51 protein-coding genes, 2 tRNA genes and 1 riboswitch (2 of these 54 only partly in view) are annotated in these 57,546 nt (G+C 65.7%); of the genes, 44 read left to right on the top strand and 9 right to left on the bottom strand.

Annotated elements, in window-relative coordinates; all coding sequences use genetic code 11:
* On the bottom strand, positions 1 to 1,200 hold the 5' end (the start) of the coding sequence (valS, locus tag ASF98_RS15875) for a valine--tRNA ligase (RefSeq protein WP_055803559.1). Its footprint begins 1,422 nt before the window's first position; only the first 1,200 of its 2,622 coding nucleotides appear in the window; it begins with the start codon at positions 1,198 to 1,200; the stop codon falls past the left edge of the window.
* Between the two features lie 61 nt (positions 1,201 to 1,261).
* Between valS and ASF98_RS15870 the strand changes: the two genes are divergently transcribed.
* From ASF98_RS15870 to ASF98_RS15860, 3 genes are all read left to right on the top strand, one after another.
* On the top strand, positions 1,262 to 1,621 hold the full coding sequence (locus ASF98_RS15870) for a DUF488 domain-containing protein (protein ID WP_055803555.1): 360 nt from the start codon (positions 1,262 to 1,264) through the stop codon (positions 1,619 to 1,621).
* 9 nt (positions 1,622 to 1,630) lie between these two features.
* Positions 1,631 to 2,392 (top strand): SDR family oxidoreductase, encoded by a 762-nt coding sequence (locus tag ASF98_RS15865; RefSeq protein ID WP_055803552.1) that lies wholly within the window; start codon positions 1,631 to 1,633, stop codon positions 2,390 to 2,392.
* A gap of 159 nt (positions 2,393 to 2,551) precedes the next feature.
* Positions 2,552 to 3,625: a glycerophosphodiester phosphodiesterase gene (locus tag ASF98_RS15860; protein WP_055803550.1), complete on the top strand. Its 1,074-nt coding sequence runs from the start codon at positions 2,552 to 2,554 to the stop codon at positions 3,623 to 3,625.
* On the opposite strand, the gene ASF98_RS15855 is transcribed toward ASF98_RS15860, so the two are convergent.
* On the bottom strand, positions 3,622 to 4,653 hold the full coding sequence (locus ASF98_RS15855; RefSeq protein WP_055803547.1) for an endonuclease/exonuclease/phosphatase family protein: 1,032 nt from the start codon (positions 4,651 to 4,653) through the stop codon (positions 3,622 to 3,624). The genes ASF98_RS15860 and ASF98_RS15855 overlap by 4 nt on opposite strands.
* 358 nt (positions 4,654 to 5,011) lie before the next feature.
* Between ASF98_RS15855 and ileS the strand changes: the two genes are divergently transcribed.
* The 4 genes from ileS to ndk are packed head-to-tail and all read left to right on the top strand — an operon-like array spanning position 5,012 to position 10,641.
* Entirely contained in the window at positions 5,012 to 8,374 is a 3,363-nt protein-coding gene (gene ileS, locus ASF98_RS15850; protein ID WP_055803544.1) for an isoleucine--tRNA ligase, read from the top strand.
* Between the two features lie 3 nt (positions 8,375 to 8,377).
* Entirely contained in the window at positions 8,378 to 9,736 is a 1,359-nt protein-coding gene (locus ASF98_RS15845) for a bifunctional folylpolyglutamate synthase/dihydrofolate synthase (protein WP_055803541.1), read from the top strand.
* A gap of 2 nt (positions 9,737 to 9,738) precedes the next feature.
* Entirely contained in the window at positions 9,739 to 10,182 is a 444-nt protein-coding gene (locus ASF98_RS15840; protein WP_055803540.1) for a DUF4233 domain-containing protein, read from the top strand.
* A 39-nt stretch (positions 10,183 to 10,221) separates the two neighbouring features.
* Positions 10,222 to 10,641 (top strand): nucleoside-diphosphate kinase, encoded by a 420-nt coding sequence (gene ndk / locus ASF98_RS15835; protein ID WP_055803537.1) that lies wholly within the window; start codon positions 10,222 to 10,224, stop codon positions 10,639 to 10,641.
* A gap of 94 nt (positions 10,642 to 10,735) precedes the next feature.
* Here ndk and ASF98_RS15830 read toward each other — a convergent pair whose 3' ends face one another.
* A complete protein-coding gene (locus ASF98_RS15830) occupies positions 10,736 to 11,407 on the bottom strand; it encodes a vitamin K epoxide reductase family protein (protein WP_055803534.1) in 672 nt (223 codons plus the stop codon).
* 470 nt (positions 11,408 to 11,877) lie between these two features.
* On the opposite strand from ASF98_RS15830, the gene ASF98_RS15825 reads away from it, so the two are divergent.
* The 20 genes from ASF98_RS15825 (at position 11,878) to ASF98_RS15730 (ending at position 33,024) form a co-directional block, all read left to right on the top strand.
* Positions 11,878 to 15,267 (top strand): Rne/Rng family ribonuclease, encoded by a 3,390-nt coding sequence (locus ASF98_RS15825; protein ID WP_055803531.1) that lies wholly within the window; start codon positions 11,878 to 11,880, stop codon positions 15,265 to 15,267.
* Between the two features lie 116 nt (positions 15,268 to 15,383).
* Positions 15,384 to 15,481: riboswitch (TPP riboswitch) on the top strand.
* Positions 15,464 to 17,056 carry a bifunctional hydroxymethylpyrimidine kinase/phosphomethylpyrimidine kinase gene (locus ASF98_RS15820; protein WP_055803528.1) on the top strand — a complete coding sequence of 531 codons (1,593 nt, stop codon included), beginning with the start codon at positions 15,464 to 15,466 and terminating at the stop codon, positions 17,054 to 17,056. (Overlaps the previous riboswitch by 18 nt.)
* A 323-nt stretch (positions 17,057 to 17,379) precedes the next feature.
* Complete coding sequence (gene rplU / locus ASF98_RS15815) at positions 17,380 to 17,688, top strand: 50S ribosomal protein L21 (protein ID WP_011692233.1); 309 nt, start codon at positions 17,380 to 17,382, stop codon at positions 17,686 to 17,688.
* Positions 17,689 to 17,749: 61 nt separating this feature from the next.
* Complete coding sequence (gene rpmA / locus ASF98_RS15810; RefSeq protein WP_009372867.1) at positions 17,750 to 18,013, top strand: 50S ribosomal protein L27; 264 nt, start codon at positions 17,750 to 17,752, stop codon at positions 18,011 to 18,013.
* A gap of 116 nt (positions 18,014 to 18,129) precedes the next feature.
* Positions 18,130 to 19,719, top strand: coding sequence for a GTPase ObgE (gene obgE / locus ASF98_RS15805; protein ID WP_055803526.1), 1,590 nt, complete (start codon positions 18,130 to 18,132; stop codon positions 19,717 to 19,719).
* A 64-nt stretch (positions 19,720 to 19,783) separates the two neighbouring features.
* Positions 19,784 to 20,881 (top strand): glutamate 5-kinase, encoded by a 1,098-nt coding sequence (gene proB / locus ASF98_RS15800; protein WP_055803744.1) that lies wholly within the window; start codon positions 19,784 to 19,786, stop codon positions 20,879 to 20,881.
* 107 nt (positions 20,882 to 20,988) lie between these two features.
* Positions 20,989 to 22,257, top strand: a complete 1,269-nt coding sequence (locus ASF98_RS15795) for a glutamate-5-semialdehyde dehydrogenase (RefSeq protein WP_442854041.1) — start codon at positions 20,989 to 20,991, stop codon at positions 22,255 to 22,257.
* Between the two features lie 80 nt (positions 22,258 to 22,337).
* Positions 22,338 to 22,562 (top strand): hypothetical protein, encoded by a 225-nt coding sequence (locus ASF98_RS15790; RefSeq protein WP_011692229.1) that lies wholly within the window; start codon positions 22,338 to 22,340, stop codon positions 22,560 to 22,562.
* A gap of 55 nt (positions 22,563 to 22,617) precedes the next feature.
* Positions 22,618 to 23,235 (top strand): nicotinate-nucleotide adenylyltransferase, encoded by a 618-nt coding sequence (gene nadD, locus ASF98_RS15785; RefSeq protein WP_055803741.1) that lies wholly within the window; start codon positions 22,618 to 22,620, stop codon positions 23,233 to 23,235.
* Positions 23,236 to 23,243: 8 nt separating this feature from the next.
* Positions 23,244 to 24,533, top strand: a complete 1,290-nt coding sequence (locus ASF98_RS15780; RefSeq protein WP_055803520.1) for a hypothetical protein — start codon at positions 23,244 to 23,246, stop codon at positions 24,531 to 24,533.
* 105 nt (positions 24,534 to 24,638) lie between these two features.
* Positions 24,639 to 25,040: a ribosome silencing factor gene (gene rsfS / locus ASF98_RS15775; RefSeq protein ID WP_055803517.1), complete on the top strand. Its 402-nt coding sequence runs from the start codon at positions 24,639 to 24,641 to the stop codon at positions 25,038 to 25,040.
* A 138-nt stretch (positions 25,041 to 25,178) separates the two neighbouring features.
* Positions 25,179 to 25,251: transfer RNA gene (locus ASF98_RS15770), tRNA-Ala, on the top strand.
* Positions 25,252 to 25,448: 197 nt separating this feature from the next.
* A tRNA-Ala gene (locus ASF98_RS15765) sits at positions 25,449 to 25,521 on the top strand.
* 71 nt (positions 25,522 to 25,592) lie between these two features.
* A complete protein-coding gene (locus tag ASF98_RS15760; protein ID WP_055803514.1) occupies positions 25,593 to 25,943 on the top strand; it encodes a zinc ribbon domain-containing protein YjdM in 351 nt (116 codons plus the stop codon).
* Between the two features lie 54 nt (positions 25,944 to 25,997).
* The gene (locus ASF98_RS15755) at positions 25,998 to 27,110 is read left to right on the top strand and encodes an NAD(P)-binding domain-containing protein (RefSeq protein ID WP_082506883.1); all 1,113 of its coding nucleotides are present in this window, start codon (positions 25,998 to 26,000) and stop codon (positions 27,108 to 27,110) included.
* A 119-nt stretch (positions 27,111 to 27,229) separates the two neighbouring features.
* Positions 27,230 to 28,366, top strand: a complete 1,137-nt coding sequence (locus ASF98_RS15750; protein WP_055803738.1) for a class I SAM-dependent methyltransferase — start codon at positions 27,230 to 27,232, stop codon at positions 28,364 to 28,366.
* A 212-nt stretch (positions 28,367 to 28,578) separates the two neighbouring features.
* Positions 28,579 to 29,781, top strand: a complete 1,203-nt coding sequence (locus tag ASF98_RS15745; RefSeq protein ID WP_055803508.1) for an ROK family transcriptional regulator — start codon at positions 28,579 to 28,581, stop codon at positions 29,779 to 29,781.
* 115 nt (positions 29,782 to 29,896) lie between these two features.
* Positions 29,897 to 31,252 carry an extracellular solute-binding protein gene (locus ASF98_RS15740; RefSeq protein ID WP_055803505.1) on the top strand — a complete coding sequence of 452 codons (1,356 nt, stop codon included), beginning with the start codon at positions 29,897 to 29,899 and terminating at the stop codon, positions 31,250 to 31,252.
* Between the two features lie 3 nt (positions 31,253 to 31,255).
* Positions 31,256 to 32,137 (top strand): carbohydrate ABC transporter permease, encoded by an 882-nt coding sequence (locus ASF98_RS15735; RefSeq protein ID WP_055803501.1) that lies wholly within the window; start codon positions 31,256 to 31,258, stop codon positions 32,135 to 32,137.
* Entirely contained in the window at positions 32,134 to 33,024 is an 891-nt protein-coding gene (locus ASF98_RS15730) for a carbohydrate ABC transporter permease (RefSeq protein WP_055803498.1), read from the top strand. Before ASF98_RS15735 ends, ASF98_RS15730 begins: the two co-directional genes overlap by 4 nt.
* A gap of 8 nt (positions 33,025 to 33,032) precedes the next feature.
* Here ASF98_RS15730 and ASF98_RS15725 read toward each other — a convergent pair whose 3' ends face one another.
* Positions 33,033 to 33,236 (bottom strand): hypothetical protein, encoded by a 204-nt coding sequence (locus ASF98_RS15725; RefSeq protein WP_231510972.1) that lies wholly within the window; start codon positions 33,234 to 33,236, stop codon positions 33,033 to 33,035.
* Positions 33,237 to 33,398: 162 nt separating this feature from the next.
* Between ASF98_RS15725 and ASF98_RS15720 the strand changes: the two genes are divergently transcribed.
* Genes ASF98_RS15720 through ASF98_RS15695 form a run of 6 tightly spaced genes read left to right on the top strand, consistent with a single transcriptional unit; the run spans position 33,399 to position 38,602 of the window.
* Positions 33,399 to 34,406, top strand: coding sequence for an AAA family ATPase (locus tag ASF98_RS15720; protein ID WP_055803495.1), 1,008 nt, complete (start codon positions 33,399 to 33,401; stop codon positions 34,404 to 34,406).
* A gap of 10 nt (positions 34,407 to 34,416) precedes the next feature.
* Positions 34,417 to 35,307, top strand: a complete 891-nt coding sequence (locus ASF98_RS15715) for a DUF58 domain-containing protein (RefSeq protein ID WP_055803492.1) — start codon at positions 34,417 to 34,419, stop codon at positions 35,305 to 35,307.
* Positions 35,297 to 35,797, top strand: coding sequence for a hypothetical protein (locus ASF98_RS15710; protein WP_055803488.1), 501 nt, complete (start codon positions 35,297 to 35,299; stop codon positions 35,795 to 35,797). Before ASF98_RS15715 ends, ASF98_RS15710 begins: the two co-directional genes overlap by 11 nt.
* On the top strand, positions 35,788 to 36,801 hold the full coding sequence (locus ASF98_RS15705; protein ID WP_055803485.1) for a vWA domain-containing protein: 1,014 nt from the start codon (positions 35,788 to 35,790) through the stop codon (positions 36,799 to 36,801). The genes ASF98_RS15710 and ASF98_RS15705 overlap by 10 nt, the downstream gene beginning before the upstream one ends.
* Entirely contained in the window at positions 36,798 to 37,805 is a 1,008-nt protein-coding gene (locus tag ASF98_RS15700; protein WP_055803482.1) for a vWA domain-containing protein, read from the top strand. Before ASF98_RS15705 ends, ASF98_RS15700 begins: the two co-directional genes overlap by 4 nt.
* Positions 37,805 to 38,602, top strand: a complete 798-nt coding sequence (locus tag ASF98_RS15695; RefSeq protein ID WP_055803479.1) for a hypothetical protein — start codon at positions 37,805 to 37,807, stop codon at positions 38,600 to 38,602. The genes ASF98_RS15700 and ASF98_RS15695 overlap by 1 nt, the downstream gene beginning before the upstream one ends.
* 3 nt (positions 38,603 to 38,605) lie before the next feature.
* Here ASF98_RS15695 and ASF98_RS15690 read toward each other — a convergent pair whose 3' ends face one another.
* Entirely contained in the window at positions 38,606 to 39,262 is a 657-nt protein-coding gene (locus ASF98_RS15690; RefSeq protein WP_082506881.1) for a hypothetical protein, read from the bottom strand.
* Between the two features lie 419 nt (positions 39,263 to 39,681).
* Between ASF98_RS15690 and ASF98_RS15685 the strand changes: the two genes are divergently transcribed.
* Together ASF98_RS15685 and metE are read left to right on the top strand one after the other, a co-directional pair.
* A complete protein-coding gene (locus ASF98_RS15685) occupies positions 39,682 to 40,653 on the top strand; it encodes a methylenetetrahydrofolate reductase (protein WP_055803476.1) in 972 nt (323 codons plus the stop codon).
* A 106-nt stretch (positions 40,654 to 40,759) separates the two neighbouring features.
* Positions 40,760 to 43,243 (top strand): 5-methyltetrahydropteroyltriglutamate--homocysteine S-methyltransferase, encoded by a 2,484-nt coding sequence (gene metE, locus ASF98_RS15680; RefSeq protein WP_235506040.1) that lies wholly within the window; start codon positions 40,760 to 40,762, stop codon positions 43,241 to 43,243.
* Here the strand turns inward: metE and ASF98_RS15675 are convergent.
* Positions 43,170 to 43,676, bottom strand: a complete 507-nt coding sequence (locus tag ASF98_RS15675; protein WP_055803732.1) for a DUF2004 domain-containing protein — start codon at positions 43,674 to 43,676, stop codon at positions 43,170 to 43,172. The two genes, metE and ASF98_RS15675, sit on opposite strands and share 74 nt — an antisense overlap.
* Positions 43,677 to 43,787: 111 nt before the next feature.
* Here ASF98_RS15675 and ASF98_RS15670 point away from each other — a divergent pair, with 111 nt between their 5' ends.
* Complete coding sequence (locus ASF98_RS15670) at positions 43,788 to 45,227, top strand: aldehyde dehydrogenase family protein (protein ID WP_055803475.1); 1,440 nt, start codon at positions 43,788 to 43,790, stop codon at positions 45,225 to 45,227.
* Here the strand turns inward: ASF98_RS15670 and ASF98_RS15665 are convergent.
* A complete protein-coding gene (locus tag ASF98_RS15665; RefSeq protein ID WP_055803472.1) occupies positions 45,224 to 46,138 on the bottom strand; it encodes a LysR family transcriptional regulator in 915 nt (304 codons plus the stop codon). The genes ASF98_RS15670 and ASF98_RS15665 overlap by 4 nt on opposite strands.
* A gap of 209 nt (positions 46,139 to 46,347) precedes the next feature.
* Between ASF98_RS15665 and ASF98_RS15660 the strand changes: the two genes are divergently transcribed.
* The 8 genes from ASF98_RS15660 (at position 46,348) to ASF98_RS15625 (ending at position 55,320) form a co-directional block, all read left to right on the top strand.
* Positions 46,348 to 47,760: an NAD(P)/FAD-dependent oxidoreductase gene (locus ASF98_RS15660; protein ID WP_055803469.1), complete on the top strand. Its 1,413-nt coding sequence runs from the start codon at positions 46,348 to 46,350 to the stop codon at positions 47,758 to 47,760.
* The gene (locus ASF98_RS15655; RefSeq protein WP_055803466.1) at positions 47,760 to 48,491 is read left to right on the top strand and encodes a DUF1365 domain-containing protein; all 732 of its coding nucleotides are present in this window, start codon (positions 47,760 to 47,762) and stop codon (positions 48,489 to 48,491) included. Before ASF98_RS15660 ends, ASF98_RS15655 begins: the two co-directional genes overlap by 1 nt.
* Entirely contained in the window at positions 48,488 to 49,897 is a 1,410-nt protein-coding gene (locus ASF98_RS15650; protein WP_082506880.1) for a class I SAM-dependent methyltransferase, read from the top strand. Before ASF98_RS15655 ends, ASF98_RS15650 begins: the two co-directional genes overlap by 4 nt.
* A gap of 405 nt (positions 49,898 to 50,302) precedes the next feature.
* Positions 50,303 to 50,548: a glutaredoxin-like protein NrdH gene (gene nrdH, locus ASF98_RS15645; protein WP_011692201.1), complete on the top strand. Its 246-nt coding sequence runs from the start codon at positions 50,303 to 50,305 to the stop codon at positions 50,546 to 50,548.
* Positions 50,549 to 50,664: 116 nt separating this feature from the next.
* Positions 50,665 to 51,093, top strand: coding sequence for a class Ib ribonucleoside-diphosphate reductase assembly flavoprotein NrdI (gene nrdI / locus ASF98_RS15640; protein WP_055803727.1), 429 nt, complete (start codon positions 50,665 to 50,667; stop codon positions 51,091 to 51,093).
* Between the two features lie 2 nt (positions 51,094 to 51,095).
* Entirely contained in the window at positions 51,096 to 53,252 is a 2,157-nt protein-coding gene (gene nrdE / locus ASF98_RS15635) for a class 1b ribonucleoside-diphosphate reductase subunit alpha (RefSeq protein WP_200939385.1), read from the top strand.
* Between the two features lie 90 nt (positions 53,253 to 53,342).
* A complete protein-coding gene (gene nrdF / locus ASF98_RS15630; protein ID WP_028269034.1) occupies positions 53,343 to 54,317 on the top strand; it encodes a class 1b ribonucleoside-diphosphate reductase subunit beta in 975 nt (324 codons plus the stop codon).
* 175 nt (positions 54,318 to 54,492) lie between these two features.
* Positions 54,493 to 55,320, top strand: a complete 828-nt coding sequence (locus tag ASF98_RS15625; protein ID WP_055803463.1) for a VOC family protein — start codon at positions 54,493 to 54,495, stop codon at positions 55,318 to 55,320.
* A gap of 38 nt (positions 55,321 to 55,358) precedes the next feature.
* On the opposite strand, the gene ASF98_RS15620 is transcribed toward ASF98_RS15625, so the two are convergent.
* Positions 55,359 to 57,062, bottom strand: coding sequence for an HNH endonuclease signature motif containing protein (locus ASF98_RS15620; RefSeq protein WP_082506879.1), 1,704 nt, complete (start codon positions 57,060 to 57,062; stop codon positions 55,359 to 55,361).
* Between the two features lie 79 nt (positions 57,063 to 57,141).
* On the bottom strand, positions 57,142 to 57,546 hold the 3' portion of the coding sequence (locus tag ASF98_RS15615) for a DUF2087 domain-containing protein (protein ID WP_082506878.1). Its footprint extends 120 nt past the window's final position; 405 of the gene's 525 nt are visible here — the last part of the coding sequence; the start codon falls outside the window, past its right edge; its stop codon occupies positions 57,142 to 57,144.

Genomic DNA, 57,546 nt, shown 5'->3' with positions numbered 1-57,546 from the left:
GAGGGGCTTGTCGCCCTTCTCGAAGAAGTTGACCGGGTGCATGATCTTCTTGGGCTCGCCGTCGAGGAGTTCGGCACTGGCGAGCTGCTCGACCACTGCTTCCTTGGCGCTGAAGACCGTCTTGCCGGCGATCGACTCGAAAGCCGTGCGGCCCTGCTCGGTGGTGATCCAGTCCGGAGTGTCACCGATGATGCGGCCGTCACGGCCCACGATGGCGCGGGTGGGCAGCTGGAGCTCACGCCACCAGGTCACGTCGGTGAGGTCGCCGAAGGTGCAGACCATGGCGATGCCGGAGCCCTTGTCCGCCTTGGCGAGGTGGTGGGCCTTCACCTCCACCTCGACGTCGAACAGGGGAGAGGTGACTTTCTTGCCGAACAGCGGCTGGTACCGCTCGTCGTCGGGGTTTGCCACGAGGGCGGCGCAGGCGGCCAGCAGTTCCGGGCGGGTGGTCTCGATGTAGAGCTTCTCGCCGTCCTCGGTGAAGAACGGGTAGCGGTAATAGGCGCCTGCCACCTCGCGGTCCTCGAGTTCAGCCTGGGCCACCGCGGTGCGGAAGGTGACGTCCCACAGGGTGGGGGCCTCGGCCATGTAGGCGTCGCCGGCGGCGAGGTTCGCCAGGAAGGCGCGCTGGGAGATGGCCCGGGACTTGTCATCGATGGTCCGGTAGGTCAGGTCCCAGTCGACGGAGAGGCCAAGGGTCTGGAAGAGGTTCTCGAAGACCTTCTCATCCTCGACGGCGAGTTCCTCGCAGAGTTCGATGAAGTTGCGCCGCGAGATGACGTCAAAATCGCGCTGGTTCTTGGCCGGTTCAGCCGGCGGGCGGTAGGCGGCGTCGTAATGGATGGCCGGATCGCAGCGCACACCGTAGTAGTTCTGGACACGGCGCTCGGTGGGCAGGCCGTTGTCGTCCCAGCCCATCGGGTAGAAAACGTTCTTTCCGGTCATGCGCTGGTAGCGCGCCAGGACGTCGGTCTGGGTGTAGGAGAACATGTGCCCCACGTGCAGGGATCCCGACGCCGTGGGCGGGGGCGTGTCGATCGAGTAGACCTGCTCCCTGGTGGTCTCCCGATTAAACTTGTAGGTTCCTTCGTCAAGCCAGCGCTGCGTCAGGGCAGCTTCCAGCCCCTCGAGGGCGGGCTTGTCCGGAACGTTGATAGGGGCGGTAGTGGGCGTGTCTGTACCCTGAGTGTCTTCAGCCATGGAGCAATTGTTTCATGTTCTCTTCCTTCGCTTGCGCGGGCCCCTGCATTAGCATCCCGGTATGGACAGTGAAGACCGCAAACTGGTGACCAAACGCATCTATGATGCCCCGTCCGACGACGATGGTTTCCGCGTCCTGGTGGACCGTCTCTGGCCGCGCGGCATCAGCAAGGAACGGGCCATGCTGGACCTCTGGCTGAAGGAGGTCGCGCCGTCGACTGCGCTGCGGACCGAATTCGGCCACATGAAGGAACGTTTCGCGGACTTCCGCGAACAGTACGAGGCGGAACTCGAAAGCAACCCGGCAGTGGCCACCCTGCAGGAGTTGGCTGTGAAGCACCGGCGCGTCACCCTGCTCTACGGTGCCAGGGATCCTGAGACCAACCATGCCCGTGTGCTTCTGGACTTCCTCCAACGTTAGGGTGGTGCCATGACTGAGGAAAAGCGCACAAAGGCAGCAGTAGTTACGGGAGCAAGCACGGGAATCGGCGAGGCGACGGTCCGCGCGTTGCGGGCCGAGGGCTGGACGGTCTTCGCCGTTGCCCGCCGGGCGGACCGGCTTGCGGCGCTCGCCGAGGCCACCGGAGCTACGGCCGTGCCGGCAGACATCGCCGACGACGATGACGTGGACAGGCTCCTGGCCGAGGTGACGAAGGCCGGCGGCATTGACACCCTGATCAACATTGCCGGGGGTGCACGGGGCGCGGACCGGATTGCCGAAGCCAAGACCGAGGACTGGGAATGGATGTTCGACGTGAACGTCCTGGGCACCATGAAACTGACCCGCGCCTTCCTTCCCATGCTGCGGGCGAACGGTGAGGGCACAGTCCTCAACCTGACCTCGACGGCGGGACTCGCCGCCTATGAGGGCGGTGCCGGCTACAACGCCGCCAAGTTTGCCCAGCACGCCATGACCGGCGCTCTCCGGCTGGAAGAGGTGGAAAACAACGTCCGGGTCATCGAAGTTGCCCCGGGCTTGGTGCACACCGAGGAGTTCGCCCTCAACAGGCTGGGCGACCAGGAAGCCGCAGGAAAGGTCTACCAGGGCGTGGAGAAGCCGCTCACTGCCGACGATGTAGCCGACGTGGTCCGCTACGCAGTCACTGCGCCGCACCACGTCAACCTGGATCAGATCGTGATCCGGCCGGTGGCGCAGGCGGCCAACTACAAGCTGATCCGCAAGCAGGCCTAATCCGGGGGAGGAGGGCAGGGTAGCCCGGCGTGAGGGGCTTCCCGCCACCGGAGGTTCATCCCGGGTTGGTCTGTGCGTTCCGCACCCGTGACCAGTTGTTGATGCTCGACGGCGACGGTGGCACGTGCACCTGCACACCACCAGAGTGGAGACCACACCATGCAACACCCGAAGACGCTTGGCGCTGCCGTACTCAGCGCAGCCCTGCTCATCGCCCTCCCGTCCCAGGCCATGGCCGCAGACACCAACCCCCAAGGGGGCGACAACCACTTCGACCTCGAGGCCCATCGGGGCGGCATCGGACTCACGGTTGAGTCCACCCTTGCCTCCTTCGCCAAGGGCCTCGAGACAGGCGTTACGACGCTCGAGCTTGACCTGCAGATCACCAAGGACGGCCGCGAAGTCATTACGCACGACCGCAAGATCAGCCCCAACAAATGCCGGGACACGGCTCCCGTCCAGGCAGGGGATCCGCAGTTCCCGTATGTGGGCAAGTACGTCAAGGATCTGACGTTTGCCCAGGTCCGGAGCCTGGACTGCGGCAGCCTCACCCTTTCCCAGTTCCCGGGCCAGGCCGCGTCTCCGGGTGCACAGATGCCGACCCTTTCCGAAGTGTTCGCCTTGGCGGAGTCCTACCGGGCCAGCCAGGTGAAGTTCAACATCGAGACCAAGGTCGAAGCCGGCGCCCCGGAGCAAACGGCGCCGCGGGAGCAGTTCGTGGACGTCGCCCTGCGGGAAATCAAAGCAGCCAACATGCAGCACAGGGTTTCCATCCAGAGCTTCGACTGGGGTTCGCTGCGCCTTGTACAGCAGCGCGATCCGCAGATCCGCACTGTTGCGCTGACGAACAAGGACTTCCTCCAGGCCGGGCAACCGGGCAGCTCACCCTGGCTCGGCGGCATTGATTCGGACGACTTCGGCGGAGACCTCGTCAATGCGGCATCTCATCTAGGCTTCGACGCTATCTCCCCGGTGCACGGCTCCCCGCAGAACGGCTCGGTAACGGATCCCGGCTACGTCGCCTACGTCACGGCCGACATGGTGCAGCGCGCCCATGCTGCAGGCATGCAGGTCATCCCGTGGACCGTGGACGACAAGCCCACCATGCGCTCGCTGATCGCCGCCGGTGTGGACGGCATCATCACCGACTACCCGGACAGGCTCCGTGACGTTATGGCTGAGGCCGGCATGAAGCTGCCGCGGAGCTTCGACCAGCCGAAAACCCTGAACTAACCTGCGGAGGGGACGGCCAACGTGGCCAGGACGGCGGCGTGATCAGTTCCGGATATGCGGTGGACCGCGTATCCGGAACTGGCGATGCCGGGGCTGGTGACGAGGTGGTCGATGGCGATGCCGGGTAGCCGCTGCCCCTCCATCGGCCACGTGGGGACGAGCCGCATTCCGGCGGCCGTCCCCACATCCACCATTTTCCGGCCGTCCGGGCCGCCGTCGAGCAGCGCACGGAACTCCTTGTGGTCATAGGTGGCGTTGAAGTCGCCGATCAGCAGCCGGTTGCCGGGCCGTGCAGCCAGCCGGGCCAGGGCCGCGAGGTCGCTGCGCCACTGGTCCACGCGTACGTCCACCGGCGGAAGCGCGTGGACGTTGGCCACCTCGAGGACGGCCGGCGTTCCCGTTCCTTCCATTGTCAGCCGGACAACCGGCATCTGGAACGGTGTGTCGGGCAGGACGCCAACCGCCTCCAAACGGTGCGCTGAATAGATGGCGCTGCCGCCGGCGTCGTCTGTAGGATCGCTGAGCCGGTTCGGCAACAACTCCGGCAGCCCCGCAGCCGTGAGCCCGTCTTCCAGGGACTGCGTATGTTCCTGGATGGTCAGCAGCCCGACGCCGTTCTCCCGCACCAGGCGGACAATTTCCGCTGCGTCCGCCTGGCCGAATTCCGAATTGATGTTCATCGCCGTCAGTTGGACCGTGGGCGCTGCGGCATCCGTAATGCTCCTGCCGTAATCCAGCGGAAACAGCCACAGGAGTTGTGCCGCCGCCGCGACCGCCGTCAGCCAGACCAGCCACCTGCGCCGGCCCGCAACGGCAAGGAGCAATGCGACGCCGGCAGGAACCAGCAGCCACGGTGTGAAGGACAGCAGCTGGACAACGATGGTGGGCCATTCCGCCGGGATGGCGCGGAGCACCGACAGGGCCGCCACCGGCACTGACGCCAGCACGCAGAGCACCGGCCAGGCGGCGGACCGGCGGCGTCGTGGTCGGCGGCTGGAGCCCGTGGAGGCTGTGGTGCGGATGGTCATGGCTCCGAGTCTATGCAGTCGAACCGTCCGCTTGTGCCCGGGATTACCCTTCCGGCTACCACAACCCAAGGCAACTCTGGGTAGAATCGGGTAACAGCGTTGACCCGGCCATCACCGGTGAGCTTCCGGAAGAACCTTCGGACCCCTGCAGTGCAGGAACCCGGGGCAGTAGAACCGGACGGGTAAGCCCGTCACAGCAGCAATGAGCGGCCGACGCCGGTGCTCTGTCCTTTCGCAGGGGCCCGGCGACGGTAAGTGAGGTGGTACCGCGGTACCGGTGCAGTTGGAAAACAGCGCACGGGCCGTCCTCGCATCCTGAATGATCCACTTGTTCACTAGCTCAACCCAGGATGTCGAGATGACTTATTACCCCAAGGCCTCCGCCGCAGGCGCCGGCTCCACCGACTCTTCTTCCAACACCTCCGGTGTGTCCGCCTCCGTGAAGTTCCCGGAGATCGAAGAACGCATCCTCAAGTACTGGGACCAGGACGGCACCTTCCAGGCGAGCATCGACCAGCGCAGCGCTGACGCCCCCGGCGGGCAGCCCGGCAGCAACGAATTCGTCTTCTATGACGGTCCTCCCTTCGCCAACGGCCTGCCGCACTACGGCCACCTGCTGACCGGCTACGCCAAGGACCTGGTGGGCCGCTACCAGACGCAGCGCGGCCGCCGCGTGGAGCGCCGCTTCGGCTGGGACACCCACGGGCTCCCCGCCGAGCTGGAAGCCATGAAGCAGCTGGGCATGACGGACAAAACCCAGATCGAGGCCATGGGCATCGACAAGTTCAACGACGCCTGCCGCGCCTCCGTCATGAAGTACGCCGACGAGTGGAAGAGCTACGTCACCCGCCAGGCCCGTTGGGTGGACTTCGACAACGACTACAAGACGCTCAACGTCGAATACATGGAGTCGGTGCTGTGGGCTTTCAAGCAGCTGCACGAAAAAGGCCTGACCTACAACGGCTACCGCGTCCTGCCGTACTGCTGGAAGGACGAGACACCGCTGTCCAACCATGAACTGCGCATGGATGACGACGTCTACAAGAACCGCCAGGACCAGACCGTCACGGTCACGTTCCCCATCACCGCGGGGGAGTCCGGACTGTCACAGCAGCTCGCCGGTGTGCAGGCCCTCGCCTGGACCACCACGCCCTGGACGCTGCCCACCAACCTGGCGCTCGCCGTCGGGCCGGCCATCACGTACGCCGTGCTGCCTGCCGGACCCAACGGCATCAAGGCGGCGTCGGCCGAAGCCCCCGTCGAGGGCAGCTTCCTGCTCGCGGCGGACCTGCTGGGCGCTTACGCCAAGGACCTTGGCTACGGCGACGGCACCGCCGGCGTTGAGGCGGCCGAGTCCGCGGTCACGGCCACCTACACAGGCGCCGAGCTGGCCGGCCTGCAGTACCAGCCGCTGTGGAAGGACTTTAGCGACGCCGAAAAGTACTGCACCGCGAACGCCTGGCGCTTCCTGGTGGCCGACTACGTCACCACCACCGACGGCACGGGCATCGTCCACCAGGCGCCCGCCTACGGCGAGGACGACCAGAAGGTCTGTGAAGAGGCCGGCATCCCCGTGGTGCTGTCGGTGGACGAGGGCGCCAAGTTCCTGCCGCTCTTCTCGCACGGCGACCTGCACGACATCGTGGGCCTGCAGGTGTTCGATGCCAACAAGCCCATCACCCAGGTGCTCCGCGCCCAGGGCCGCCTGGTGCGCCAGGCCAGCTACGAGCACAGCTACCCGCACTGCTGGCGCTGCCGCAACCCGCTGATCTACCGCGCGGTGTCCTCCTGGTACGTGGAGGTCACCAAGTTCAAGGACCGCATGTCCGAGCTGAACCAGGACATCAACTGGATCCCTGGGAACGTCAAGGACGGCCAGTTCGGCAAGTGGCTCGCCAACGCCCGCGACTGGTCCATCAGCCGGAACCGCTACTGGGGCAGCCCCATCCCGGTGTGGCAGTCCAGCGACCCTGAGTACCCGCGCACCGACGTCTACGGCTCCCTGGCCGAGATCGAAGCCGACTTCGGCCGGCTTCCGCTGAACAAGGCCGGCCAGGTGGACCTGCACCGGCCGTTCATCGACGAACTGACGCGCCCGAACCCGGACGACCCGCGGACCCCCGAAGAGGGCCAGTCCGTGATGCGCCGCGTCGAGGACGTCCTGGACGTCTGGTTCGACTCCGGCTCCATGCCCTACGGCCAGGTGCACTACCCGTTCCAGAACGAGGAATGGTTCGACACCCACAACCCGGCGGACTTCATCGTCGAGTACATCGGCCAGACCCGCGGCTGGTTCTACATGCTGCATATTCTGTCCACCGCGCTGTTCGACCGGCCGGCCTTCCGCAATGTCATCAGCCACGGCATCGTCCTGGGCTCGGACGGGCAGAAGATGTCCAAGAGCCTGCGCAACTACCCGGACGTCTCCGAGGTCCTGGACCGCGACGGCTCCGACGCCATGCGCTGGTTCCTGATGTCCAGCCCCATCCTGCGCGGCGGCAACCTCGTGGTCACCGAACAGGGAATCCGCGACGGCGTCCGCCAGGTCATCCTGCCGCTGTGGAACGTCTACAGCTTCTTCACGCTGTACACCAACGCCGCCGACGGCGGGCGCGGCTATGACGCGAAGCTGCGCTACGACGGCTACGCGGACACCCTTGACCAGTACCTGATGGCCAACACCGGTGACCTGGTCCGCAATGTGACCGCCCAGCTGGACAGCTATGACATCTCCGGTGCCTGCGACGAACTGCGCAGCTACCTGGACATGCTCACCAACTGGTACGTGCGCCGCAGCCGCCAGCGCTTCTTCGACGAGAGCGTCGATGCCTTCGACGCGCTCTACACTGCGCTGGAAACCGTCTCCCGCGTGGCCGCGTCCCTGCTGCCGCTGGTCTCCGAGGAGATCTGGCGGGGCCTCACCGGCGGACGCTCCGTGCACCTGGCCGACTGGCCGGACGCGGAACTCTTCCCGGCCAACCCGTCGCTGGTGGAAGCAATGGACCGCGTGCAGCAGATCTGTTCCACCGGATCCTCACTGCGCAAGGCCGCGAACCTCCGTGTCCGCCTGCCACTGCAGGAACTCACTGTGGTGGCACCCGGCGCGGACGCGCTGGAAGGCTTCGCCGCCGTCGTCGCGGATGAACTGAACCTGCGTTCCGTCCGCCTGTTGGACGCCGAGAGCGCCTCCCCGGAGGAGTTCGGCATCGAGCAGAAGCTCGTGGTGAACGCCCGGGCCGCGGGCCCCCGCCTGGGGAAGAACGTCCAGCAGGCCATCAAGGGCTCCAAGTCCGGTGACTGGTCCGTTAGCGAAGAAGGCGTGGTCACCGCCGGTGGACTGGCCCTCGAGCCGCAGGAATACACCCTGGAAACCGTCGTTGCGGAAGCCGCGGAAGGCGAAGGATCGCGGGCTGCCGCCGTCCTGCCCGGCGGCGGGTTCGTGGTGCTCAACACCGAGGTCACGCCGGAACTGGAAGCCGAAGGTGCCGCCCGTGACATGGTCCGCGCCATCCAGCAGGCCCGCAAGGACGCCGGACTCAACGTCAGCGACCGGATCCACACCACCGTCACCGCGAAGCAGGACGTCGTTGATGCCCTGCTGGCAAACGCTGAGCTCGTCAAGACCGAGACGCTGACAGTCCGGCTGGACACCGTCGCGGCCGACGTCAACGAACCGCAGGTCACCGTTGCCAAGACCGCGGCAGAAAAAGTAGAGGCCTAAACAATGACCGATGAATTTTCCGTGGAAAGCGTCTACGCCGAGCTGCTGGGCCGGGCGCCGGAAAACAAAATGGAGCCGCGCCTCGCGCCGCTGTTCCGGGCCATGGATGTGCTGGGGGAGCCCAACAAGGCGTTCCCGATCATCCATGTCACCGGCACCAACGGCAAGACGTCCACGGCCCGGATGATCGAAGCCGGGCTGCGGGCCCACGGGCTGAGCACCGGGCGCTACACCAGCCCGCACCTGTCCAAGGTCACCGAGCGGATCAGCGTCGACGGCGCACCTGTGTCGGATGAGACCTTCGTCCGGATCTGGGACGAGATCAGGCCCTACCTGCAGATCGTGGACGGCGAACTCGAGGCCGAGGGCCAGCCCCGGCTGACGTACTTCGAGTGCCTCACCATCCTGGCCTTCGCCGTTTTTGCCGACCAGCCGGTCAACGTGGCCGTCATGGAGGTTGGCCTCGGCGGCATCACGGACGCCACCAATGTCGGCGACGGCCAGGTGGCGGTGGTGACTCCCATTTCGTTGGACCACACCGAACTCCTCGGCGAGACCACTGAAGAGATTGCCTACGAAAAGGCGGGCATCATCAAGCCGGGAGGCTTCCTGGTCAGCGCCGCGCAGCCTGTCGGTGCCGCGCAGGTGCTGCTTGAGAAGGCCCGGGAAGCGGGGGCCCCGTACCGCTTCGAAGGGGTGGAGTTCGGCGTCGAGTCCCGGACCGTCGCCGTCGGCGGCCAGATGGTGACCATCCAGGGCCTGGCCGGACGGTATGAGGAACTGCTGGTGCCGCTGCACGGAGCGCACCAGGCGGAGAATGCCGCCGTCGCCATTGCCACGCTAGAGGCCTTCTTCGGCGGGGAAAAGGCGCTCGACGCCGAAATCCTCCAGGAAGCGTTTGCTTCGGTTACCTCCCCGGGCCGCCTGGAGGTGCTTCGGACTGCCCCGACCATCATCGTCGACGCCGCCCACAACCCCGAGGGCATCCGCGTTTCGGCCGAGGCGATCCACGAGGCCTTCAGCTTCACCAAGCTCGTAGTTGTGGTGGGCGTCCTGAAGGAGAAGGACGCCGAGGAAATCCTCCGCCAGCTCAAGGAGTCCCTGGGCGACCTCGCGGCCGAATACTGCTTCACGCAGTCCAACTCGCCCCGCGCCGTACCGGCCGAGGACCTCGGAGAAATCGCCCTGGACCTGGGCTTCGGCGAGGACAACATCCACGTTGCCGAGAAGCTCGACGACGCCCTGGAATGGGCCGTTGAGCACGCTGAAGCCAATGAGGACCTGGCCGGCGGCGTCCTGGTGACCGGCTCCATCACGCTCGTGGCCGAAGCCCGGATCTTGCTCGGAAAGGCGGATGCCTGACCATGGCCCGACTTACAAAAGCGCAGCGGGAGTGGCGTCCGGGGATGCCCAAAAAGCGGCGCTCCACCAAGGTCATGTTCGCCTCCACGGTCCTGGTTCTCGAAGGGTTCGTTGCGTTCTTCGCCACGCTGGCGGTCTTCGGCCTCCGCCGCGACGAGTTCCCGCCGGCTGTAATCCTCTCCGTGGGGATCGGCCTGAGCCTGGTGCTGGTGTTCACCTGCGCCGTGCTGTCCAAACCGTGGGGTGTTGCCCTCGGCTGGATCCTCCAGCTTGTCCTGATTTCCACCGGATTCATCGAACCCATGATGTTCGTGGTGGGGATCCTGTTCGCCATAGCGTGGTGGTACGGGATCAGGACCGGCATCCGGATCGACCGCGAGGCCGCCCAGCGCGAACGTGAACAGGCCGAATGGGAAGCCGCCCACCCTGACGGCGAAACCAACTAAACTAATCTCGAACCCCCACCCAACCACATTGGAGCAGTTGTGAGCATTGAGCGCACCCTCGTCCTGATCAAGCCCGACGGCGTGACCCGCAACCTGACCGGCGCCATCCTTGGCCGGATTGAAGCCAAGGGCTACACCCTGACCGAGCTCAAGAAGGTCGACGCCAACCGCGAACTGCTGGAGCAGCACTACGAGGAGCACGTGGGCAAGCCGTTCTACGAGCCACTCGTTGAGTTCATGCTCAGCGGGCCAGTTGTCGCCGCCATCTTCGAAGGCCACCGAGTGATCGAGGGCTTCCGTTCCCTCGCCGGCACCACCGACCCGACGACGGCGGCACCCGGCACCATCCGCGGCGACTTCGGCCGGGACTGGGGCCTGAAGGTCCAGCAGAACCTGGTGCACGGTTCCGATTCGGCGGAGTCCGCCGAACGCGAGATCAAGATCTGGTTCCAGGACTAACAGCCCTCCGCCTAAGCGCGAGCGTACAGTTGAGGCCCCCGTTTCCGAAGAAACGGGGGCCTCAACTGTACGCTCGCGCTTGTTAGTAGCCGGGTTAGTAGCCGGACGTCCCGACGAAGACCTGGATGAAGGCGAAGAAGATCGTGGCGATGACGGCCACGTACAGCAGGGCGGTGACGATCCAGCCTGAGTCGCCAGCGATTTTCGCGGGGCCTGCCGGAAGCTTGATCACGCCGTGTGCGATGTTCCGGACCGTTGTCCACACAAAGAGCGGAATCATGGCGGCCCAGACCACCATGCAGAACGGGCACAGGATGTGGATGGAGTACAGCGCCTGCGACCACAGCCACACCACGAAGGCAAAGCCCAGCGTCACGCCGGCCTGCAGGCCAAGCCAGTACCAGCGGGCAAACTTGGCGCCGGAGAGAACTGCCATGCCCGTGGTGATCACGACGGCGAATGCCACGATGCCGATAAACATGTTGGGAAAGCCGAAGAGGGAACTCTGCCATGTCTGCATGACGGCTCCGCAGGAGACCCACGGACTGATATCACAGGCCGTGACGTGGTTCGGATCCTTGAGGACCGCGAGCTTCTCCAGGACCAGGGCGCCGGAGGCCAGCCAGCCAATGACGCCGGTAATGACCATCAGCCAGCCAAACGGTTTGTCCCGGGTCATGGGAGGCAAGCCTTCCCGGGCCGCTGCACGCTCGCGGAGGTCACCGTCCACCAAATCGTTCTGCATGGAATTGGAGATGCTGGGCATGGGATGTCGCGTCCTTTTTCTAGAGGGCTCCTCGCCCTGATTGTAACGCCGGAGGCTGGACTGGCCCCACAGACTTGTTCCCGCCACGCGCTGACCGTGAGTCGGATCGCTCCGCTTCCGCCCCGATTGACTGAGCGTATGAGAGAATGAAGCTGGCTGGAATACGATCCACATTCGAATTTCAGTCCGGTGGCTTGTTTGTAAGACCGCCAATGATGAGCAGGGCACGCTCCGGATCCACGATAGATCCCGGACTACCTGCAATGCCATTGGACGGCACCTGGTTGTGGCTTTCAGGAACAACGGGTTTCAGAACAACGCCACCGGCCCTCCAGGGCTGCCGCACCCCACTGCCGGTGCGAACCTGAGGGTATCCAATTGACTTCTGTCAACGCCTGCGGGTTTTGACAATATGTGCCCCAATGGGTGCCGGATGTGGCGGTGCGTCAGGGGCAGGAGTGTCGCCACATATGGATAATGACCAGGTTCTAGCCGTTAACGAAGAAACCGCTGCTAGCGAAGAGGCAGTAGCGCCCCCAGCGCCCAAGAGGGCCGTCCGGACACGGCGCAAGGCCGCCCCCAAGGCTGAGGCAGTCGAAGCCGTCGAATCGGAGCCGGCCCAGGCAGAGGCCCCGGCAGCAGAAGCCCCGGCTGCCGAAGCCGCTGCAGAGGAAAAGCCGCCGGCGCGCCGCAGCCGTTCACGCAAGAAGGTGGAGCCTGCCGAGCCGCTTCCGGTTTTCGCCGATGAAGCGTCGGCGACGGTTGCTGCGGATCAAGTTGAAGCAGAGCAGGTTGAAACCGGGCAGGCAGACGCGCCGGCAGAAGCCGCCGTCGTCGAAAAGCCCGTCCGCCGCCGGGCCCCACGTGCCAAAGCCCCCGTCAAAGCTGCCGCCGCCCAAGAAGCCGCGCCTGCTGCCGCCCAAGAAGCCGCGCCTGCTGCCGAACCCGTAGCAACAAAAGAACCGATAGCAACAGAAGAGGAGGCGGCCGCCGCAGGCCAGGAATCCGCCGCTTCCGTAGCTGCCGAGCCGGAGCAGCCTGCAGCGGCTGAAGCCGCCAGCCCCGTCGGTGCACTCTTCCTCGAACCCGGCGCCGTCACCTCCATGATCTTCCAGGCACCGGACCTGAGCGCCGTGGTCCGCCCGGCAGCTGCGCCTGCCGTGGCCAAGGAAAGCGAAGAAGAAGACACGGAGGACGAAGGCGAGGACGTCGACGCCGGCGGCTCGCGCCGCCGTCGCAGCCGCGGACGCCGTGGCCGCAGCCGCGTGACTGACCGGGAAGCTGCCAGCGAGACCGAGGCTGGCGAAGGCGCCGCCGGGGACGAGGACGCCGATGAGGAGTCCACCGTTACCGCGGACGACGGCGTCACCTCCCGCCGTCGCCGCCGCCGCCGCCGCGGCGACCAGGACCTCGAGCTCACGGGCGGGGGAGACGACGACCCGCCCAACACCGTGACCCGCGTCCGTGCGCCCCGGGCCATCAGCGAGGCGCCGGTCAACAACCGCGTCACGTCCGTCAAGGGCTCCACCCGGCTTGAGGCCAAGAAGCAGCGCCGCCGCGAATCACGCGACACCGGCCGCCGCCGTACCGTGATCACTGAGGCGGAGTTCCTGGCCCGCCGTGAATCCGTGGACCGCCAGATGATCGTCCGCCAGCGCGATGACAGAATCCAGATCGGCGTCCTGGAAGACGGCGTCCTGGCCGAGCACTTCGTTTCGAAGACCCAGCAGGACTCCCTGATCGGCAACGTGTACCTGGGCAAGGTCCAGAACGTCCTGCCCTCCATGGAAGCCGCTTTCGTGGATATCGGACGCGGCCGCAACGCCGTACTGTACGCTGGCGAGGTCAACTGGGACGCCGTCAACCTCGAAGGCAAGCAGCGCCGGATCGAGAACGCGCTGAAGTCCGGCGACTCCGTACTGGTCCAGGTCACCAAGGACCCGGTCGGCCACAAGGGCGCCCGCCTCACGAGCCAGATCTCCCTGCCCGGCCGCTACCTCGTGTACGTGCCCGGCGGTTCCATGACCGGGATCTCCCGCAAGCTGCCCGACGTCGAGCGCAACCGCCTCAAGCGGATCCTCAAGGACCGCCTTCCGGAAGATGCCGGCGTGATTGTCCGCACGGCCGCCGAGGGCGCGTCCGAGGAAGAGCTGACGCACGACATCAACCGCCTGCGCGCCCAGTGGGAAGGCATCGAGGGCCAGGCCACGTCCACCAAGATCCTTGCGCCGGAGCTTCTCTACGGCGAACCGGACCTCACCATCAAGGTAGTCCGCGACGTCTTCAACGAGGACTTCTCCAAGCTGATCGTTTCCGGCGAGGAAGCCTGGGACACCATCGAGGCGTACGTCACCTATGTGGCCCCGGACCTGGTGGGCCGGCTCGAAAAGTGGACCAAGGACACGGACATCTTCGCGGCCTGGCGGATCGACGAGCAGATACACAAAGCCCTGGACCGCAAGGTGTTCCTGCCTTCCGGCGGCTCCCTGGTGATCGACCGGACCGAAGCCATGACCGTGGTGGACGTCAACACCGGCAAGTTCACCGGCAGCGGCGGCAACCTTGAGGAAACCGTTACCAAGAACAACCTGGAAGCGGCCGAGGAAGTGGTGCGCCAGCTGCGGCTCCGCGACATCGGCGGCATCATCGTCATTGACTTCATCGACATGGTGCTCGAATCCAACCGCGACCTCGTGCTTCGCCGCATGGTGGAGTGCCTCGGACGCGACCGGACCAAGCACCAGGTTGCTGAAGTGACCTCGCTGGGCCTCGTGCAGATGACCCGCAAGCGCATGGGTACCGGGCTCCTGGAAGTCTTCGGCGAGCAGTGCGAGGCCTGCGCCGGCCGCGGCATTGTCACCCACGACGAGCCCGTGGAACACCGCCGCGCCAACGTTGTGGCCGCCGAGCACCGGGTGCCGCGGACGGAAGCCCAGCAGCCTCCCCGTACGGAGCGTAAGAGCCGCCGCCGCGGCAAGGGCGGCCAGCCGTCTTCCGAGGCTGCTCCGCTGACGCCGGCTCCGGTGCACCACGAGCCCACTGACGCCGAGCGCCATGCCAAGGCTGAAGCGACACGCGTGGCGTTGGCCAACATCGCAGCGGCAGCGCATGCTGCCCACCTGCACGATGCCGAGGCAGGCCATGCAGCACCTGCGGCTGCGGCCGCGGCAGCACAGGCAGTGGGCCAGGCACTGGCGGCCCAGGCACAGGGCGCCCAGGCCCCGGCCGGGCAGGTACTTTCCGGGCAAGCGGTGACGCCGGCCAAGTCGGGTCCGACGCAGGCCACCCCGTCTGCACCCGCAACGGCCCGGCCCGCGAAGGTGTCGGAAGCCGAGGTGGCTGCTGCAGGGCGGCCGGCGGCTGTCCTGACGTTCGGCGGCGAAAAAGTGGCTCTGCCGTTCGTTGAGCATGCCGGGGAAGCTCCTGCCTCCGGAGCGGCCCTGACCCTTGACCGCCTGGCCGAGGCATTCGCCCACCTTGGCGAGCCTGCCGCGGCTGAGGCCCCGGCATCACCGGTTGAACCGCAGGCACCGGCGGCCCAGGCACCGGCGGCCCAGGTGCAGGCGGCCAAAACGCCGGCAGCGCAGGTACAGGCGGCGCAGGCTCCTGAAGCCGACTACACCGACCACACTGCGGTGCAGGGCCGGGCCCGCCGTCCCCGCCGCAACCGGAGCGCGAGCCGTGCCCAGGGCGCAGCGAACGAGACGTCCGTGGAGCACCACGAGACTGCCCCGGTCGCCGCATCAGGGCACACCCACGAAGCTAAGGCACCTGAGCCGGCAAAGAAGGACGCGCCCGCCAAAGCGCCGGCCAACGAGCCGATCATCCTTGGCGTGGGGGTCCCGGCTTCGGAGCTCTGATCCGGCCAGGCTCTGATCCGGCCGGCTGACACCGCGGGTGCGGCCCGGAACAGGCGTAGCAATACGCCGGTTTCGGGCCGTACCCGCGAGTTCGTTGCAGGGAAAAGCTAGGCTAGGGGACTGACACGGGGTGCCGCGCACAGGGCCGGCTGAGATCCAGACCCGTTGAACCTGTCCGGTTAGCACCGGCGAAGGGATGTCTCCTTTGGCTTCATCATTCCTGCCCACCCCTGCCAACGCCGCAGCGCCCGCACCAAGAGGCGGCGCCCCCTTGCGCAGTACCCCGAGGGTGCTGGCCATCGCCGGCTCCGACCCGTCCGGCGGGGCGGGGATCCAGGCGGACCTCAAGAGCATTGCCGCTAACGGGGGATACGGCATGGCTGCCATTACCGCCCTGACGGCACAGAACACCCACGGCGTCCGGGCGGTCCACGTTCCGCCGGCCGGCTTCCTGACTGCGCAGCTCGAGGCCATTAGCGATGACATCAGCATCGATGCCGTCAAAATCGGCATGCTGGGCGACTCTGCGGTGATTGCCGCCGTCCGCAGCTGGCTTGGGAAAGCCCGTCCCGCCGTCGTGGTTCTCGACCCCGTGATGGTCGCCACCAGCGGGGACCGGCTCCTGCAGGAGGCTGCCGAGGAGGAACTGCGCGAACTGCTGCCCCTGGCCGACCTCATCACGCCGAACCTGGCCGAACTGGCGATGCTGCTCCATGAACCCCTGGCGAACAACTGGGAAGCGGCACTCGCCCAGGGCAAACGCCTCGCTGCGCAGGCCGGCACCACCGTCCTTGTCAAGGGCGGACACCTCGACGGCGGCGCGTGCCCCGACGCCCTCGTCAACACCGAAGGGCTGCTCGCCCAGGACGTTGTGGTGGTCCCGGGCGCGCGGATCGACACCAGGAACAGCCACGGCACCGGCTGTTCCCTGTCATCGGCCATGGCCACCGCGCAGGCAAGGCTGGGGGATTGGGAGGCATCCCTGCGGGCAGTGAAGCCGTGGCTGCAGGGAGCGCTCCGGGAAGCCGAAGCACTGGAGGTGGGAACGGGCAACGGCCCGGTACACCATTTCCACCATCTGGCCCCGAAGGGCCAGGATGCGCTGGCTGCAGGAGAGTTCGCAGCGGCGCTCCGGCAGGACGCCGGGCCGGACCTGGATTACATCTACGGGCTGGACTTCATCCGCGGCCTGGCCGACGGCTCCCTTACCGAGCAGCACTTCGCGTATTACCTTGCCCAGGACGCCATCTACCTGAACGGCTATTCCAGGGTCTTGTCCCGTGCCGCCGCTATTGCCCCCACCGAGGCCGAGCAGCTCTTCTGGGCGCGGTCGGCACAGCAATGCCTGGAAGTCGAGTCCGAACTGCACAGGACGTGGCTCAGCACCCGGACCGTGGACGCCGCCTTGGGACCGGTCACCAAGTCCTACGTGGACCACCTGCTGGCCTCATCTGTTTCCGGAAGCTACGGAGTGCTCGTGGCCGCCGTGCTGCCGTGCTTCTGGCTGTACGCCGAGGTGGGTGCCACCTTGCACGGTCAGTTCCAGGCGGCCGGGTCGCCGTCGGTCCATCCCTACGCCGACTGGCTTCGCACGTACGCGGACGAAGAATTCGCCGCCGCCACCAGGGAAGCGGTGCGAATCACCGACGACGCCGCACAGGCCGCCTCCGAAGTGGAACGGCAGGCCATGCGGCTGGCCTTCCGGCAGTCGTGCCGCTACGAGGTGGATTTTTTCGACGCGCCGCGGGTGCATGCTGAACAGCAAAGTGTTCCAGAGCCGGTAAGGTAGTGGGGCACGGTTCCGGAAGTCGTTGCAGCGGCAGTCTGTATTGCACAGAGTGGCGCCCATCACGTACTACCACCGGAGCCAGCCTCATTTGCGGCCGAAGGCAAAATTAGCGTAGTCTAGATCTTCGGTGCTTACGCCAACACTTGGGTTATGACCCCGGATTGCTCGGTTTGGAATGACAAACGGAATAGTTCGTGGGATAACTCATGGGTTCCCCCGGGGAATCCACCGGCGTTGAGGCACAGCGTGAGCCAGGCCAAACAATTGGACCCAGGTTCCGCACGCAAATCTAGTAATAAACGTCGAGAGAAGTGAGTTCCCCAGTGGTGTACGCGATTGTCCGCGCAGGCGGCCGCCAAGAGAAGGTTTCCGTTGGAGACTTCGTTACCCTGAACCGCGTCCCCGGTGGAGCCGGCAGCACCATTGAGTTGCCCGCACTGCTCCTGGTAGACGGTGACAAAGTCACGTCTGCCGCTGCGGACCTGGCCAAGGTAACGGTTACGGCTGAGATCCTCCAGGACCTTCGTGGTCCGAAGATCGTCATCCAGAAGTTCAAGAACAAGACCGGGTACAAGAAGCGCCAGGGTCACCGTCAGGAACTGACCAAGGTCAAGATCACCGGTATCAAGTAACCTTCCGTTACTTTTCAGGTTTTCAGCAGATTCCCCAGAATTTTTAAGGCAGGCATTTCAAATGGCACATAAAAAAGGCGCGAGCTCCACTCGCAACGGTCGTGACTCCAACGCCCAGTACCTCGGCGTCAAGCGCTTCGGCGGCCAGGTAGTTTCCGCAGGCGAGATCATCGTCCGCCAGCGTGGCACCCACTTCCACCCGGGTGCCGGCGTGGGCCGTGGCGGCGACGACACCCTGTTCGCACTGACCCCCGGCGCCGTCGAATTCGGCACCCGCCGCGGACGTCGCGTCGTGAACATCGTTGCTGCTGCAGCTGCAGAGTAACAACAAGATCCAAACCGGTGGAGCGGGCCATGATGGCCCGCTCCACTGTTCTTTTAACCGCATTACAATCAATTTGGGCGTCCAAGACGGTCAGGTTAAGCACAGAGGAGATTCACGTGGCGAGCTTTGTAGACCGGGTAGTACTGCACGTATCCGGCGGTAGCGGCGGCCACGGCTGTGTCTCCGTCCACCGCGAGAAGTTCAAGCCCCTGGGCGGTCCCGACGGCGGCAACGGCGGCGACGGCGGCGACGTCATCCTGCGCGTTGACCCCCAGACCACCACGCTTCTGGACTACCACCACGCCCCCCACCGCCACGCCACCAACGGCGGACCCGGCATGGGCGACTGGCGCGGCGGCAAAAACGGCGAAACCCTGATTCTTCCCGTTCCTGAAGGCACCGTCGTCAAGACCAAGGACGGCCGTGTCCTGGCCGACCTGGTCGGCGAAGGCACCGAGTTCATTGCTGCCGCCGGCGGTCCCGGCGGGCTCGGCAACGCCGCGCTGTCCTCGCAGAAGCGCCGCGCCCCGGGCTTCGCGCTGCTCGGCATCGAAGGCGAATCCAGCGACATCGTCCTCGAACTGAAGTCCATTGCGGACATCGCCTTGGTGGGCTTCCCGTCCGCCGGCAAGTCCAGCCTGATTGCCGCCATGTCTGCGGCACGGCCCAAGATCGCCGATTATCCTTTCACCACGCTGATCCCCAACCTGGGCGTTGTCCAGGCCGGCGATGTCCGCTTCACCATTGCAGACGTCCCCGGCCTCATCGAGGGAGCCAGTGAGGGCAAGGGCCTGGGCCACCACTTCCTGCGGCACGTGGAACGCTGCGCGGCGTTGGTGCACGTTTTGGACTGCGGCACGCTCGAAGCTGACCGCGATCCGCTCTCGGATCTCGCCATCATCGAAGCCGAACTCGAAAAATACGCCGTTGATATGAGCTTCGCCGGCAGCGACGGCGAGGTTATCCCGCTGAACCACCGGCCCCGCCTGGTGGCGCTCAACAAGGTCGACCTGCCGGACGGCAAGGACATGGCCGAATTCGTCCGGCCCGAGCTTGAGTCCCGTGGCTACCGCGTCTTCGAGATCTCCGCCACAAGCCATGAAGGCCTGCGCCAGCTTGGCTTCGCCATGGCGGAGATCGTCAAGGCCGCCCGGGACGCCGTGGCCGCGACACCGCCCAAGGTTCACGCACCCGTGCTGCGCCCCCGCGCAGTCAACGAGTCCGGCTTTAAGATCCGCCGCGAGGAAAAGAACCTCGAGCCGCTGTTCCGCGTGTTGGGCGACAAGCCCGTGCGCTGGGTCAAGCAGACCGACTTCACCAACGAGGAAGCCATCGGCTACCTCGCGGACCGCCTGGCCAAGCTGGGCGTTGAAAACGAGCTGTTCAAGCAGGGCGCGAAGCCCGGCGACACCGTAGTGATCGGTGAAGACGACGGCGTGGTCTTCGACTGGGAGCCCACCATGATGGCCGGCGCCGAACTGCTTGCCTCGCCGCGTGGCACTGACGTCCGCTTTGCCGATATCGGCGACCGACCCACCCGAGGGCAGAAGCGCGACGAGCAGCAGGAGCGCCGCGACGCCAAGGCAGCGGCCCGGGCCGAGCTGGAAGCCGAGCGCAAGGCCGGGATCTGGACCGAATCAGTCAGCGGGCGCCGTGCCGCACGGCCGCTCCAGGAGAGCGGACTGACCACCGAATATGAGGAGTGAACCCCCACACGTGACCGATAATTCCGCAATTGTCATCGAGGAACCCAGGACCGACGACCGCAGCATGCTCGCCAGGGCACGCCGCATCGTGGTCAAGGTCGGATCGTCGTCGCTCACCAGCCTCAAGGGTGGAATCTCCGAAGAGGCGCTGATCGAACTGTCCGACGCGCTGGCTGCCAAGCACAACGGCGGAACCGAGATCATTCTCGTTTCCTCCGGTGCGATCTCGGCCGGCCTGGCCCCCCTTGGCCTGGTGAAGCGTCCCCGGGACCTCGCCACCCAGCAGGCAGCCGCCAGCGTCGGCCAGGGCCTCCTCATGGCCCGTTACACACACGCTTTCGCAGCGCACGGTGTGACCGTGAGCCAGGTCCTGCTGACCGCCGACGACCTCATGCGGCGCAGCCACCACATGAACGCCTTCCGTGCTTTGAACCGGCTCCTGAACCTGGGTGTGGTGCCCGTGGTCAACGAGAATGACACTGTAGCAACGCACAAGATCCGCTTCGGTGACAACGACCGGCTGTCCGCCCTTGTGGCGCACCTGGTCCGCGCCGACGCACTGGTGCTGCTCTCCGACGTCGACTCTCTCTATGACGGGCCTCCCTCGAAGGGGGCCAAACGGATTCCCCAGGTGGACGGACCCCAGGACCTTGAGGGCGTCAACATCGGCAAGCCGGGTCAAGCCGGCGTTGGAACCGGCGGCATGCAGACGAAGGTTGAAGCCGCCACGATGGCCGCCGACTCAGGTATCCCCGCACTGGTCACCTCCACCGCGAACGCCGCGGCAGCCTTGAACGGCGAGGACGTGGGGACCTGGTTCTCCGTCAACAGCGGCCGCAAATCGGTGCGCATGATGTGGCTCGCCCACCTTGCGCACGTGCAGGGCCGGCTGATTCTCGACGACGGCGCCGTCAAGGCTGTCCGTGACCACCGCTTTTCGCTGCTCCCGGCCGGGATCTCAGCCGTTGAGGGCACCTTTGAATCGGGCGACGCCGTCGAAATGGTTTCGCCGGACGGTACGGTCATTGCCCGCGGGCTGGTCAACTATTCCTCGGAGGAACTGCCCCAAATGCTGGGACGTTCCACGGTGGAACTGGGGGAGTCACTCGGCCGCGGCTTCGACCGTGAGGTTGTTCACGTTGATGACCTGGTTCTGGTCTAGCGGGCTGATTCGCCTAGACTTGAATGATGACTGAGGCACTGATCCACCAAGCCGCCGAGAAATCCCACGACTCCGCGGAGGAATCTTCCGCGACGGAAAATGCCCGGATGTCCCCGGCTGACGTCGAGGCTGCCGTGCACGCCATTGCTGATCGATCCCGTCACGCTGCCCGCCGGATGGCGCGCGCAAACCGTGCCTGGAAGGACAAGGGCCTTCGCGCCATCGGTGCGGCCCTGATCGCCAGCAAGACGAAGATCCTGGCCGCCAACGCCAAGGACGTGGAAGCGGGCCGTGCCAACGGAACGTCGGCTGCCCTGCTGGACCGCCTGACGCTGAACGAGGCGCGCATCGAGGCCCTGGCCGCTGCGCTGGAGAACCTTGCGGGCCTGCCGGACCCCGTGGGGAATGTGGTCCGAGGCCAGACGCTGCCCAACGGCCTGCGCCTGCGCCAGATCAACGTTCCGATGGGCGTCGTTGCCGCCATCTACGAGGCCCGTCCCAACGTGACCGTGGACATTGCCGGGCTGGCGCTGAAAAGCGGCAACGCGGTGATCCTTCGAGGCGGCACGGCCGCCGCTGCCACCAATGAGGCCCTTATCAGGGTCCTCCGCGAAGCTCTTGATTCAGTGGGCCTGCCTGCGGACGCAGTCCAGAGCGTGGACCAGTTCGGCCGTGAAGGTGCCAACGTACTGATGCGGGCCCGCGGCCGGGTGGACGTCCTGATTCCCCGCGGCGGCAGGGACCTGATCCAGACCGTGGTCAACAACTCGTCCGTACCCGTCATCGAGACCGGCGAGGGCAACGTCCATATCTTCATTGACGAATCCGCCAGTGAAGACATGGCCGTGGAAATCCTCCTCAATGCCAAGACCCAGCGGCCCAGCGTCTGCAACACCGTTGAGACGCTCCTGGTGCATTCCGGGTCCACCGTCCTGCCTGCCGTCGCCGCCGCCCTTCGGAAAGCGGGCGTGACACTGCACGCGGACGCGAGGGTCCGCGCCGCGCTTCCTGCGTCCGTGGAATCCGTTCCGGCCACGGACGAGGACTGGGCCACCGAGTACATGGACCTGGACCTCGCGGTGGGCATGGTCGACAACCTCGATGAGGCCGTGAAGCACATCCGTAAATGGTCGACCGGCCACACCGAGGCCATCATCACCAACGACCTCGCGAACGCCGAACGCTTCATTTCCGAAATCGACTCAGCGGCGGTCATCGTCAACGCCTCCACCAGGTTTACGGACGGCGGTGAACTTGGCCTGGGCGCCGAGGTGGGAATTTCCACCCAGAAGCTCCACGCCCGCGGTCCCATGGGCCTGACTGAACTCACTACCACCAAGTGGATAGTGCAGGGCGAGGGCCAGGTCCGCAGCTAGCAACGCTGTAACATGGAACAGAAGTCCGGAACGGCGGGAAGTACCGCCGTCGTCATTGTGTGAACTCTTTAGGGGAGAAAATGCTGCTGCAGCAGGTAGGCGCGTCGGTCGCCGAACATGAAGAACTGGCTCCGCTGTGGGCCGAACCGTGGGTCTTTGGTGTGTCCATTTTTGCGATCATGCTCGTTCTGATGTTCGTGACGCTGTCCTACAGCAACCTGGGCAACCGGCATGAGGCCGTCGAGGAGCACTCGGATCCCCACCGCCAGCACCCGAACAAGCACGATCACGGCCAAGGCCACTAACATCACTGCGGTCCTGAAGCGGCGCGGCGCCAAGCGTCGCCTGCGTTTGGGTGTGATGGGCGGCACATTTGATCCCATCCATCACGGTCACCTTGTCGCGGCCAGCGAGGTTGCGGCCAAGTTCGGCCTCGACGAAGTGGTGTTTGTCCCCACCGGCCAGCCCTGGCAGAAGATGAGCAAGAAGGTCAGCGAACCGGAGCACCGGTATCTCATGACCGTCATCGCCACGGCTTCCAACCCCAGGTTCACCGTCAGCAGGGTTGATGTGGACCGCCCCGGCCCCACGTACACCATCGACACCCTGCGTGACCTCCGCACGCTGCGTCCCGATGCGGACCTTTTCTTCATCACCGGCGCGGACGCTATGGCGCAGATCCTGTCGTGGAAGAACATTGATGAACTGTGGTCGCTGGCGCATTTCGTTGGCGTGACCCGTCCCGGGCACGTCCTCGACGGAATGGGCAGGAAAGACGTCAGCCTCCTGGAAGTGCCGGCCATGGCGATTTCCTCGACTGATTGCAGGACACGCGTCGCGGCCGGGAATCCTGTCTGGTACCTCGTGCCCGACGGGGTGGTCCAATATATTGCGAAATACGGCTTGTATGCCGGGCAGTCCGACCCGGACGACAGTGCCGCACTTACCGAGTTACACGAACCAGCCAGTACCGAGTGAGTTGTTAGATGAGCCAGGAACAGCCTCCCCTCCGTAGCCGCCGCGAATTGCGGCAGGCCAGAGATGAGCGCGCGGAATCACTTCAGGACGCGGTGCCCCCGGCACCGGGCCCGGTTCCCCCTGCCTCAATGGGGCCCGGGAGCGGGACGCCGGCGCCGGACGGCGAGGGCGGCACCGGCCGCATCCGTCGTGTGGCGCCAGGTCCCGTGGACTCGGTCCGGACTCCTGCGGGCCCCGAACGCTCCTCGCAGAGCCGGGCAAGGGACCGGGCTGCCCTGCGCACCATCAAGGAACTGGCGCAAAAGGAGGAACGGCTGTCCGGCGGCGGTCCGCCCACGCGCCGCCAGCTCCGGCTCCAGCAGCTCCAGGCTGAGGCCGCACCTGCCACCGCCGCGAACCTGATCGTTCCGCCGGCCCGCACGTCCTCCCAGCGCATCGTGCCGCAGGCGCGTTCCGGACAGTCCGCACCGCAGGCACGTCCTAGTCAGCCGGCGCCGCAGCCCGGCACTTCGCCCACTGAGGCTCCGCGGACGGAGCCGCCGGAGGCCAACGCGGACAGCAGGCTTCCCGACGGAATGACCGTGGAGCAGGCCCTCGCCGCGCGTTCCCTCATCGCCGAACAGGCCAGGAACCAGATCGCCAAGATGGAGCACATCGCGGCGAACGATCCCGAAGCAGTGGATCCGGAAATCCTCGCGGAGCAGATCGCCTTGGCCGAGCGCGCCGCCATCCTGAACAAACGGGCCATGGCCAAGCAGAAGCTGGCCGAGCAGGCCAGCCAGCCTGCACACCCGAAGACCGAGCCCTCAGCCGTCAGCAACCTCGCAATGGTGACTCCGCTGGAGTTCGAAAAGGTTCCCGGCGTTGACCGGCCGGTAATGAAAAAGCCTGCTACGTCATATGTCCCCGTGGTGACCAACCCCGGCCCCCGGTTGCAGCAGCCCGGCACCAAAGGACCTCGCAAATCCGGTCCGCCGCGGCGGAACGCGGCGCCGGCCACCGGCCGGGCGGGCGTACTTGCCCGCGCGGAGGCTGCCGCTCAGGCGGCCGCCGATCCTGCGGCAACCCTGCCGGCATCCCCGGCTGCAGAGCCGTGGGCTGCTGAATCCGGTGAGAATTTCGTGGACAAGCCGCGTGTAGCGGCCAACAGTGCCTACGGCCTGGAACCGCTCGACGCCGTCACCGCCGGCCTGGGCCGGGCGCACCGGATCCGGCTGCTGCAGCTGGCCGTCCTTGCTTTGGGGATCGTCGCGCTCATTGCCGGCGTGACCATGATCATCAGCGGCCTGGCGCCCTGATTCAACGCACCGGGGCATTATCCGCACCGCTGTCCTCCCCGACACCACGACGCTGATACCCATCGCGTCCGACCTACATAGCTTTAAACCACAACAAGGAGTCCCGTGACTGCAACCGATTCATCCATCGCCATAGCCCGCGTAGCCGCGCGTGCCGCTGCGGACAAAATAGCCCAGGACATTGTGGGCCTGGATGTCAGCGAGCGGCTGGCCCTGGCCGACGTCTTCCTGATCGCCTCGGCGCCCAGTGAGCGCCAGGTCAACGCCATCGTGGACGGCATCGAAGAGGAACTGGGCAAGCAGGAGCTCCGTCCTGTGCGCCGGGAGGGCCGTTCCGGCGGACGCTGGGTCCTGCTGGACTATTCCGACGTCGTCATCCACGTCCAGCATGAGGAAGACCGCGTCTTCTACGCCCTCGAGCGCCTGTGGAAGGACTGCCCCGTGGTTGACCTTCAGCTCGGGGAAGACACCTCGGCCAAAGCGGCTGTTTCCTCAGACAGCGAGTAATCCGGGGCGGCCACCGAATATGCCCGATTTGGAATTTTCGGAATGCCTGTTCTAAGATATTTGAGTTGCTTCGGAGAGATCCGGACGCAGAACCGGGCCCGTCAGTGAAGACTGAAGGTGCCGGAGCAATGAAAATTCGGGGCTGTGGCGCAGCTGGTAGCGCACCTGCATGGCATGCAGGGGGTCAGGGGTTCGAGTCCCCTCAGCTCCACCGAATGGTCCGCCGGAATCGAAAGATTCCGGCGGACTTTTTTTGTTCTCCGGGCCCCTTGTCCGCGCCGAGGCTCGCTGACTAGGCAGCGGCGGCTGACGAACCCGGCACTCCGGGCCCGAATTGGCGTCTTACACAATTGTGGTTTAAGATAATCAAGTTGCTTACGGAGATCGCTCCGGAAGACACAAGAGTTTGGGGCTGTGGCGCAGCTGGTAGCGCACCTGCATGGCATGCAGGGGGTCAGGGGTTCGAGTCCCCTCAGCTCCACTCAGATTCACACAACAGAAGCCGCCCGACCGGGCGGCTTCTGTTGTTTAACGCTCGACTAATATGGGAGCGTGAACGAATCCCTCCCTCCCTGCCCTGAATGCTCCAGCGAGTACACCTATGAGATGGGTGCGCTGCTGGTATGCCCCGAGTGCGCCCACGAGTGGTCTGCCGAGGCAACGGATGCCGCAGGGGTAACGGAGTCCGTCATCAAGGACGCGGTGGGAAATGTCCTCGCCGACGGTGACACCGTCACGGTCATCAAAGACCTCAAGATCAAGGGAAGCTCCACGGTCATCAAGGTCGGGACCAAAGTCCGCGGCATCCGGCTGATGGACGGAGTGGGCGACCACGACATCGACTGCAAAGTGGACGGCGTCGGACCCATGCAGCTCAAATCCAGCGTGGTCAAGAAGGTCTAGGCGGGACTCGAGATCCTCAACGCCCAGCCGGCCGGCCTGCAGGCCGCGGATGTAGTGGTGATTGGCGCGGGCCAGGCCGGCTTGTCCGCCGCCTACCACCTGCAGCGTCGCGGCTTTTTGCCCGCGGGGGGAACCGACGAAAACGCCGCTCCCGCCGTTGTGGCGGACGCGCCGGGTTCCTACGTTGTGCTGGACGCCGAAGCCGGGCCTGGCGGCGCGTGGCGGCACCGCTGGCAAAGCCTCCGGATGGCCACCGTCAACGGAATCAGCGACCTGCCGGGCATTCCGAAGCCGGATGTCGACCCGGCTGAGCCGAGTTCGGCGTTCCTGTCACGCTACTTCGGGGACTATGAGGGCGGGCTCGGGCTGAATATCCTGCGGCCCGTCAAGGTCCGTTCGGTGTCCCGAGAAGACGGCCATCCCGCAGGGCGCCTTCGGATCGAAACTTCCGCGGGCGGTTGGTCCGCACGGGCGGTCATCAACGCCACCGGCACGTGGACCAGGCCGTTCTGGCCGATCTACCCGGGTCAGTCCAGCTTCCGGGGCAGGCAGCTGCACGTGGCCGACTACGTAGCGGCAGAGGAATTCCGCGGGCAGCACGTCATCGTGGTGGGCGGCGGCATTTCCGCCGTCGGGCTGCTGGACGAAATATCCCAGGTGACCACCACGAGCTGGTTTACCCGGCGGGAGCCGGTGTGGCGCGACGCCGAGTTTGACCGGCAGGCGGGGCACGACGCCGTCGCCCTCGTCGAAGAGCGGGTCCGGCAGGGACTTCCTCCCCAGAGCGTGGTGTCTGTGACGGGTCTTCTCCGGACCCCCTCGCTGCGTGCGGCTGCCGCGCGCGGCGCTTTGGACCGGCGGGAGATGTTCACGGCGATAGAGCCCGACGGCGTCAGGCTGGCCGATGGAGGCTTCCTGGCCGCTGCGGTGATCCTCTGGGCCACCGGATTCCGGGCCGAGCTGGAACACCTGTCCCCGCTGCACCTGCGGGGCAGCGGCGGGGGCATCGCCATGGACGGCACCCAGGTGGCAGCGGAGGAACGGGTTCACCTGGTGGGTTACGGGCCGTCGTCGTCCACTATCGGCGCAAACCGGGCCGGCCGGGCGGCAGTGGCCGGCATCCTGCGGATGTTCGAGCGCCGCGCGGCCGGAGAAGTGCGGACCTGACCGTTTGCGCCAGCCGCGGACAGGACCGTTTCGCGGTAGGTTTACTGGGTAGCTTTTCGCCCCGTGGTTCCCTCCCGGCCGGCGGAATGACAATGGACAGGGAAGGCGGCAGCTTGCACGTGGCGGACAACAGCGTGGCATCAGTACTCGGCGGCCTGCGCCGGTTCCCGGACGTTGAAGCCCCGAACCTGCAGGCCTGGGATGCCACCGACAAGCTACTCCTCGAAACGGCGTCGGAACTGCTGACGCCGGAGAGCCGGATCGCAGTAATCGGTGACCGCTACGGGGCCCTCACGCTGGGGGCGCTGGCCGGCTACGGCGTCCGGGACGTGAAGGTTCATCAGGACCTCATCACGGGGGAGCGGGCACTTCGCAACAATGCCGCGGGGCTTGGCGTTGACGCCGGTTTTGAGCAGTTGCCGCTCGGTGCCGCACTGTTCGACGACGCCGACGTGGTGCTGCTCCAACTGCCCAAGACGCTCGCGGAGCTCGAGGAAGCGGCGGACGCCGTGGCCCGCTACGCGGCTCCGGACACGGTGTTGCTGGCTGGAGGCCGGGTCAAGCACATGAGCTTGGGCATGAACAGCGTCCTGCAGCGGTACTTCAACGACGTCCAACCCCAACTGGCCCGGCAAAAATCCAGGGTCCTGATAGCCAAGGACGCCAAGCCCGTAACGGGAGCGCCGCCGTTTCCCGTGGCGGACAGCAACAGCGAACTGGACCTCACGGTCTGTGCGCGCGGCGCGGTGTTCGCCGGTACCAAGCTCGACATCGGAACACGGTTCCTGCTGAGGTACTTGCCCGACATGCCGTCGGTACCCAACGTTGTGGACCTCGGCTGCGGGACGGGCATATTGGCCGCCATGTATGCCAGAAGCCATCCGGAATCGAACGTCACGGCGACTGACCAGTCGGCCGCGGCCGTCGACTCTGCCAGGGCGACCGCTGAAGCCAATGGCCTGGCGGGTCAGATCACGGTCCTCCAGGACGACGCGATGGACTCCCTGCCGGACGGAAGCGCCGGCCTCATCCTGTTGAATCCGCCCTTTCACCTGGGTGCCAGCGTCCACGCCGGGGCGGGAATCAAAATGTTCCGTGCCGCCGGAAGGGTGCTGGCGCCGGGCGGGGAACTCTGGACCGTCTACAACAGCCACCTGCAGTATCTGCCCGCGCTGGAACGGTTCGTCGGGCCCACCCGAGTGGCAGGCAGGAACGCCAAATTCACTGTTGCGGTCAGCACCTGCCGCCCTGCGTAACGGCAACTGCGGCGATGCCGGGATGCCGGGGCCGGGTGAAAGCACGCCACGGCAGCGAAACCACCGTGGCCAAAGTCCGCGTGTGAGCGTACCGCCGCGCGCGCGGGTAACGTACGATTCAAGCATCAGCAGTGCATAACCGAAGAAGTTTAGGGGAATCCGTGACTGAGATCCGCACGCCATCGCCGAGGCGCGGAACCAATTTGCCCCGTATGGGGGACTTCAATCTCACGGTGATCCTTGACGCCATCCGGCGCTCCTCGGGAGGCCTCAGCCGGGTGGAACTGGCCCAGATCGTGGGCCTGTCCCCGCAGACGATCTCCAACATCTCACGCCGCCTGCTTGACCAGAACCTCATCGTCGAAGCCGGCAAGGAAGGCAGCGGACCGGGAAAGCCGCGCACCATCCTCCGGTTGAACCCCGCCGGCATGTACGCGGTGGGCGTTCACCTCGATCCCACCGTCACCACCTTCGTGGTGTTGGACCTCGTGGGATCCGTCGTCAGGCACTCCAGGATCAACACCCCGGGCGCCAGCGATCCGGACGGAATCATTGCCATCATTGCCGCGGAGATCAAGGACCTGGTGGCCGCCTCCGGCGTTGATCCTGACAAAATTGCCGGCCTGGGCGTTGCCGCCCCCGGCCCGATCAACCTGGATGAGGGAACGGTCGTTGATCCGCCCCTCCTGCTCGGCTGGGACAGGGTGCCGCTCCGGGACGCCCTCGCGGAGGCCACCGGCCTGTCCACCCTGGTGGACAAGGACGTCACCAGCGCAGCCGTCGCCGAAACGTGGGCCGGCGGGCCCAGCGGCTCCGGCAGTTTCGTCTTTATGTACATGGGCACCGGCATTGGCTGCGGCATCGTCCTCAACGACGAAGTGGTCCGCGGAACTTCGGGGAATGCCGGTGAAATCGGGCACATCATTGTGGACCCGGACGGCCCGCCGTGCGATTGCGGGCTGAGGGGTTGCGTGAAATCCAGCAGCATCCCGCAGGTCCTCGTGGCGCAGGCCGAAACCGCCGGCGTCCTTGACGTTGTGCGCCACCCTTCCGGCGCCTTGGACATCCAGGAAAGCTTCGCGAGGCTCTGTGACGAAGCCGACGCGGGCAACCGCAAGGCGGCGGAGATCCTCGACCACTCCGCTGTCCTGGTCGCCCGCGCCGTGGCTGTGGTCACCAATACCCTCGACGTCGAAAGAGTCGTTTTCGGCGGTCCGTTCTGGACACGCCTCTCACGTCGATACCTGGACCGCGTCCCCGGGTTGCTGGCGGAGAACAGCGCGGCCCGCCAGATCCATGACATTGAAGTTGTCGGAACCGGTGTTGGAGAGGACGTAGGTGCCATCGGCGCCGCCTGCCTGGTGCTCGAGCATACGCTGGCCCCTCGCGCGCAGCGGCTGCTGTTGGAAGGCTGAGGCCGCGTCCCCTGCATTGACAGCGGGAAGCACTAAGTTGAAATTGCAAATCGGCTAAAGGCTGGGGCCAGCTGGAGGACATTGGGGGCTGCAGCCGCTCGAAGATTGGAGCGTCATGCACCGCCCTGCCAAATTCCTTGTGGCGCTGTTTTGTGCGACAGCGCTGGTGGCAACATCAGCCTGCTCCGCGGAACAGCCGGCCGCCGAAAAAAAGACCCTGAAGATCGTCTACCAGAAGACCGATTCGTTTACTGCCCTCGACACTTTGTTCAAGGACGCCAAGAAGGACTTCGAAGCGGCAAACCAGGGCACTACCGTGGACCTGCAGCCCATCGAGGCCAACGATGACGATTACGGCACCAAGCTGTCGCTGGCCCTGAGGTCGGCGGAGACCGCCCCGGATGTCTTCTATGAGGACACCTTCAAGGTACGGTCCGACGTCGACGCCGGGTACCTCCTGAAACTGGACAGTTACCTCGAGAAATGGGCGGACTGGAAGCTGTACAACGACGCCGCCAAAGCCGCCGGTACCGCCGACGACGGCGGCATCTACGCGGTGCCCCTCGGCACCGACACCCGCGCCATCTGGTACAACAAGACAGTCCTGCAAAAGGCAGGAATCACCGTCCCATGGCAGCCCCGGAGCTGGGACGAAATCCTGGACGCGGCCCGCAAGATGAAAGCCGCGGACCCGTCGCTGGTCCCCTTCAACATGTATGCCGGCAAGGCCACCGGTGAGGGCACCGTCATGCAGAGTTTCTACGAGCTTCTCTACGGCACGGACAGCGAACTGTATGACCAGCAGGAGAAGAAATGGGTGGTGGGCTCCCAAGGGTTCAAGGATTCCCTGGCTTTCCTGAAGACACTCTACGACGAAGGGCTTGCCGTGACGCCCGCCGAGGCGCTCGATGCCAACGTCTGGAAGAAAGTCTTCGGCGAATGGCTGCCGAAGGGCAAGATGGGAGCCACCGTGGAAGGCTCCTACACGCCGTCGTTCTGGCAGAAGGGCGGCAACTACGAGTGGGCCGGCTACGCCGAGGACATGGGCGTGGCGAAGTTCCCCACGCAACACGGCCAGGAACCCGGCGGCGTCAGCATGTCGGGAGGCTGGACGCTGGCCGTCGGGGCGGACTCCAAGAACCCGGACCTGGCTTTCAAGTTCCTGTCCGAGGCCTTGAGCAAGAAGAACTCCCTGGCGTTCACCGTGTCCGGTTCCCAGATCGCGGTCCGGACGGATGTCGCCGCAGAAACCGAATACCTGGCAGCGAATCCGTTCGTCAAGGACGTCTCCGATCTCGTTTCCGTCACCCACTACCGGCCTGCCACAGCTGACTATCCACGGATTTCCGCCGCAGTTCAGGTTGCCACCGAAGCCGTGATCACCGGCGCCCTCTCGCCGCAGCAAGCAGCCGCGCAGTATGACAAGACAGTCAAGGACCTGGTGGGGGACGCCAAGGTCGTGCAGAAATGACGCATGGTTGAACGAAAAACGGTCCGGCAGCAGCTGCGGCTGCTGCCGGTTTTGCCGTCAGTCCTGCTGATCCTCGTTTTCCTGGCCGCTCCCATCCTCTGGTCCTTCCACGCCTCCTTCACCAACGCGGCCCTCACCGGCCGCAACGCCAGGAACCCGGCTTGGACCGGCGTCGAGAATTATGTGCGGCTGCTGGGAGACGCTGCTTTTCCGGCCTCGGTTGTCCTGACGGTTGTCTTTGTCGTGGCGTCGGCGGTGGTGGGCCAGAATATGCTTGGACTCCTGATCGCGGGCCTGATGACGCGTGCCCGCAAGCCGGTGGCCGCCGTCGTCGGAACCGCCGTGGTGGCGGCCTGGGTGCTACCCGAGATCGTTGCGGCCTTCGCCGCCTACGCCTATTTCAGCAAGGACGGGACGCTGAACCAGGTGCTTGGCGGTGCGGGCGTTGCCGGCGCCGACTGGCTGTACGCCTACCCCATGGTGGCCGTGGTGCTGGCCAACATCTGGCGCGGCACCGCGTTCTCCATGCTGGTGTACCGGGCGGCCCTGGCCGACGTGCCGCAGGACATCTCCGAAGCCGCCCTGATGGACGGTGCAGCTGGCTGGCAGCGACTGGTGTTCATCACCCTGCCGCTGATCCGGTCCAGCATCGCCACCAACCTTATGCTGGTGACGCTCCAGACCCTGGCCGTTTTCACCCTGATCTGGGTGATGACGGCCGGCGGTCCGTCCAGCGCCAGCACCACCTTGCCCGTCCTTGCCTACCAGGAAGCCTTCAAGTTCGGCGACATTGGCTACGGTACCGCCATCGCCTCGGTGCTTATCGTTCTGGGCCTGGTGTTCGGGATTGCCTACGTCCGGCTGCTCAGGGGGGATAAACGATGACGACGGCGGGCCGACGGACTTTCGAAGAGACGTTACGGCGCCCCCGGCACGGCGAAGGGGCATGGCCGGGACGCCACCGGAACCGGGGTCCGGCAGATGCTGCTCTGCTGCTGATCGGCGCCTGCTTCGTCCTGCCGTTGCTGTGGCTGGTGTTCGGCTCGCTGGACGCCGAAGCGGGTTACCAGACCCGGCTGCCGGCCAGCGCCTCGTTAGCCAACTTCACAGCGGTCCTTACGCCGGAGCTGCTCCTCAGGCCGCTCTGGAACAGCCTGCTGCTCTCAGCCGGGACAGCGTCCGTGACCCTGGTGGCCGCCGTGCTGGCTGCCTACCCTCTGTCGCGCTTCGAGTCCAGGTTCAACCGGCCGTTCATGTACTCGATCCTGTGCGGCACCTGCCTGCCGGTAACCGCCATCATGGTGCCTGTCTACGGCCTGTTCGTCCAGCTGCGGCTTCTTGATTCCCAGCTGGCCACGGTTCTCTTCATGGCGGCAACCGCGCTGCCCATGGCGATCTGGATGACCAAGAACTTCATGGATGCGGTTCCCGTTTCGCTGGAAGAGGCCGCCTGGGTGGATGGCGCGTCCGGACTCACGGCCCTGCGCGCCGTGGTGCTGCCGCTCATGCGCCAAGGCCTCGGGGTGGTGTTCATCTTCGTTTTCATTCAGACCTGGGGCAACTTCTTCGTGCCCTTCATCCTGCTGCTGTCGCCGTCGAAGCAGCCCGCATCGGTTTCGATCTTCAGCTTCTTCGGACAGCACGGCGCAATTGCCTACGGCCAGCTGGCCGCATTCTCCATCCTCTATTCGGTTCCGGTTCTGGTCCTCTACGTCCTCGTGGCGCGCGGGGCCGGCGGATCGTTTGCGCTCTCCGGTGCAATGAAGGGCTGAGCCCGCCGTCAGTCGATGTCTTCGACAACCGTCCCGAACGGGATCGTGTCATCCAGATGGGCCTGGTGGCCGGTGGGGCCGGGGTTGTAGAGGACCCTGACACCATGCAACTTCTCCGCCGCCGACTGCATGAGGATCGGCCGGACGGTGTTGATGAAACTCTCGCTCTTGCCGGCGAGATACTCCTGGTAACTGGCTGGAAGCTGAATCATGCCATCAGGATAGTCCTGAGCGGCCCGCATGGGGAGGGCTCCCCATTGCGGAATCCGCGGACCACGGCTTGGATAGGATGGCCCGTGGCGGACGCGTTGCGACCGCAACGCAGTCCGGCAGCACCAGCGGCCGTTCACGAACAGCAACCAGGGGGACTTCCAGTGCTTCAGTCAACGGCCGCCGTCCGGATCCAAGCGGCGGAACTGGCCAGGGCGCAGCAGGTCATGGCCAGCATCTCGCGCAGTTTCGACGCGAAGGTCGTGGGGCAGGTGAGGCTCCGGGAATCGCTGCTGGTAGGACTCATGACCGGCGGCCACATCCTGCTGGAAAGCGTCCCCGGGCTCGCGAAGACCACCGCTGCGCAGACCGTGGCGGAATCCGTGAGTGCAGAGTTCCGGCGGATCCAGTGCACCCCCGACCTGTTGCCCAGCGACATTGTAGGCACCCAGATCTATGACGCAGCCAAGGGAACATTTGTCACGCAGCTGGGGCCGGTGCACGCCAACATTGTGCTTCTGGACGAGATCAACCGCTCCAGCGCGAAAACACAGAGTGCCATGCTCGAGGCCATGCAGGAGCGGCAGACGTCCATCGGGGGAGTGGTGCACCGGCTGCCCAGCCCGTTCCTGGTGCTGGCAACTCAGAACCCCATCGAGCAGGAGGGCACCTACCTGCTGCCCGAGGCACAGATGGACCGCTTTATGCTCAAAGACGTCCTGGACTACCCCACACCGGCCGAAGAGGCCGAGATCATCCGCAGGATCGATTCGGGCGTCTTCACCGACGAACAGCGCCCGGCCGCCGCCGCGTCGCTGGACGCGGTCTCGGAGGTGCAGGAGCTGGTCAAGCGCGTCTACATTGACCCGGCGATCGTCAGGTACATCGTCGGCCTGGTGTTCGTCACCCGGAATGCCGGCCAGTACATCGACGCCCGGCTGGCGGGTTTCATCGAGTTCGGAGCCAGCCCGCGTGCCAGCATCGCCTTCAGCCAGGCCGCCCGCGCAGTCGCCCTCCTGAACGGCCGGGACCACGTGATCCCCGAGGACGTGAAAGCACTGGCCCACCGCGTGCTCCGGCACAGGATCATCCTTGGCTTCGAGGCGGTGGCAGAGCAGGTTCCGGTGGAGACGGTCATCGATGCCATCGTGGCGTCCGTACAGACTCCCTGAGCCCGGGCCTGTGTCCAGCCTCCTGACCCGGGTGAAATCGAAGATGTCCATCTTCGCCCACCGCAAAGCCCGCGGAATGCTCGACGGCGAATACGGTTCCGTTTTTAAGGGCCGCAGCCTCGACTTTGACGACCTCCGGGCCTATCTTCCCGGAGACGAAGTGCGCGACATCGACTGGAAGGCTTCCGCCCGGCACGGATCCCCGCTCATCAAGCGCTATGTTGCCGTGCGGCGGCAGACGGTGCTGCTGGTGACTGATACCGGACGCAATATGGCTGCTTCCTCGCTCGGTGGCGAGCCGAAGACGGATGTGGCCGTGATGGCCTTGGGGGTGGTGGGCTACCTTGCCCACCGTCACGGCGACGTGGTGGGCCTGGTGTGCGGTGACGAGACCTCATCCCGGTCCCTGCCCGCGAAAGCCGGTGAAGCGCACCTGGAAAGGCTCCTCCGCGAAGTCAACGACAGCACGGCGCTGACCTCACCCCGCAGCAGCATCGGCGAGCAGCTCTCCTATGTGGCACGCAACTTCGGCCAGCGCATGCTGCTCTTCGTGGTGGCCGACGAGCTGGTACCGGATGCCGGGATGGAGCGGTTGCTGCGCCGTTTGCGTGCCCAGCACGAGGTCCTCTGGCTGACAGTCCGGGACGCACAGCTGGCCGGGGCACAAACGGCCGCCCTGACTGCCGACCGCTTTGACGTTGCGGACGCCGGGCTCCTGCCCGGCCGCCTCTCGGCGTCGGATGCGGTGATCCGCGCGTACACGGCGGCACAGGAACAGCGGGATGCGGCCCGGGAGTCCGTGCTGCGGCGGCTGGGCATTGCCCACGTCCAGGCAGGCAGCAGCCACGACGTGATGCCTGCCGTGTTCACCCTGCTGGAACGGCACCGCCGTGGAAAATGACGCAGGGTTTTATGCCCCCTTGAGCTACAGCCCCTGGTTGCCGTGGGCCGGCCTGGGCCTGCTGTTGCTCGTGGCCGTGTGGCTGGCCTATGTCTTCCTGAGCACCCGGCAAAAAACGGGCTCATGGACGGCGCCCGCCTCCGGGCCGCCGTCGGATCCGTCCAGCCTCAAAGGGGACTACCTGCGCCGCATTGATGCTGTGGCAGCCGACTCGGCCATGGGCCGGTTGTCCGCACGCGCCGCGCACCAGGCGCTCAGCCTGCTCATCAGGAGCTTTGTCCGCGACATTGCCGGGATCGATGCCCCGCGGATGACCCTGGCAGAGCTCCGCGAACAGAACATTCCCGCAGCCGCCCTGGCCGTCAGCAGCCTTTATCCTGCGGAATTCGGCCCTGAACCGCGGGACCCGGAACCCGGCGACCCGGAACCCGGCGACTCTGTCGCAACCGCCGCGGAAACGGCGCGGGAGGTGGTCCGGACATGGAGCTGATCTTCTGGTGGATGATTCCGGCTGCCCTCCTCCTTGGTGCGGGGACGTACTGGCTGGCCCGGATACGGGAGCGGGGCCGCCAGACCACCCTGCGGCCGGTGGCCCACGGAAATCGGCTCACCGAACTGCCGGAGTACCAGGCAGCGGTGCGTCGCCATCGCCGCTGGCTCACGGTGGCTGCCGTGGCAGGGGGAGTCCTGATGGCAGCAGCGGTGGTGGCCGCAGCCAGGCCGGCCGAGCGCAACACTGTCAGCCCCGAACAACGCAACCGCGACATCATCCTGTGCCTTGACGCCTCCGGATCCATGAACAGCGCCGACGCGGCCGTAGTCGAGGTCTTCGCCCGCCTGGCACAGGGATTCGATGGCGAACGGATTGGCCTGACCGTCTTCGACAGCAGCGCGGTGCAGGTCTTTCCCCTGACGGACGACTACGACTTCGTGCAGGAACAGCTGCAGGCGGCCAAGAAAGCTTTTGACGGCGCACCCGGCAGCGCCGGATTCCTGGACGGCACGTGGAACGGCGCCGGATCCTCCCTGATCGGGGACGGCCTGGCCTCATGCGTGCAGGGGTTCCCGGCAACCGATGGCGGGGGCCCGGCCGGAGGCGGCGGTTCGCAGGAGCGGTCCCGTTCGGTCGTCCTGGCCACCGACAACTTCGTCTCGGGCGAACCCATTTTTACCTTGCCGGAAGCGGCAGCGCTGGCCAAAAAGAAGGTCGTGCGTGTCTACGCCCTCAACCCCGGGGACTTCGACTACGGAACGGACCCCGATCAACCCGGTGCCGAACTGCGCGCGGCCGCGGAAGGGACGGGCGGGGCTTACTACCCCCTGGACAGCCCGGACGCGGTCGCGGAGATCATCCGCAAGGTTCAGTCGACGGAGGCCACGGCCTTCACCGCCGCCCCGCAGGCCGTCGTTTCGGACCGCGCCGAGATCCCGCTGGGCATCGCTCTGGTATCCGGCCTGGTGCTGGCCGGCGCAACCTGGAGGCTGAGGTCGTGACCTTCCAACCCATCTGGCCGTGGTGGATCATGCTTCCTGTTATTGCCGGCGTCGTCGTTCTCCTGGGATGGACGGCCGTCCGAAGCCGGCAGCACGGAGCAGGACTCCGCGGCCTGCTGCTGCCCGCGGGCCTCGTGGCACTGCTGCTGCTCGCGGCACTCCGGCCGGGCCTGCCCGGCGGCAGCGTCCGGGCAGCAGAAGCAGATCTGAATGTCTTTTTTGTCGTGGACACCACCAGCAGCATCGCGGCCGAGGACTACGGCAACGGCAGCCCCAGGCTCGACGGCGTCCGGAAGGACATCATGGCTATCGCAGGGGAGCTGGCCGGCGCACGGTTTTCCCTGATCACGTTCGACTCCCAGGCGGTGGTCCGGATGCCGCTGACCACGGACACCTCAGCCCTCGGCACACTCACCGGCGTGTTGGAACCCCAGATCACCCAGTATTCGACAGGCAGCAGTGTCACCGTTGCCCGGACTGTCCTCAACGAGCGGCTCAAGGCGGCCAGGGACAGCCACCCTGAGCGGGCACGGGTTGTGTACTACCTCGGCGACGGCGAGCAGACCAGCGGCAAGGCGCCGGAGCCGATGCACGTCGATGCCTCGCTGGTCAACGGCGGCGCTGTGCTTGGTTACGGTACCGGGCAAGGCGGCCGGATGAAGGAAAAATCCAGCTATTCGTCCGGCGATGCCGCTGCCTACATCCAGGACCGCAGCGGCGGAAGCGCCGGGGACGCCGTGTCCCGGATCGACGAGGACAGGTTGCGGGAGGTGGCGGCACAGCTCGGCGTTCCCTACGTCCACCGCGCGCCCGGGGACGGGACGGCCCCGATGATGCAGGCGGCCAGGCCCGGCGCGCTCAAGGAAACATCGGAGTCACTCGAGGGCAGAACGGAACTCTACTGGGCCCCGGCACTGGCTGCTTTCGTCCTTGCGCTGTGGGAGAGCATCCGCGTCCTACGCCAGTTGAGGCAACTCCGGCCGGGACGAACGGAGGCCGGCTGATGAACCGGGAAAAGAGCGCGGCCGCCGTGCCGGGCCGAGGCAAGCAAAGGCGACGCCGGTTGCTGCTGCTGTCCGCAGCGCCCGTGCTGGTTGCCGTGGCGCTCGCCGTCAAACTTCTGAGCGTCGGCTATCTGGGCAGCGAAGCGGCAGCGTCATTCGGCCGCGGCGACCAGGCCGGCACTGCTTCCGCAGCGTCCGGCCTGGACATTGCCAACTTCGTGGAACGCCACAAGGCGCCCTTTGCAGCGGGCGACGCCCTGGTCCTCAGCGGGGACTTCACCGGGGCCCGCGCCCGCTTTGAGGCATCCCTCGCTGACGCTCCGCCAGCCGACGAGTGCAAGGTGCGCGTCAACCTGGTCCTCAGCATTGAACGGCTGGCGGACGCGGCAGCAGCGGCCGCCGACGCCACCGCTGCCACCAACTCCGCGCAGTCTGCCGCTGATGCGGCCCGCCTGTATGACGACGGCCTGGCTGTAATCAGGGCTGCTCCGCCTGGTTGCTTCAGCCCGGACGAAAGCAAGGACAACGCCAACGGCGCAGAAGGCGAGGGTGACCGCCTCCGCGGAGCGGAAGAACGGCTGCAGTCCAAAGCGGGTAAGCTCGGCGGCGCCGCGCCCGACGCTGAAACCGGGGACGTGGACAAGCAGCCGCAGCCCGATCCGGAGCCGCAGCAGAGCCAGCTGGACAAGCTGGAGGAGTCCGCCAAGTCCGCGCAGCGGGAACGAAACGGCGGCAGGCAGCGGGAAGAATACCTGGGCAACACGGATGCCGGGAGCGGCACGGACAGGCCCTGGTGATCTTCACTGTTCTTCGGGGGCTTGGGTATTTTCCAGCCGCTCTGCACGCGCGCGTATCCCCAGGAGCATCCTGCGCTCCATGATGAACCAGACCAAATCGATGAGCGGCGCAAGAACCCACAGCACGGGCCGGGTGTAGATCCTGATCCGCACGCGGCTCACCAGCCGGGTGGCGTTCGTGTCCCGGTTCAGGGCAAAACACCAGCTGACGCGGGCCGGCACAGGTTCCAGCACCAAGTGCCGTTCCCGGTCAAGGGCGGCTACCGGCCAATCCGGACCCCTGCCAAGCGGGATCACGTCGCCTGCTCCGAGCTGTTGAAACTCGGGAAGGATCCGGTTGACGCTTGGACGGCTCAGTATACCGAACGCGCGATCGAGGAAATCGTAGCTGTACAGGCCGCCGCGCCCGTCTCCCATCTGCGCCAGCCACGGCCAGATGCTACCAGGAGCGGCCCGAATGGAAACGGCCCTTGTGGAAACCACGAACGGGTCAGCTACCAGGGAGTCGCCCGGCATGGATGCCGCCCTTTCTCCCCGGGTAGCTCCCCAGCGGAGGAGATGCGGGCGCAGGGCGGCGTGATAAATAGCCGTTGAGGCCATCCAGCCGATGACACAATTGCGGATGAGTGCCGTCAGGTGCGGGGGTCCGGAGCCGGTCATGGACGATGCCTCCTTACCTGCTCTTCACGCCATGCTAGGAGCACCTTGGCCGGGCGGGCCAGAGGCCAAGGCCAATTTCGGGCTTTTCGGCGAACAATGTTCTGCGCGGCGGCGCAACAGAGCGTAAAGGTGCGTCTTAATTCGGGGGCCAGCTTGAACGCCCCCAAGCTGCGCCCTAGAGTCTTATACAAGTTACCGAGGTAACGTGTCAGCGATCCTCCGCCAGGAGGGTGTGGGTGCCCCCATGTGGGCCTGACATTTGCTCACGGACAACTTCTTATCAGGCGTAACAGTCGCGGCTGCGCCCTGCCGAAGTTCACTCCGTGTTCCCAAACTCAAATTCATTGACGGTTCTGCGTTTCCGAGGTCCCTTGGACTGAGGTGCACATGCCGGCAATGGCCCAAAGCCAAGGACGCAAATGTCTCCACCTAGCCTTATTGACACACATCCGAATCTCTCCGACACCGCTCCGGTGGCGCTCTCCTATGAACTGTTCCCGCCGCGTTCCCCGGCTGCCGCCGCGTCGCTCTGGACCACCATCGGCGAGCTCGAAGCCACGGACCCGGACTACGTTTCCGTGACGTACGGAGCCAGCGGCTCCAACCGGGACACCGCCGTCGAACTCATCAACCGGCTCCTGCTCGAAACGACGCTGCGTCCGCTTGCCCACCTGACCTGCGTGGGCAACACGCCGGAGGAACTCTCCGAAATCATCGGTGAACTGCTCGACGTCGGCGTCCGCGGGATCCTGGCGCTCCGTGGTGACCAGCCCAAGGACGGCGGAACCCCGGCGAGCGGTTCCCTGCGGTACGCCCAGGACCTGATCGAACTGATCCGGCGCGTGGAGCAGCGCCGTTCGGCGCTGCTCTGTGCCGGCAAGGTGGCGGTGGGCGTTGCCGCGTACCCCACCCGGCACCCGGAATCACCGACGGAGGCTCACGACGTCGAAGTGCTGCTGGCCAAGCAGCGCTCCGGTGCGGACTTCGCCATCACGCAGGTGTTCTTCCACACCGAGCAGTACGCCGACCTCATCACGAGGGCGCGCCGGGCGGGGGTCACGATCCCCATCATTCCGGGTGTGATGCCCCTGACCAGCGTGCGCAGGCTCAACCGCCTGGGCGAGCTGACCGGCGTCGAACCCGCTCCGGAACTCATGGCGCGGCTGGCCGCTGCGGACAACGACGCCGAACGCCGGCTGATCGGGGTCCGGGCAACAGTGGACCTGGCCAACGCCGCCTTGGACGCCGGAGCGCCGGGAATCCACTTGTACACCTTCAACGAGCACGCCTGCGCGCTGGAGGTCCTGGACAAGCTGGCCCTGCCACGCCCTGCCCGTCCGGCGAGCAGGCTCAATGCCATTGCGCGCCGCCACCAGGAAATGGCGAGCTAGAAGCCGGTCCCAACCGCCGGCTCCGCCCGCCAGTATTGGCCCCCAGCACCAAATCTTCCAGCAGTAATTCACCCCTGACTTTCACCAATACCTTCAAGGACTTCACATGACTGAGCAGAACACCCCGGCCGTGACCACGCCCTTCCCCTCCGCCTCGATCCTGGGCTACCCGCGCATCGGCCGCCGCCGCGAACTCAAGAAGGCCGTCGAAGCCTACTGGGCCGGCAAGATCGACGCCGCCGCCCTGGACGCCGCCGCCAAGGAAATCCAGCTGGGCACCGCCAAGCGCCTGCAGGGCCTGGGCCTGACCGAAGCCGCCGCTGTTCCGGGCACCTTCTCCTTCTACGACCAGGTGCTCGACGCCGCCACCCACCTCGGCGCCGTACCGGCCCGTTTCGGCAACCTCCTCAACGCCGAGGGACAGCTGGACATCGACGGCTACTTCACGCTGGCCCGCGGTAACAAGGACGAGCAGCCGCTGGAAATGACCAAGTGGTTCGACACCAACTACCACTACCTCGTCCCGGAAATCGGCCCGGAGACCAACTTCGCGCTGACCTCCAACCGCATTGTCGAGGAATTCGAATACGCCCTGTCCAACGGTGTGGAGACCCGCCCGTACATCGTGGGTCCGGTCACCTTCCTGCTGCTGAGCAAGGCTTCCGACGACGCGCCGGCCGGCTTCAGCCCGCTGTCCCGCCTCGAGGACGTCCTGCCGGTCTACGCCGCGCTGCTGGAGAAGCTCGCCGCCGCCGGCGCCAGCTGGGTCCAGCTGGACGAGCCCGCCCTGGTGGTTGACCAGGACACCTCCGCCGAGGAGATCCAGGCCGCGGTTGCCCGCTCCTATGAAGTCCTGTCCGCTGTTGCCCAGCGCCCGCAGCTGTTCGTTTCCACCCCGTACGGCGCACTGAACGGCCAGCTCGGCACCCTCGCCGCCACCAACATCGACGCCCTGCACATCGACGTCTTCAAGGGCGCTGTTCCGTCCGCGGCGGCACTCGCCGCACTGGGCAACAAGACCCTGGTTGCCGGCGTCGTGGACGGCCACAACATCTGGCGCAACGATCTTGCCGCCTCCGCGGAGAAGATCGCCGAACTGAAGAAGTCCGTGGCCAAGCTCGCCATCAGCACCTCCACCTCCACCCAGCACGTCCCGCACGACGTCGAGGAAGAGGCCCAGCTGTCCGCTCAGCTCCGCAGCTGGCTGGCGTTCGCCGACCAGAAGGCCGTTGAGGTTGTCACCCTCGCAGGCCTGCTGACCGATGCCGGCGCAGTGCAGCCCGCCATCGACGAAGCCACCCGCATCATCGCCTCCCGTGCCGCCGCCGAGGGTGTGCAGCGCGCCGACGTCCGGGCCCGCACCGCGGCCCTGACCCCGGCCGACTTCAACCGCTCCGAGTACTCGGTCCGCGAAGCAGCCCAGGAAGAGGCCCTGCACCTGCCGCCGCTGCCCACCACCACCATCGGCTCTTTCCCGCAGACCTCCGAAATCCGTTCGGCCCGGGCCCGCAACAACAAGGGCGACCTGACCAACGAGCAGTACGAGCAGCTCATGAAGGACGAGATCAAGCGCGTTGTGGAGCTGCAGGAAGAGCTCGGCTATGACGTCCTGGTGCACGGCGAGCCCGAGCGCAACGACATGGTCCAGTACTTCGCCGAGAACCTGGAGGGCTTCGACGTCACGGTCCACGGCTGGGTCCAGTCCTACGGCTCACGCTGCACGCGTCCGTCCATCCTGTGGGGCGACGTCACCCGCAGCGCCCCCATCACGGTGGCCTGGGCCGAGTACGCCCAGTCGCTGACCAGCAAGCCCATGAAGGGCATGCTCACCGGTCCGGTCACCATCCTGGCCTGGTCCTTCGTCCGCGACGACCAGCCGCTGGGCGAGACCGCCAACCAGGTGGGCCTGGCGCTGCGCGACGAAATCGCCGACCTCGAAGCCGCCGGCATCAAGGTCATCCAGGTGGACGAGCCCGCCCTGCGTGAACTCCTGCCCCTGCGCAAGGCCGACCAGGCCGCATACCTGGACTGGTCCGTGAACTCGTTCCGCCTGGCCACCGCCGGTGCCGCCGACGCCACCCAGATCCACACCCACCTGTGCTACTCCGAGTTCGGCGCCATCATCGACGCGATCGACGGCCTGGATGCCGACGTCACGTCGATTGAAGCCGCACGTTCACGCATGGAGGTTGTCCACGACCTCGAGTCCCACGGCTTCGGCCGCGGCGTTGGCCCGGGCGTCTACGACATCCACTCGCCGCGCGTCCCCGGTGAGAAGGAAGTCACCGAGCTGCTCAGCACCGCTGTGAAGCACGTTCCGTCCCGCCAGCTCTGGGTCAACCCGGACTGCGGCCTGAAGACCCGCGGCTACGCCGAGACCGAAGAGTCCCTGCGCAACCTGGTTACGGCAACCAGGACGGTCCCACGGCGGACCCCCGCAGGCCTATTCCTGGCTGACCGTCCTGGTGGACGACAAGCCGGGACAGATTGCCCGCCTCTGGGCTTTAACAATCGATTTACGACTCCCAGACGATCTCGTCGTCCACCACACCGTCCTCGTCCGCGGACGCCACCAGGACTTCGTCGGTGAAGTGCTCGCCCAGGGTGAAATCCAGGACGAAGTAGCGTTCGGGCTGGCCGGGGTAGATACCCACATGGCCTAGTTTCAGAGCCTTCAGGAACACGGCATTGGTCAGCTGGCTCTTGTCCTCCACGCCGAACACCTTCTTGAGGTGCTCCTCCTTGATGGCGTTGCAGTGGAAGTGCCGGTACTCCTGGGGGCTGGTACCCTCCTGCTCCAGCTCATCGGCGATCATGTCCCGGACCTGGTCCACGAGCTCGGGCAAGTACCGCAGCCGGTAGTCCACCTTGTGCATGGCCGCCTCGTCGAAGTGGTCGTGGGCATTGATGTTCAGGTCCAGCTCTACCGGCTGGCCGCCCAGTTCATGCTTCGCTGCGATGTTGTGGTCCCGGCCGTGGTTGAGCTCGATTTCACCAAAGTGCCGGCTCGCTACCTTGTTCATATCTTCAACATAGCCCTCTCGGGCAGTCCATTCCAGCATCCGGGATTTTTTCTGGGGCTGTATCCCCGGGCTGCAGCCCGGGCTGCGTCCCGGCACGGGTACATTGATCGGATGCACACTGCCGCCGCCGTCGCCCGATCCCGCGAGCTCTTCGACAGCGGGGTGACCCGCCCGCTGGCGTGGCGCCTCGAACAACTCGGCAACCTGCGCAGGATGCTGACCGAACGGCGTGAGGATTTCATCGCTGCACTATTCAGCGACCTGGGCAAGCATCGGACTGAGTCCGCGATGACCGAAATTTCCTTTGTGACGGCCGAAGCCGCCCATCTGGAACGGCACCTGGCGGCCTGGCTCCGGCCCCGCCCGGTGGACGTGCCCGTTGTCCTGCAACCGGCCCGGGCGTGGACCGAGCTGACTCCGCTCGGTGTGGTGCTGGTGATCGGCACCTGGAACTATCCGGTCCAGCTGACCCTTGCACCCCTGGCCGGAGCGCTGGCGGCCGGCAACACCGTGGTGGTCAAGCCAAGCGAACATGCCCCCGCCACGTCCGCGGCCCTGGCCCGCTGGATGCCTGAATACCTTGGCGGCGCCGCGGAGGTGGTGACCGGAGGCATCCCGGAAACCACGGCGCTGCTGGCGGAGCGTTTCGACCACATCTTCTTCACCGGCGGGCAGGACGCAGCCCGCGTGGTCATGCGGGCTGCTGCCGATCACCTGACTCCCGTGACCCTTGAACTGGGCGGCAGATGCCCGGCCTTCGTGGACGAAACCGCCGACCTGGCCACCACTGCACGGCGCATTGCCTGGGGCCGGTTCGTGAACGCCGGCCAGACATGCGTGGCTCCGGACTATGTGCTGGCGACACCCAAGATACTGGACGCCCTCCAACCGCTGATCGTGGACGCCATCACCGCTATGTTCGGCAAGGATCCTGCGGGCAGCGCTTCCTACGGCCGGATCGTTGATGACCGGCACTTCGACCGGCTCGCTGAACTGGCGGACAGCAGCACGGTGGTCCACGGCGGCCAGCGGAACCGCGGCAGCCGCTACTTCGCACCCACCCTGCTGCGGCCGGCCCCCGGGGACGCAATCCTGGGCGAAGAAATCTTCGGCCCGCTCCTCCCGCTGGTGCCTGTATCAGGACGGGACGAAGCCATCCGCATGATCAATGCCGACCCCAAGCCGCTGGCCGTTTATGTGTTCAGCACGGACGACAGCGTCCGCGGGTCCTTCGCTGCCGAGACCTCATCGGGTGCGCTTGCGTATGGGGCGCCGGCCGCGCACGTCTCTGTCCCGGGCCTCCCATTCGGCGGGGTCGGCGGCAGCGGAATGGGGGCTTATCACGGCGAACATTCCGTGCGGACGTTCTCGCATGAGCGGGCCAGCCTGGACAAGCCGCTGTGGCCGGATACTTTCGGTCTTGCGTATCCGCCGTACGGCAAGGCGAAGGACAAGCTCGTGACCGCGCTGCTGTCATTCGCCGGGCGGGCGCCGGGGCTTCCGAAAATCCGACGTTCCAAAGCCCGCCGTTCCCAGGGCCGCGAATCCTAGCGCGTGGCTCCCAGGCTGTGCAGGGTGTCGGCCAGCAGTTCGACGAAGAGCTGGACCCGCGCCGTCTGCTTGTCATTGATCAGGAGGGCAAACACGTTGCGGGCGAGCCTGATCTCCGGAACATCGAGGACCACCACTCCGGTGGGCCGGTGCCGAAGGGCTAGTTCGGGCACGAGCGCGGCACCCAGGCCCGCGGCTGCCATTTCCAGGCTCGCGTGGAAGTCGTCGCTGTAGGCCACCACGCGCGGGTGCAGGTTACAGCTGGCGAAGAGGCGCTCAATGACCGTGGCGTCGCTGGTGCCCGGGTGATGGACAATCCACGGCATGTCGGAGAGGTGGTCCGCCGCCACCTTGGCGTCGGCGCGGAAACCCCAGGCCGCAGGCAGCACCACGCGGAATTCGTCGTCGCCGATCCATTGCCGGTTCACGGTGTGCGGCCACGCGAGGCCGGACTGACCCACCTGGTAGACCAGGGCAACGTCGAGTTCGCCGCCTGTGCGAAGCCCTTGGATGGTCTGGGACGGCTCCGCCACGGACACCCTGAGGTCGATGCCCAGATCCTTCCACTTCGGGTTCTGCAGGATCCGCGGCAGCACATAGGTTGCCAGGCTGGGGAAGATGCCGAGCCTGAGTTCCTGGTGGGTGGCGTCGTGTGTCCGGGAGGCGGCGGCCATCAGGGCTTCGATGTCCGTCAGGACCTTGGCGGCATGCCGCGTCATCACCAGGGCGGCTTCGGTGGGCTGGATGCTCCGGGCTGAACGCTGGAAGAGATCCACGCCGGTGTCCCGCTCCAAGGCGGACATCTGCTGGGAAACAGCCGATGCCGTGTAGCCCAGCCGGTTGGCGGCCGCCGCGAATGAACCCAGGCGGGTCACCTCCACGAGGGTCCGCAGGTGAACAGGGTTGATCAATGGTTGTCCTTCGCCTCGGAAATCCCGCTTCATTGTGGCATATCGCCCAGCGGCCCCGGAATGTCGCCGCTGACGGGCCGTGTCCATGGGGAAGAATCGCGTCAAGGCGGCCGGCTGGAATTCGCAGTCATCCGGGCGCCCTTCGGTGACGAATTGCCCATAAGACGATTCATCAGGACGATTCAGGCGAAGCCAACAGGAGCAGAACAGTGTCGCAAGCAGCAACGATTCCGGACGGCCGGCGGGTGGCCGTCATCGGCAGCGGCGTGGCAGGACTGACCGCAGCCTATGTCCTGAACCAGCGGGACAATGTGACCCTATTCGAGGCCGACTCCCGGCTGGGCGGCCATGCCCACACCCACGATGTCCCGCAGGCGGACGGCCCGGTCCTGGGCGTGGACACCGGTTTCATCGTGCACAACGAACGCACCTACCCGACGCTCCTGCGGCTCTTCGCGGAGCTCGGGGTGGAGACGCAGGACTCCGAGATGAGCATGTCGGTCCGCTGCGACGGCTGCGGCCTCGAATATGCCGGTGCCCGCGCCAAGGGGCGCGGCATTATCCCGCGGCCCTCCACCCTGCTGCGCGGCAGGTACCTGCTGATGCTGCTGGAAGTAACGCGCTTCCACCGCCGTGCCCGCGCCCTGCTGGCAGCGGAACCCGACGGCGGACCGGGCACCGATGCGTCCCGTCACGAGGATGCGTCCGGTCACGAGAACGTCAGCGCGGAGCCGGAACTGACGCTGGGGGAGTTCCTTGCCCGGGAGAAGTTCAGCAGCTACTTCATCTCGCACTTCATGACACCCGTTGTGAGCGCCGTCTGGTCCTGCGACCCCACCACGGCGCTGGCTTACCCGGCCCGCTACCTGTTTACCTTCCTGGCCCACCACGGCCTGCTCGGAGTGTCGGGCTCCCCGCAGTGGCGAACGGTCAAGGGGGGCTCGCGCACCTACGTGGACAAGCTGGCCGCCACCCTTCCCGATATCCGGCTGTCCAGTCCGGTGACTGCGCTGCGACGCCACGGGGAGGGTGTTGAACTGACCACCCCGCACGGCACGGAAACCTATGACGCCGTCGTGATTGCCGCGCATCCCGCGCAGGCACTGCGCATGCTCTCTGATGCTTCCCCTGCTGAGAAGGAGGCGCTCGGCGGAATGCCCTATTCGGTCAACCAGACGCTGTTCCACCGCGACGAAGCGGTGCTGCCGGCCAGTGCAAATGCCCAGGCGTCCTGGAATTACCGGCTGCCGTCCTGCGACGCACGTCCGGACAAAGTGCTGGTCAGCTACGACATGACGCGCCTGCAGCGGCTCAAGCCCGCTGACGGCGGACGCTACATCGTGAGCCTCGGTGAGTCCGAACTCATCGCCGACGGCACCGTCCTGGACCGAATGGTGTACGAACACCCGCAGTACACGCCCGATTCGCTCCGGGCCCAGCAGCAGATCCTCGCGCTGGGGGACGGGCGCCTTGCCTTTGCCGGCGCTTACCACGGCTGGGGTTTCCACGAGGACGGCGCGCTCTCGGGGGTCAAAGCGGCCGCCCGGCTCGGCCGGGACTGGGAACAGCCGGCCGGCGTGTCCGGTCCTGCACTGGCGGGCGTCGCCGCGGAGGGCGCCTGATGAACACACAGGCAGCCATCTACCGCACCTCCATCGCGCACGTGCGCCGCACGCCGCTGCACAATGCGTTCACGTACCGCAGCTACAGCTGGTTCGTCGACGTCGACCGGCTTCCGTCACTGCCGTGGCCGCTCCGGCCGCTCGCCGAATTCCGTGCCTCGGATCACCTCGGCGACCCGGAAGGCACGCTCCGGGGCAATGTGGAACGGTTCCTGCGGACCCGGGGGATAGAACCCGACGGCGGCCGGATCACCATGCTGGCCAGCGCCAGGGTGTTCGGCCACGTGTTCAACCCGCTCAGCCTGTTCTGGTGCCACGACGCCGGCGGCAACCTGCGCTGCGTCGTCGCCGAAGTGCACAACACCTATGGTGAACGGCACTGTTATCTGCTCGAAACGGACGACGCCGGCAGGGCCAGCGTGCCCAAAGCGTTCTACGTTTCCCCGTTCAACGACGTCGAGGGCCAGTACCGGATGAGGCTCCCGGAACCGGGGGAGCGGCTCGCGGTCTCCATCGTTCTGGAGCGCGAAGGGCAGAAGCCCTTCATCGCAACCGTCGACGGCGAACGCCACGAAGCCTCCCTGCCGAACATTCTCTCGGCAGCGCTCGCTGTCCCCCTGGCACCGCTGCGTGTAGCCGCGCAGATCCGCTGGCAGGGCCTCAAGCTCTGGGCACGTCGGCTGCCCATCATCAAACGACCACACCACCCCTCACAGGAGGCAGTCCAGTGACCATCACCGAAGCTACCGGATCCGCAGCAGGAAAGCCGGCGAACGAGCGTTCCGCCCCGGACCGTGCCGTCCTCGCCGCTGACTCCACGGTTCCCTACACTGTTCCCCAGCCGCCCGCCGTGGTTGACGCCGACATCTGGCCGAGCATTGCCACGGTGCCCTCCACCCTCAAGGCGCGGGTGGCCGGCCGGGCTGCCGACGCCATCTTCAGGGCAGCCGTGCGGCGGCTTCCGCTCGAAGTCCGCTACCCCGACGGGACCGTTCTTGGAAAGGCGGCCCCCGGCACGGCAGACGCCCCCGGCCGTCGGTACCCGGTGATGACCATGAACCGTCCCGAAGCCTTCGCTGCCCGGCTCGGCGACGGCGGACTCATCGGCCTGGGTGAGTCCTACATGGCCGGCGACTGGGACGCCGACGACCTCACCGCGGTGATGGAGGTTTTCGCTGCCCGCGTCGGCACCCTGGTGCCGGAGCCGCTGCAGAAACTGCGGGCCCTCTACCTGCCGCGGCAGCCGCGCAGGGAGCGCAACACGGAGCAGAACACCCGCTCCAACATTTCGCGGCACTACGACCTCTCCAACGAGCTCTTTGCCTCCTTCCTGGACAGCACCATGACCTACTCCAGCGCACTCTTCCCGGAGAGCGGCGACGCCCTTCGGACCGTTGCCTGGGACGGTTTCGCCGAGGCGCAGCAGGCCAAGATCGACCGGCTGCTGGACAAGGCCGGCGTCCGCGAGGGGACACGCGTGCTGGAAATCGGCACCGGCTGGGGCGAGCTTGCGCTGCGAGCCGCTGCCCGCGGAGCCACGGTCTACTCGGTCACGCTGTCCAGCGAACAGCAGGAGCTCGCCCGGCAGCGCGTGGCCGAGGCCGGCTACGCCGACGCCGTCACCATTGAACTCAAGGACTACCGGGCGGTGGAAGGTGAGTACGACGCCGTCGTCTCGGTGGAAATGATCGAGGCCGTCGGCTACGAATACTGGGCCACGTACTTCCAGACCATCGAGCGCGTCCTGGCCCCCGGCGGGAAGGTGGCCATCCAGGCCATTACCATCGCGCACGACCGGCTGATCGCCACCCGGACGAGCTACACGTGGGTGCACAAGTACATCTTCCCCGGCGGCGTCATCCCCTCCGTCCGGGCCATCGAGGAAATCACCGAGAAGCAGACCGGACTCCGGGTCCGTGAACGCCTCGCCATGGGCGAGCACTACGCGCAGACCCTGCGCCTCTGGGAGGAACGGTTCATGTCCCGCGCCGACGAGGTGGCGGCCATGGGCTTCGACGCGATCTTCCAGCGGATGTGGCTGTTCTACCTCTGCTACTCCCGGGCAGGGTTCGAGACGGGCTACCTGGACGTCCAGCAGATAGTCCTGGACCACGCAGCGACAAAGCACCACATCTAGTTCCGTTCATCACATCGGGGCCCTGAATCTGCATTGAGGGCCCCTTTTGTGTGCCCTCCGACACGCCCGCCGCACAGTCACGACACGCCGTCCACCGGGCGACACGCGGAGCGATTAATTGTGGCTAACTACTCCACAGGGTGTGGATTTCGTCCGCGAAAACAGCTGAATCCCGGACATTTTTGACCACCCGGCCTGTGGATTAACGGTGCATTAAATGACATACTTGTAATACATCATCTTGGGGTCCACGTCGGGGCCGTGCACTACATGTAGTATCGACATACAGATTGAGCGGGACGCAGGACCGGCACGGATGAGGGGTTTCAGTTCCGGGCAGTGTCTACCGCAACGATGAACAAGAGACTTCAAAAAGCAGTGACTTCAACAAAGGGGACAGGAACCATGACCGTTACGGTTTACACGAAGCCGGCCTGTGTTCAGTGCAACGCAACGTACCGCGCGCTGGACAAGAAGGGCATCACCTACCAGAGCGTCGACATCTCTCAGGATGCAGACGCCCTTGAGCGCCTGAAGGCCCTTGGCTACATGCAGGCCCCCGTCGTGGTCACGGACCAGGACCACTGGTCAGGCTTCCGCCCGGACAAGATCGAAGAGCTGGCGCTGAGCGCCGCCGCATCCGTGGCCTAGCCCCAGCTTCATCCGCCGTTTCCGGCAAAGAACTTTACGTAGATGAGGTGACTCCCATGGCAGCGCCGGCACTTGCCGATGCGCCGCTCGCAGCGGATGCTGCGAATACGACGCCGATGACACGGACATCCAGTCACCTCATCTACTTTTCCTCGGCCTCCGAGAACACCCGGCGCTTCGTGGAGAAGCTCGGCCGGGATGCGGCCAGGATTCCCCTGCATCAGCGTGAGCCTGAACTCGTGGCCTCCGAGCCCTTCGTGCTGGTGGTTCCCACCTATGGCGGGACTGGCGGCGAGGGATCCGTGCCAAAACAGGTGATCCGGTTCCTCAACAACCCGCAGAACAGAACCCTGGTCCGCGGAGTGATCAGCGCAGGAAACACAAATTTCGGGGACAACTACTGCATGGCAGGCGACATCATCGCCTTCAAATGCCAGATACCGCACCTCTACCGCTTCGAACTCATGGGGACGCCTGAAGACGTCCGCCTGGTAAATCAAGGATTGGACAAGTTTTGGACACTACTGTCGCAGACACAGAAGTAACCATGCCCGCCGTCGAGAAGACTGCAGAGAAGCCGCCGCTGCCCGCCGCCTACAAGGGCTTGGGCTACCACGAGCTGAACGCCATGCTGAACCTGTACGGGCCGAGCGGTGAAATCCAGTTCGAGGCGGACCGCGAGGCCGCGCACCAGTACTTCCTGCAGCACGTGAACAACAACACCGTGTTCTTCCACGACCTGGAAGAGAAGCTCGACTACCTGGTGAAGAACCAGTACTACGAGCGCGAGACCCTCGACCAGTACACGATGAACTTCATTCGCGAGCTCTTCAACCGCGCATACAAGAAGAAGTTCCGCTTCGAGACCTTCCTGGGCGCCTTCAAGTTCTACACGTCCTACACGCTGAAGACGTTCGACGGCAAGCGATTCCTGGAGCGCTACGAGGACCGCGTGTGCATGGTTGCCCTGCACCTGGCCCGCGGCGACGAGCAGCTTGCCCTGCAGATGGTGGACGAGATCATCGAGGGCCGCTTCCAGCCGGCCACCCCCACGTTCCTGAACGCCGGCAAGAAGCAGCGCGGCGAGCTGGTCTCCTGCTTCCTGCTCCGCATCGAAGACAACATGGAGTCGATCGGCCGGTCCATCAACTCCGCCCTGCAGCTGTCCAAGCGCGGCGGCGGCGTGGCGTTCGCGCTGACCAACATCCGCGAAGTCGGTGCACCGATCAAGCAGATCGAAAACCAGTCCTCCGGCGTCATCCCCGTGATGAAGCTCCTCGAGGACAGCTTCTCCTACGCCAACCAGCTCGGTGCCCGCCAGGGCGCCGGTGCCGTGTACCTGCACGCCCACCACCCGGACATCTACCGGTTCCTGGACACCAAGCGGGAAAACGCGGACGAGAAGATCCGCATCAAGACCCTCTCGCTCGGCGTCGTGATCCCGGACATCACCTTCGAGCTGGCCAAGCGGGACGAGGACATGTACCTGTTCTCCCCGTACGACGTCGAAAAGGTCTACGGCATGCCGTTCTCCGACGTCTCGGTCACCGAGAAGTACTACGAGATGGTGGACGACTCCCGGATCAAGAAGACCAAGATCAAGGCACGCGAGTTCTTCCAGACGCTCGCCGAGATCCAGTTCGAGTCCGGCTACCCGTACATCATGTTCGAGGACACCGTAAACCGGGAAAACCCGATCGACGGCAAGATCATCATGTCCAACCTGTGCTCCGAGATCCTCCAGGTCTCCCAGCCCACCACGTACCACGATGACCTGTCCTACGACCAGACCGGCAAGGACATCTCCTGCAACCTGGGCTCGCTGAACATCGCGAAGACCATGGATTCGCCGGACTTCGGCCTGACCATCGAGACGGCGATCCGCTCGCTCTCGGCTGTTTCGGACATGTCCAACATCACCTCGGTGCCCTCCATCGCCCGCGGCAACGACCAGAGCCACGCTATTGGCCTCGGCCAGATGAACCTGCACGGCTACTTGGCACGTGAGCGGGTCCACTACGGTTCCGAAGAGGGCCTGGACTTCACCAACATCTACTTCTACTCGGTGGTATACCACGCCGTCCGCGCCTCCAATAAGCTGGCCATCCAGACCGGCCAGACCTTCGGCGGCTTCGAGAAGTCCAAGTACGCCTCGGGGGAGTTCTTCGACAAGTACACCGAGCAGGAATGGATCCCGCAGACCGAGAAGGTCGCGGAGCTGTTCAAGAACATCCACATCCCCACCCAGGATGACTGGCGCGAGCTGAAGGCTTCGGTCATGGAGCACGGCATCTACAACCAGAACCTGCAGGCCGTTCCGCCGACGGGCTCGATCAGCTACATCAACAACTCCACCTCCTCGATCCACCCGGTGGCGTCCAAGATCGAGATCCGCAAGGAAGGCAAGCTGGGCCGCGTGTACTACCCGGCGCCGTACCTGACGAACGACAACCTGGAGTACTACCAGGACGCGTACGAGATCGGCTACGAGAAGGTCATCGACACCTACGCCGCGGCCACGCAGCATGTGGACCAGGGCCTGTCCCTGACGCTGTTCTTCAAGGACACCGCCACCACGCGCGACATCAACAAGGCCCAGATCTACGCCTGGAAAAAGGGCATCAAGACCATCTACTACATCCGTCTCCGCCAGCTAGCGCTGGAAGGGACCGAGGTGGACGGCTGCGTCAGCTGCATGCTCTAATCTTCAACTAAATCGCGACAGTACGACGGCGGGCGCCCGCCCGCCGTCGTACGCTTAACTTCAAGAACAACCCAACGTTTAGGGGATGACATGACCGAAAAGGTCAAGCTGCTTAGCCACGTCGAGGCGATCAACTGGAACCGTATCCAGGACGACAAGGACGTGGATGTCTGGAACCGCCTCGTCAACAACTTCTGGCTGCCGGAGAAGATCCCGCTGTCCAACGACGTCCAGTCCTGGGCAACGCTGACTCCTGACGAGCAGCAGCTCACCATGCGCGTGTTCACCGGCCTGACCCTGCTGGACACCATCCAGGGCACCGTCGGCGCCGTCTCGCTGATTCCGGATGCGATCACCCCGCATGAAGAAGCCGTGTACACGAACATCGCCTTCATGGAGTCCGTGCACGCGAAGAGCTACTCCTCCATCTTCTCCACGCTGGCCTCCACGAAGGAGATCGACGAGGCGTTCCGCTGGTCCACCGAGAACGCGAACCTTCAGAAGAAGGCGCAGATCGTCATGGACTACTACCAGGGCGACGATCCGCTGAAGCGGAAGGTGGCCTCCACGCTGCTGGAGAGCTTCCTGTTCTACTCGGGCTTCTACCTGCCGATGTACTGGTCCTCACGTGCCAAGCTGACGAACACGGCAGACCTCATCCGCCTGATCATCCGTGACGAGGCCGTGCACGGATACTACATTGGCTACAAGTTCCAGAAGGGCCTGGAGAAGGTCTCCGAGGAGAAGCGCCAGGAGATCAAGGACTACACGTTTGAGCTGCTCTTCGAGCTGTACGAGAACGAAGTCCAGTACACGCACGACCTCTACGACTCCGTCGGCCTGGCCGAGGACGTCAAGAAGTTCCTGCACTACAACGCCAATAAGGCTCTGATGAACCTGGGCTACGAGGCCATGTTCCCGGCTTCCGTTACCGACGTGAACCCGGCAATCCTGTCGGCCCTGTCGCCGAACGCCGACGAGAACCACGACTTCTTCTCGGGGTCGGGTTCAAGCTATGTGATCGGCAAGGCTGTCAACACCGAAGATGAGGACTGGGACTTCTAGGTTCAGTCTGTTCTTCTTCTTTGCTTCACCAATAGAAATTTGGAACGGCCCCGCATGCAGACAGACGCGTGCGGGGCCGTTCCCGCGCTTGCGCCCTGGCGCCAACGCGCCGGCCATGTGGGGTACCCGGCCGGATCCTGCCTCGTTAGGCTTTGTCCATGGACGGGAGCCAGATATGACCGAACGGACCTACCCGCACGGCGTCCCAAGTTGGATCGACACGGAGCAGCCTGACGTCGAGGCGGCCGTCGAGTTCTACTCTGGACTCTTTGGCTGGACGTTCGAGGACGTCATGCCGTCGGGAGCGCCTGGCCGTTACTTGATAGCAAAGCTGGACGGCCAGGACGTCGGCGGGATGGCCAGCGCCCAGGAGGGTCCGGCTGTGTGGAGCACCTACATAGCCGTCGAGGACACGGATGCCGCCGTGCAGCGGCTGGTCGCCGCCGGTGCCACGGTGCGATTGGCCCCCGCAGATGCCGGTGAAGGCGGACGCAGTGCGGCACTGACCGATCCGGAGGGTGCCGAGTTCCGCATCTGGCAGGCCAGACGGCGCTTAGGGGCACAAGTGGTCAATCTGCCAGGGGCCTGGAATTTCAGCGACCTCCACACGGCCAAGCCCGGCGCGGCCATTGCGTTCTACCAGGGCGCGTTCGACTGGCAGGTCGACGACCTTGGTTTCGCGATAATGATCCGAAGGCCCGGTTATGGTGACCACCTTGAAGCGACAGTCGATCCGGACATCAGGGCGAGGCAGTCCGGGCTCGTCGCCCCACCCGGCTTCGAGGACGCGATCGCCTGGATCGCGACCGCGGCCCCCGACGAACCGCCGCACTGGCACGTCTCATTCACCGTCGCTGACCGGGACCGGACGGTATCGGATGCCAAGCGACTCGGCGCACAAGTCATTCGCCAGAACGAGACCAAGTGGACGCGTACGGCACTAATCCGGGACCCCCAAGGCGCGGAGTTTACCGCCAGCCAGTTCACGCCCCCTGAGGGGTGAAGGATCCTGCAGCACGCTGTCAATCAGGACACTGCCGATCAGGCGCCCTGAAGTAGGAACGCCTCCGGGAGGAACTCCTCCGAGGGCTCTGGCCTGGGGTGCTCGTCAGCGTCCGCGGAGGGAAGTCGATGCCCGGCCGTGAAGAGGTGCCATTCCGGGAAGGGGTCCGGGGGTAGCTCCGGTTCGGAATCGAGGCAGGGTTCCTGCATGAGATAGCCGTTGTGTGCCGGGTTGGGACGATGTTCTGGATCTGCGGGCGGCCCCAAATCCGTGCGTGCGTCCACTGTCGCCATGTGGTGTGGCCAGTGTGGTGGTTCCCAGTCCTGGTGTTCGCTGGGGTAATGGCGCCCTGACGGTGAGGTCCATCCTGGCGGGTTGTTCTTGCTGGCTGCGGTTGGTGTCCAGGCGGAGCTGTGTTTGAGGCGGTGGTGTTTGGGGCAGGGCTGGCCGAGGTTGGAGATTCCGGTGGTGCCGCCGTCGGCCCAGGCCAGGAGGTGGTCTGCGTCGTTGTCCAGGGAGTGGTTGTTGCAGCCGGGGAAGGGGCATTTCCCGTCGCGGAGCCGGAGCCACTGACGTTGGGCTTTCGTGAGGCGGTAGCTGGTCCGTCCGATTTCCAAGGGCGCCCCGTCGCGGGGGTCCGTCAGGACGCGGTAGAAGGAGTCGGCGCCGTCTGCGATCAGGCGGCGGGCCATGGACGGCGGGATCGGGCCGTACCCGTCGAGCATGGCCGGTTCGTCTGTGGCCCCCAGGAGGGATAGGACCGGGACAGTGACAAGAACCTGGGCCCGCGGCGACGGGACACCCCTGGCCGCATTCCCGCCCAACCCGGTGCCGCCGTCGGCCGTTCCGCCGGTGGTGCCGGCCGCGCCGGGGTGCTCGCCAGCGGTGTGGCCGGTGAGGAGCCAGGTGGCCGCGGCGTCAGCGCGGAGCTGGGTGAGGGTCCTGGTTTCGTCCGGGCCTTGGAGGGCGCGGGCGGCGGTGGTGCTCCGTTCCCAGATCCCTGCGGCGGTGTCGGCAGGGAGGTAGGCCGAAAGCCAGGCCATGCCGTCCCGGTCCGGGTGGTACTCGAGCCGCCGGTCTGCTGCGCTCTTGGTGTGGCGTTTTTCGATGCTGACCCGGTGGTGGCGTTCGCGCCAGGTGCGGGCCTTGGCGCGGAACCGGGACGGGACAAGGTCCCCGGCCGGGCACCCGCGGGCCGGGCTCGGTGCGTCCGGGTCCAGGAAGTGCGCTTCCAGGGCGGCCGCTCCGGCGGGATCCAGGCCGGTGGTTTCGTCGACGATGATCCGGGCGTGCTGCCAGGAAATCGTCCCGGTCTGCAGGGCAGCCAGCGTCAGCGGCAGCGCCGTGGTCAGTGTCAGGGAGTCGGACAGGAGGGCGCCGGCAGCGCGTTCAGTGACGGTCAGGACGCAGGCGAGCTCGGCAACGGTGGCCATCTCCTGGGCGGTGCAGTCCTGAGGGGATAACGCCGGCGGCGTCAGGGCCGTGGCCGCCCGCAGGTAGTCCGCGGCAAGCCTTACCTTCAAAGCGGCGGTCCGGGCTTCCAGCCGGCCCAGTTCGGCCAGTCCGTCCAGGCACGCATCCGCCACATCCCGCAGCGGATCGGCCTCCGGCGGCAGGCCGCCGTCGGGCACCCAGGCGCGTTCCGCGCCGGCGCCGAAAGACGACGCCATGACGGCCGCGGAAGCGGAGACGGCCGTCATGGCGTCCCTGCTCTCCGCGCTCCAGGCCGTGCTGCTGTCCATACCCACAGCATCTCAGGAGGCACTGACATTCTTTGATGCATTTGCCGGATTCGTCAGCAGCCCTTGCCGCACAAGGGCACTATGTCTCTTTCGGCCGGGAATACGAGGACCCGGAGCGGGTCCGTTCCAGAAGGCCGAAGTCGACCATGTAGCGACGAAGCAACACGACGTCGTCGGTATAACTGAGAAGTCGTTCATTGACCTGTTTTTCTGTGAGGTCTTCGCCGGCTTTGATGGCATCGCCGACGATCCAGGTCAGGAGGTACCGTCGCTCCGCCTTGTTGGCCGGATACCTCTCGATCCTGCCCAAACGCATAAACCGGGCCACGCCCGTCTCCGGCTGCCGCCGGGGTTGTTGCGTGAGAAGGTCACGGAAGACCGCCTCGGACGCCACCAGTTCACCGGCCGCGTTCCGGTCAACGAGCCCGGACTCAAGAAGGGCGTCGACGGCACGGTTGCGTCGCTGATCCTTCAGATCAGGGAC

This window comes from Arthrobacter sp. Leaf337 (genome assembly GCF_001423745.1).
In the GTDB taxonomy this organism is placed as follows: domain Bacteria; phylum Actinomycetota; class Actinomycetes; order Actinomycetales; family Micrococcaceae; genus Arthrobacter.
The sequence above is the reverse complement of the archived record's forward strand: the minus strand, read 5'-3'. Positions and strand labels throughout refer to the sequence as shown.

What these genes read in the sequence shown, in the direction of transcription:
- ASF98_RS15780 (WP_055803520.1), top strand. Translation starts at nt 23,244, where the DNA reads ATGAGCCAGGAACAGCCTCCCCTCCGTAGCCGCCGCGAATTGCGGCAG.
- ASF98_RS15675 (WP_055803732.1), bottom strand. Translation starts at nt 43,676, where the DNA reads ATGAACAAGGTAGCGAGCCGGCACTTTGGTGAAATCGAGCTCAACCAC.
- metE (WP_235506040.1), top strand. Translation starts at nt 40,760, where the DNA reads ATGACTGAGCAGAACACCCCGGCCGTGACCACGCCCTTCCCCTCCGCC.
- ASF98_RS15845 (WP_055803541.1), top strand. Translation starts at nt 8,378, where the DNA reads ATGACCGATGAATTTTCCGTGGAAAGCGTCTACGCCGAGCTGCTGGGC.
- nrdF (WP_028269034.1), top strand. Translation starts at nt 53,343, where the DNA reads ATGACCGAAAAGGTCAAGCTGCTTAGCCACGTCGAGGCGATCAACTGG.
- nrdE (WP_200939385.1), top strand. Translation starts at nt 51,096, where the DNA reads ATGCCCGCCGTCGAGAAGACTGCAGAGAAGCCGCCGCTGCCCGCCGCC.
- ASF98_RS15795 (WP_442854041.1), top strand. Translation starts at nt 20,989, where the DNA reads ATGTCCCCGGCTGACGTCGAGGCTGCCGTGCACGCCATTGCTGATCGA.
- ASF98_RS15855 (WP_055803547.1), bottom strand. Translation starts at nt 4,653, where the DNA reads ATGACCATCCGCACCACAGCCTCCACGGGCTCCAGCCGCCGACCACGA.
- ASF98_RS15730 (WP_055803498.1), top strand. Translation starts at nt 32,134, where the DNA reads ATGACGACGGCGGGCCGACGGACTTTCGAAGAGACGTTACGGCGCCCC.
- nadD (WP_055803741.1), top strand. Translation starts at nt 22,618, where the DNA reads ATGGGCGGCACATTTGATCCCATCCATCACGGTCACCTTGTCGCGGCC.
- ASF98_RS15830 (WP_055803534.1), bottom strand. Translation starts at nt 11,407, where the DNA reads ATGCCCAGCATCTCCAATTCCATGCAGAACGATTTGGTGGACGGTGAC.
- ASF98_RS15790 (WP_011692229.1), top strand. Translation starts at nt 22,338, where the DNA reads ATGCTGCTGCAGCAGGTAGGCGCGTCGGTCGCCGAACATGAAGAACTG.
- ASF98_RS15685 (WP_055803476.1), top strand. Translation starts at nt 39,682, where the DNA reads ATGTCTCCACCTAGCCTTATTGACACACATCCGAATCTCTCCGACACC.
- nrdH (WP_011692201.1), top strand. Translation starts at nt 50,303, where the DNA reads ATGACCGTTACGGTTTACACGAAGCCGGCCTGTGTTCAGTGCAACGCA.
- ASF98_RS15625 (WP_055803463.1), top strand. Translation starts at nt 54,493, where the DNA reads ATGACCGAACGGACCTACCCGCACGGCGTCCCAAGTTGGATCGACACG.
- ASF98_RS15745 (WP_055803508.1), top strand. Translation starts at nt 28,579, where the DNA reads ATGGGGGACTTCAATCTCACGGTGATCCTTGACGCCATCCGGCGCTCC.
- ASF98_RS15820 (WP_055803528.1), top strand. Translation starts at nt 15,464, where the DNA reads ATGTCTCCTTTGGCTTCATCATTCCTGCCCACCCCTGCCAACGCCGCA.
- ASF98_RS15655 (WP_055803466.1), top strand. Translation starts at nt 47,760, where the DNA reads ATGAACACACAGGCAGCCATCTACCGCACCTCCATCGCGCACGTGCGC.
- ASF98_RS15865 (WP_055803552.1), top strand. Translation starts at nt 1,631, where the DNA reads ATGACTGAGGAAAAGCGCACAAAGGCAGCAGTAGTTACGGGAGCAAGC.
- ASF98_RS15840 (WP_055803540.1), top strand. Translation starts at nt 9,739, where the DNA reads ATGGCCCGACTTACAAAAGCGCAGCGGGAGTGGCGTCCGGGGATGCCC.
- ASF98_RS15860 (WP_055803550.1), top strand. Translation starts at nt 2,552, where the DNA reads ATGCAACACCCGAAGACGCTTGGCGCTGCCGTACTCAGCGCAGCCCTG.
- nrdI (WP_055803727.1), top strand. Translation starts at nt 50,665, where the DNA reads ATGACACGGACATCCAGTCACCTCATCTACTTTTCCTCGGCCTCCGAG.
- ASF98_RS15690 (WP_082506881.1), bottom strand. Translation starts at nt 39,262, where the DNA reads ATGACCGGCTCCGGACCCCCGCACCTGACGGCACTCATCCGCAATTGT.
- ASF98_RS15670 (WP_055803475.1), top strand. Translation starts at nt 43,788, where the DNA reads ATGCACACTGCCGCCGCCGTCGCCCGATCCCGCGAGCTCTTCGACAGC.
- ASF98_RS15735 (WP_055803501.1), top strand. Translation starts at nt 31,256, where the DNA reads ATGGTTGAACGAAAAACGGTCCGGCAGCAGCTGCGGCTGCTGCCGGTT.
- ASF98_RS15620 (WP_082506879.1), bottom strand. Translation starts at nt 57,062, where the DNA reads ATGGACAGCAGCACGGCCTGGAGCGCGGAGAGCAGGGACGCCATGACG.
- ASF98_RS15740 (WP_055803505.1), top strand. Translation starts at nt 29,897, where the DNA reads ATGCACCGCCCTGCCAAATTCCTTGTGGCGCTGTTTTGTGCGACAGCG.
- ASF98_RS15825 (WP_055803531.1), top strand. Translation starts at nt 11,878, where the DNA reads ATGGATAATGACCAGGTTCTAGCCGTTAACGAAGAAACCGCTGCTAGC.
- ASF98_RS15695 (WP_055803479.1), top strand. Translation starts at nt 37,805, where the DNA reads ATGAACCGGGAAAAGAGCGCGGCCGCCGTGCCGGGCCGAGGCAAGCAA.
- ASF98_RS15725 (WP_231510972.1), bottom strand. Translation starts at nt 33,236, where the DNA reads ATGATTCAGCTTCCAGCCAGTTACCAGGAGTATCTCGCCGGCAAGAGC.
- proB (WP_055803744.1), top strand. Translation starts at nt 19,784, where the DNA reads ATGCTCGCCAGGGCACGCCGCATCGTGGTCAAGGTCGGATCGTCGTCG.
- ileS (WP_055803544.1), top strand. Translation starts at nt 5,012, where the DNA reads ATGACTTATTACCCCAAGGCCTCCGCCGCAGGCGCCGGCTCCACCGAC.
- ASF98_RS15870 (WP_055803555.1), top strand. Translation starts at nt 1,262, where the DNA reads ATGGACAGTGAAGACCGCAAACTGGTGACCAAACGCATCTATGATGCC.
- ASF98_RS15705 (WP_055803485.1), top strand. Translation starts at nt 35,788, where the DNA reads ATGGAGCTGATCTTCTGGTGGATGATTCCGGCTGCCCTCCTCCTTGGT.
- rpmA (WP_009372867.1), top strand. Translation starts at nt 17,750, where the DNA reads ATGGCACATAAAAAAGGCGCGAGCTCCACTCGCAACGGTCGTGACTCC.